Raw genomic sequence first — 54,964 nt, 5'->3', positions numbered from 1 at the left:
CGCCGGCCGAGCAGGTCCGGGTCACCGCCGGCCGGTCGTCGGTGGTGCTGCGCTGGCCGGGCGGCCGGGCCGAGCTGCCGGCCGCCGGCGGCCGGCAGATCCCGGGCTGGCACGCCTGCCGGTGGGTCGTCCTGGACGGGGTACGGGTTCTGCTCGACGACGCCGACCCCTACCGCGACCGCCTCGAGTTCGCCGACGCGGCCTGGCTCGACGCCGACGGCGAACGGGACTGGGCCGACCGGCTGGCCGCGACCTGGGAACAGGTCGCCGCCGACGCCCCGGCCCATCTGGACGGCCTGCGCGGCGGCCTGCGCGCGATTGTGCCCCTGGCCGTCGCCCCCGACGGCACAGCGCGCGGCGTCACCTCCCGGCACGCGTTCGGCGCGGTCGGGCTCTCACCGGCCACCGACCCCGCCGAGGCGGCGGTGCTGCTGGTCCGCGAGTTCCAGCTCACCAAGATCGGCGCCGTGCTCGACCTGATCGACCTGGTGCCCGACGACGCCGTGGCCGAGCGGCTGCCCGTGGGCTGGCGCGACGACCCGCGCCCGGTCGAGGCGGCGCTGCGTGGGGCGTACGCCCACCTGGCCGTGGCCGACATCTGGCGGCACCGCGCCGAGCGGGAGGGCGATCCGGCCGGCCGCGGCCTCTACCGCCGCTATCGCGACTGGACCGCCGAGGCGGTCGGCGAGCTGCTCACCGGCGACCGGCTCACCGAGGCCGGCGCCCGGTTCGCCGAGCGCATGGCCGGCACCGTGCGCGGGTGGTCACACTGACCGTGTTCCACGCCCCGGTCCGCAACCCGCGGTTCACCGGCCGCGACGCCGTTCTGGCGGAGGTGCGCGACCGGCTCCGGGCGGGGCAGAGCCCGCTGGTCCTGCAGGGCATGGGCGGGGTCGGCAAGACGCAGATCGCGATGGAGTTCGCCCACCGGTTCCGCGCCGACTACGACCTGGTCTGGTGGGTCGACGCCGACCCGGCCGTCTTCGTCGACACCATCCTGGCCGACCTGAGCCACGAGCTGGGCCTGCCGGACTCCGTGCCGGGCATCGCCGACCGGGCCCGCGCCGCGCTGACCGCGCTGAGCCGGGGCGCGGTGCCACGCTGGCTGCTCGTCTTCGACAACGCCGAGGACATCGGCGTCGTCCGCCGGTTCCTGCCCGATACCACCGGCCACGTCATCGTGACCTCCCGCGATCCCGGCTGGGGCGACCTGGCCCGGGCCGTGACCGTCGACGGCTTCGACCGGCCGGAGAGCGTCGCCCACCTGCGCGCACGGGTGCCCACCCTGGACGAGGCCGGCGCCGCACGCCTGGCCGAGACGCTGGGCGACCTGCCGATCGCGGTCGCGGCGGCCGGCGCGTGGCTGGCCGACACCGGCCAGCCGGTCGGCGACTACCTCGGCCACGCGGACCTCGCGTCGGTGTGGGAGCTGTCGCTGGCCCGGCTGCGGGAGCGGTCGCCGGCCGCGTACCGGCTGCTGGAACTGTGCTCGATGATGACCTCGCACATCGCCCTGGAGCTGATCTACAGCGAGGCCATGGCCGAATGCCTGCGGGCGCCGGAGCCCGTGCCCGCGCTGGTTCAGCGGATCAACCGGCTCGCCCTGCTGAAGGTCGACGGTGACCACATCTTCCTGCACCGCCTGCTCCAGCAGGTGGTACGGCAGCGGATGACCGCCGGTGAGCAGGAGAGTGCCCGGCATCAGGTGCATCTCGTCCTGGCCGCGGCCCACCCCGGCGGGGAGGTCGACGACCCGGCCACCTGGCCCGCGTACGGCCGCATCTGGCCACATCTGGAGGCGACCGGCGCCGTCGAGTGCGGCGACCCGTCGGTCCGGCAGCTGATCATCGACCGGCTGCGGTACGTGTGGCTCTCCGGCGGCTTCGACGACGGCCGCCGCATGGGCGAGGAGTTCGCCCGGCGCTGGGAGCGGCGGCGGCAGGCCGGACCGGACGACGGCTCGCTGGAGCGGCAACTGCTGCACCTGCGGTTCACCCTGGCCAACATCCTCAGCGACCAGGCCGCGTTCGCCGAGGCCCGCGCCCTCGACGAGGCCGTGCTGGCCCGGCAACGGGAACTGCTCGGCGACCGTCACCCGCACACCCTGATGACGGCGAACGGGCTCGGCCGTGACCTGCGCGCGCTCGGCCTCTACGACGAGGCCCTCAAGAACGACCAGGGCACGTACGCCGCCTGGTCCGACGTCCTCGGTGAGGACCACCCGCGGACGCTGTCGGCGATGAACAACCTGGCCGTCTCCGAGCGCCTGGCCGGCCGGTCCCGCGAGGCGGCCACGCACGAGCGGCTCGTCTACGAGCGGTGCTCGGCGGTGCTGGGCCCACGGCACGCGCTCACCCTGATCGCCGGCAACAACCTCGGCCGTGACCTGCGCGAGGCCGGCGAGTACGAAGCGTCGATCGCCCTGCTGGCCGACGTGCTCGACCGGCACCGGGAGACGGGCACACCCCGCACTTACAGCACCATGGCCAACCTGGCCGTCTCCGAGCGCAGCGCCGGCCACGTGGTCCGGGCCGCGGCCCACCTGGACACCGCCTACGCCCGCCTCGCCGAGCTGCTGGGCCCGGGCAGCCCCGAGACCCTGGCCTGCCGGCTGAGCCGCGCGGTCGGCCTGCTGGAGCCGGGCGAGCTGGCCGAGGTCGAGGCCGCCTACCGCCGCAGCCTGGGCGACACCCACCCGTACACGATCACCTGCCGCAACAACCGGGCCGCCGCCGCCCGCGCCGACGGCGACCTCACCACCGCGCGCCGGCTGGCCGAACGGGCCGCGCGGGAGTTCGGCGAACGGCTCGGCGAGAACCACCCGTCGACCCTGGCCGCCCGGACCAACATGGCGATCCTGCGGGCCGAGACCGGAGCCGTCGGCGACGCCCGGGCCCTGATCGAGCCGGTCGTGGCCGCCCTCGGCACACTGCTCGGCCCGGCACACCCGGACACGGTCCGCGCCGCCGCCGACCTCGCCCTCATGGACGGCGAACAGCCGGCGGCGATGGCGGGACTCGTCGCCGCCCTGGGCGACACCCACCCGGCCGTCCGCGCCTTCCGGGAGGGCCGATATCTGCACCGGACCCTCGACCCGCACCCCTATTAGGGCTGGTAGCGATATCCCATGCCCGGCTCGGTGATCAGGTGGCGGGGGCGGGTCGGGTCCTCCTCGAGCTTGCGGCGCAGCCGGGCCATGTACTGGCGCAGATAGTTCGTCTCGGTGCCGTACTGCGGGCCCCACACGTCGTGCAGCAGGCTGCGCTGGGTGATCAGCTTGCCCGGGTTGCGCAGCAGGCGTTCCAGCAACTGCCACTCGGTCGGGGTGAGCCGCTGCTCCGGGGTGATCGTGTGGTCGGCCAGGTCGACCGTGTACCGGCCCAGGGTGACCGTGGCCGGCCCGCTGCCCTCGGCGGTGTGGGCGCGGCGGGTCACCGCCCGGATGCGGGCCAGCAGCTCGTCCACCCCGAACGGCTTGGTCACGTAGTCGTCGGCGCCGGCGTCGAGGGCGGCCACCTTGTCGGTGCCCTCGGCCCGGCCGGACAGCACGATGATCGGCACGGTGGTCCAGCCGCGCAGCCCGCGGATCACGTCGGCGCCGTCCATGTCGGGCAGGCCGAGGTCGAGCACGACCAGGTCGGGTGGGTGGGCGGCGGCCGCCTTGAGCGCGCCGGCGCCGTCGGGGGCGACGTCGACGTCGTACTGCCGGGCCCTGAGGTTGATCCGCAGTGCCCGCACGATCTGCGGGTCGTCGTCGACCACCAGGATGCGCGTCATGACGGGCTCATCGGCAGAACGAGAACCATGGTGAGGCCGCCTCCGGGTGTGTCCTCGGGTGTCAGGGTGCCGCCCATCGCCTCGGTCAGGCCGCGCGACAGGGCCAGGCCGAGCCCGACGCCGGTGTGGTTGTCCCGGTCGCCGAGCCGCTGGAAGGGCAGGAAGACGCGGTCACGGTCGGCGGCCGGGATGCCCGGGCCGTGGTCGACCACGCGCAGCTCGACCCGCCCGTCCGCGACCCGCCCGGTGATCGTGGGCGGCCGGCCGGGCGGAGAGTACCGCAGGGCGTTGCCGACGACGTTGACCAGCACCCGGTCGAGCAGGCCGGGATCGGCGCGGACCGCCGCGAGATCATCGGGCAGGTGTACGGCGACACGCCGCCCCGCCGGGCCGAGCTCGTCCAGCGCCCGCGGCACCACGTCCTCGAGGCCGACGTCGGCCGGGACCATGCCCAGCGTCCCGGCCTGCAGACGGCTCATGTCGAGCAGGTTCGACACCAGCGCGGCCAGCCGGTCGAGGGACTCGTCGGCGGTCTCCAGCAGCTCGTGCCGGTCGGCCGCGTCGAACTCGACCTCCTCGCTGAGCAGCCCGGCCACCGCCGCCTTGGCCGACGCCAGCGGCGTGCGCAGATCGTGCCCGACCGCGGCCAGCAGGGCGGTGCGGACCCGGTCGCCCTCGGCCGCGATGGCCAGCCGCTGCTGGCGCAGGGCGACCGCGGCCTGGGCGGCGAAGGCCCGCACGACCTGCCGCTCGCCCGGCTCGGGCACCCGCCCGCGCAGCACCAGGGTGAGCGAGCCGTCGATCGGGATGGTGACGTCGCCGCCGGTGGCCGGTTCGCCGGCGCCGGCCACGGGTGTGCCGCCTTCGAGCAGGGTCACCGACTCCAGGCCGAAGCTGTCGCGCAGCTGCGTGAGCAACCCCTTGAGCGGATCGGGGCCGTTCAGCACCCCGCCGGCCACCGCGGCCAGGGTGCGGGCGTCGGCGGCGGCCCGGTCGGCCTGCCGGGTGCGCCGGGCGGCCAGGTCGACCACCCACGACACGCTGGTGGCGACCCCGGCGAACACGAGCAGCGCCAGCAGCCCTTCGGGGGAGTTGACGTGCAGCGAGTGCAGCGGGGCGGTGAAGTAGAAGTTCAGCAGCAGAAAGCCCGCGATCGCGGCCAGCAGAGCCGGCCACAGCCCGCCGAGCAGGGCCACGGCCACCACGGCGCCGACCAGGATCAGCACCACGTCCGGCAGGGCGAGGTCGGTCCCGTAGGCGACCAGGGTGATCAACGGCACCCCGGCCGCCGCCGCGACGAAACCGCCGATCAGCCGGCGCCGCGACAGCATCAATGCGGGCCGACGGCCGTGACCACGATCGCCGCCGCGCCGGCCTCGTCCGAGGCGGCCAGATCGATGGTGGCGTCGATGCCCCAGTCGTGGTCGCCGTCCGGGTCCTCGAAGACCTGACGCACGTTCCAGGCGGTGGCGGTCTGCTCGATGTGCAGGAAGGCCGGGCCGCGGGCGGCCGGGCCGGTGCCGATCTCGTCGTACTCGTCGAAGTAGTCCTCGATGGCGTCCTGCCAGCGCTGCGCGGTCCAGCCGTGCTCGCCGTCCATCTCGCCGAGCAGGTCCCAGCGGCGCAGGGCGGCCAGCTCGACCCGGCGGAACAGGGCGTTGCGCACCAGCACCCGGAACGCCCGGGTGTTGCGGGTGACGGCCGGCGGCTTGTCGTCGAGGCGTACCTCCTCGATGTCGAAGTTGGGATTGCGCAGCCTCTCCCACTCGTCGAGCAGGCTCGAGTCGACCTGCCGGACCAGCTCGCCCAGCCACTCGATGAGGTCGGTCAGCTCCTCGGTACGCCTGTCCTCGGGCACGGTCTGGCGCAGCGCCCGGAACGCGTCGGCCAGATAGCGCAGCACGATGCCCTCGGAGCGCGACAGGCCGTAGAAGGAGACGTACTCGGTGAAGGTCATCGCCCGCTCGTACATGTCCCGCACGACGCTCTTGGGTTTGAGCTCGTAGTCGGCCACATACGGATGACCGCGGCGGTACGTCTCGTACGCGGCTTCCAGCAGCTCCAGCAGCGGCCGCGGGTGGGTGACGTCTTCGAGCAGCGTCATCCGTTCCTCGTACTCGATGCCCTCGGACTTCATGGCGTTGACGGCCTCACCGCGGGCCTTCTGCCGCTGCGCCGACAGCACCTGACGCGGGTCTTCGAGGGTCGACTCGATCACCGAGACGACGTCGAGCGCGTAGGCCGGGTCCTCCGGGTCGAGCAGCTCCAGGCTGGCCAGGGCGAACGGGGACAGGGCCTGGTTGAGCGCGAAGTCCAGCTGAAGATCTTCGGTCAGCCGGTACGTCCCCTCGGGCGTCCGCTCGATGACCCCGCCGGCCAGCAGCGCCCGGGCGATCGCGATGGCCCGCCGGATGTGCTTGCGCTGGGCGGCCGGCTCCTCGTGGTTCTCGGTCAGCAGGTGCCGCATGGCCACGAACGGGTCGCCGCCGCGCGAGATCACGTTGAGCAGCATGGCGTGCGACACCTGGAACGAGCTGTTCAGCGGCTCCGGCTCGGCCGCGACGAGCCGGTCGAAGGTGGGCTGGCCCCAGCCGATGGTCCCCTCGGGCGGCTTCTTCCGGACGACCTTGCGGCGCTTCTTCGGATCGTCGCCGGCCTTGGCCAGGGCCCGCTCGTTGTCGATCACGTGCTCGGGGGCCTGCACGATGACCGTGCCCAGGGTGTCGAACCCGGCCCGGCCGGCCCGCCCGGCGATCTGGTGGAACTCGCGGGCCTTGAGCAGGCGGGTCTTGACCCCGTCGTACTTGGACAGGCCGGTGAACAGCACCGTGCGAATCGGCACGTTGATGCCGACGCCGAGCGTGTCCGTCCCGCAGATCACCTTGAGCAGCCCGGCCTGGGCCAGCGTCTCCACCAGGCGGCGATATTTCGGCAGCATGCCGGCGTGGTGCACGCCGATGCCGTGCCGTACCAGCCGTGACAGCGTACGGCCGAAGCCGGCGGCGAACCGGAAGTTCCCGATCGCCGCGGCGATCTTGTCCTTCTCCTCACGGGTGGCCATGTTGATGCTCATCAGCGACTGCGCCCGCTCCAGGGCGGCGGCCTGCGTGAAGTGCACGATGTAGACCGGCGCCTGCTTGGTCTGCAGCAGCTCCTCGATGGTCTCGTGCAGCGGCGTCATGGCGTACGAGAACAGCAGGGGAACCGGCCGTTCGACGCTGGAGACCGTGGCGGTGGGCCGCCCGGTGCGCTGGGAGAGGTCGTCGACGAAGCGGGTGGTGTCGCCGAGGGTGGCCGACATGAGGATGAACTGCGCCTGCGGCAGCTCGATGAGCGGCACCTGCCAGGCCCACCCCCGGTCGGGTTCGCTGTAGAAGTGGAACTCGTCCATCACGACCTGGCCGACATCGGCGTCCGCGCCCTCACGCAGGGCCAGGTTCGCGAGGACCTCGGCCGTGCAGCAGATGATCGGGGCGTCCGCGTTGACGCTGGCGTCGCCGGTGAGCATGCCGACGTTGTGCGCCCCGAAGATCGCGCACAGGGCGAAGAACTTCTCGCTGACCAGCGCTTTGATCGGCGCGGTGTAGAAGGTGGTGCGCCCGTCGGCGAGCGCCACGAAGTGCGCGCCGGTGGCGACGAGGCTCTTACCGGAGCCGGTGGGGGTGTTGAGAATGACGTTCGCCCCCGTGGCGACCTCGATGAGCGCCTCTTCCTGGTGGGTGTAGAGCGCAAGGCCCTGCTCGGTGGCCCATTTCTGAAAGGCGTCGAAGACAGCGTCGGGCTCATTGGTGCCGGGAAGACGATCGGTCAGTGTCATGATGCTGTCAATAATATGGATCAGCCGCGGGGCCACTCCGCGAGGCGCTGCCGTAACGCTGTGATTTCCGCCGGGCCCAGCCCGTAGAGCGCGAACCTCGCGTCGTCCAGCCGGTCCAGATAGCGGCCCGCGTCGGCGATGTCCTCCGGGTCGAGCGCGGGGTCAGCCGCCCGGGCCAACTCCATGATCCTGGCCAGCGGATAGCGTTCCAACGCCGCCGCCACGTCGATGTAGTCCCGGACCTCGCGCCGGTTGACCAGGGCGGCCACCTTCGTGGCGACGAGATCGTCGAGGTGCATGACCGGCCCGAGCTCCATGACCACCGGCGCTTTCCGCCGGTCGAGGCGGCACAGAGTCAGGCGGAGGGCCTTCTGCCCGTTCGCGACCAGGAATTCCTGGATGTCGGCGGACATGCCCTCGAAGAGTTCGTCGCCCTCCTCGGCGACGACCCGGAGGCCTGCTTCCCGGAGCGCCGCGGTCACCTCGCCCGCGGCCGCCGCCACCCCGCCCGGCGCGTCGGTGAACAGGTCGACGTCCTCGGTGGGGCGGGCCACCAGGCCGTTGACCAGCCAGGCGACACCGCCCCCGAGAACGAAACCGTGCTTGGTGGCGACCGCGAGCGCTATCCGCGCGACGTCGCGGTAGAAGTCGTCGACACTCGCCACCGGGGTAGGTTATCCGCCGATACGCCCCAGCACGAACCGCTGGGCCACGGCGTTGTACTTGCGCGTGTAGCCCAGATGCGTGGCCAGGCTGGCCCCGCGCGCGCAGAAGTTGTCGCCGGTGTCGCAGTAGGACTGGATCTTCGCCGCGAACCCGTCCAGCGCGGCGTCGTTCCCCCGCGCGAACAGCCCGTCGCGCCGGCTCGTGCCCGCGTTGAACGACTTGCCGGCCACATAGCGCGGATCGCCCATCAGGATCACCGCCGTGACCTTGGCCGCCAGCTGCGCGTTCAGCGCCTGATTCGGTGTCGACACCGCTTGGCGCCCGCTGCCGGCCAGCACGTCGCCGATCACGTGCGCCCCTTGCGAGTAGCCCATCAGGACCAGCTTCGTGGTCGGGCACTGCGCCGCCTTGGCCGTGATCTGCCCGGTCAGCGCCCGCACACCGGCCGACACGCTCGGCCCGTACGGGTTGAGCACCGCCGGATAGTCGGTCGCCTCGGTGCTCACCGTCTGCCGGCTCGCCCGCTGCACGCCACTGACCAGCGATCCGATGATCCCCGCGCCCGGCCGCTCGGTCGACGCCCGCGTCGCGATGATGTGCACGGCCGCGCAAGACGCCGTCGAGGTCTCCCCGAACGCCTGTGGCGCCACGAAGAGCCCGCCGGCGACCAGCGCCGCCCCTGCCCCGATAGTGGCGATCTTCGCCGTGTTCCCGCTTCTGCGCATCTTGCCGCCCCTTCCGCCAAAAAAGCACTGCGAGTGCAGATAGCTGCCCGGTGATACGCAGCGTGGCCACGCGACGGTTCAATACATCGAAAAACGTCAACCTACTCACCCTGGGTGACGTTGAAGGTTCAAGAAGAAGGCGTACGAATCCTGTCCATCGGCCTCAACTGATGAGGATCCACAGGCCGAGGCCGATCAGGACCACTGGCAGCAGCACATGGCCCCAGCGGCTGAGCAGCCGGGCGATCGCGGGGCGCGTCGCGAAGTACCGCCCGGCCGCCACCCAGAGGGCGACCAGCACGAGGAACACGACCACGTAGACGGTCATCCCCGCCGCGCCGGCGGTGGCGAACACCGGGACGTACACCCCGATGTTGTCACCGCCGTTGGCGAACGTCACCGCGGCCACCTCGAGGCTCCTCGGGCCGCCGCTCTTCGCGCCCTCAGCGTCCTCGTCGTCGCCGCGGTGGCGCCAGGCCTGGATCGCGGCCTTGATGCCCAGCGCGAGCGGAAGCAGGCCGAGGTAGGGGAGGGCCGCCTCGGGCAGGAATGTCGCCCCGAACCCGGCGGCCACGGCGACCGCGAGGATCGCCGCGAAGCCGAGGTACTGCCCGGCCGCGATCGTGCGGGTGAGATGCCCGCGGCCCGCGCCCTGCGCGAAGAACAGGGCCAGGATCAGGATGTCGTCGATGTTGGTGACCGCGAACAGCAGCACCGCCTGTCCGATCACCATGCCGGGAGATCTTAGGGTGCGTCGTGGAAGGCCGCGTTGGTCTGCCCGATGCCGACCGGGGAACCGGCCGACCACCCGCCGTCGACGACGAACTCGGAGCCGGTCGAATAGCCGGCCTCGTCGGACGCGACGAACAGCACCATCCGGGTGACCTCCTCCGGCGCCGCCATCCGGTCGAGGGCGACCTTGCCGTGCACGACCTCGTCGCCGAGGGGCCCGAGAATCGGCGTGCGGATGTATCCGGGGTGGACCGAGTTGACCCGGATGCCGTGTGCCGCCACCTCCATGGCGACGGCCTTGGTGAAGCCGCGGACGGCGAATTTGCTGGTGGTGTAGTCGGCCGCGTTCGGCGTGCCGATGAGTCCGGCGAACGAGGAGATGTTGACGATCGCGCCGCCGCCGGCCGCCTTCATGCCGGGGATGACGGCGCGGGTGCCGAGGAAGACGCCGTCGAGGTTGACCGCGAGCAGCCGCCGCCAGTCCTCGAGGGTCTCGTCCTCGACAAAGGCGCCCTTGCCGCCGATCCCGGCGTTGTTGACGAGCACGGTCGGCGTGCCGAAGACGGCGTTGGTCTCCTCGATCAGCTGAGCCCACTGCCGCTCGCCGGTGACGTCGAGGTGCCGGTAGATCGCCGCGTCGCCCAGTTCCCCGGCGAGCGCCTCGCCCTCGGCGTCGAGCACGTCGGCGATGACGACGCGCGCTCCTTCGGCCACGAAGCCCCGCGAGTGCGTGGCACCCATCCCGCGGGCGCCTCCGGTGACGATGACCGTCCGGCCGTCGAACCTGGCCATGGTGAACCTCCCCTTGCCGGCCCGGTGGCCGGCTCCCGTTCGAGCATACGCTCTATCTGACATGTGTCAGATAGCGTGGCACCGCTATAGTTCCGCGGATGGACCCGCGCTTTCGACGATCGCGGGAGGCCCTGCGGGCCGCCGTCTACCGGCTGGCCGGGCAGCGGCCGATCACCGAGGTCACCGTCACCGAGCTGTGCCACGAGGCCGGCGTCACCCGGGACACCTTCTACCGGCACGCCGCCTCCCCGGTGGAGCTGCTGGCCGCGGTGCTGCGCGAGGAGCTGGAGTCGATCGCCGCGAGCCACCCCGACCTGGGCGGCGGCCTCCGCCCCGACTCCGGCATGCGCGCCGGCGTGCACTCCCTGTGCGCCCACGTGGCCGAGCACGCGGCCGTCTACCGCAACGCGGCCCGCCCGCACTTGCTGCCACCGCTGCGCGAGAACTTGGAGCTGGTGGTCCGCGAGTCCCTGGAGGCGCACGCCCGCGCCTACCCCGAGATCCTCCCGCCCGGCACCGGCTCATCCGGCGACATCCGTGTCCTGGCCGCCTACGCCGCTGCGGGTACCGCCGGCGCGGTGGAGGCGTGGCTGCCCACCGACCCCCTGGACGTGCCCCGAGGCGTACGCCTGATCATCGCCGCCTCACCCACTTTCTGGCACGGCCCCGACACCACCCGCTGACCAGGCCGCCGTGAGCGGTCGCCCGGGACGGTCGTTGGCGCAAGGCTGGTGACGTGGTGACGGTGAGGCGGTATCGGGCGCGCCTCGATGGCTGGGCTCGGGAGGCGGACGACGGGCTCCGGACTGGACACGGCGACCAGCCAGCCTCTGGGCTGTCGCGAGGCCGGCCGCGAACGGCAGCCCGGCTGGACGCTGGTGTTCTATGTCAAGACGCGGATGTGACGGCGGCCCGGCGGGCGGCGGCCAGGCGCAGGTGAGGGTGGCGGGTCTCCCACGCCGCGCGCACGGCCCGGGGGAGGTTCAGGTTGGGCCACACGCGGATGAGAGTGGCCCCGTCCAGGTAGGCGCGCAGCTCGCTGACGCGGATGGCCTCGCGCAGGACGTTCTCGTACATCCACGCCAGCATCGTCGGCTCGGACAGGTCGAACGCGCGCTGCGGCCCCCACCACAGGCGCAGCGGCAATTCCACCATTCCGCGGGTGGGGCCGCGCAGCTCGCCGAGCGTGCCCGCCACGAGGACCGGCCGGTGGGGCCGGGCGAGGTGGACGGGGGCAAGGGTGGCGCTCATGCGATCAGCGTAAACCGACCATGGCCCCGAAACGTAATTCCTAGATTCCTAGGAAGCTTTAGAGGCAGTGCGGCGAGCCGCACCGAACATAAAGACGACGGCTACGCCGACAGCCGTGCCTGGACCACCAGATCGTGCAAAGCGGAAACCGCCGAAGGCGGCGGCGTGGCCGGCAGGAAAGAACTGTCGCGGGCCTCTTCCAGCGCCGTGCGCAGGGAAACCGCGTCCTTTCGCAACCGCGAGGTCAACGTGGTGGGAAAAGGCCCGTGCTCAGCCTCGCGCTTCAGGGCGATCAGATCCCGTACGTAGTCCAGGCCGTTCCCGAGCACATTCAGGTCCGTTTCGAGTTCGCCGGTGCGCATCAAATGCTGTCCGGTCAGCAGGACCCGCAGCAGATAGAGGGCCGGTTTCAGGTCGCCGGTCTTGTCGAAAAGGCGTTCCTGGGTGGCGGCGAATCCGAGGTAGTGGTGGGCGTGGTTGCTCGTGATGAACTCGGCCGCCAGTTCCTTCAGCCGGAGATGCAGCGGTGACGTCGTGACGATCAGCGGGGAGAGCAGTTGTTCGAGGACGTAGCCGTTGCGGCTGTTGAGCAGGCGGGCGAACTTGAGCAGGTCGTGGCTGACCACGTCGAGCTCGACGCCGTCGCGGTAGCCGCCGCTCTGCACGGTCTCGGGGCCGGTGTGCAGGCCCACCACCTCGGCCGCGGTGAGCAGGTGGGCGGCGCGCAGGTCGAGGTCGGAGTCGATGGAGGCGAAGCCGTAGAGGTGGGCGCCGCTGACCGTTGCGAAGATCACTTCGTGGGGGAGGGTGGCGATGATCTCCGACGACCACTGGGGAACCTCGATCGTCATCGGAGCCCTCTCTCGCGTACACGGACCAGCAGTTGATCTATGGTCTGGCGATCCGGCTCGGGCGGCAACGTGGTTTCCGCGGTGGCGGCGGCCAGGTCCTCCTGGAGCTCGGTGGCCCAGGCGGTCACGGCGGGCCATGCGACGTCGCCTCGTTTGATCGCGAGCAGGCGGTCGCGGAAAGGCCGGACGTCGAGCAGGATCTCGCCGGTGCGCAGGACGTGGGCGCCGGCCATGAGCAGGCGGATCATGTGCATGGCCTGCTTGTGGTTGGTCTCGCCGGTGCGTTCGCGGCGGGCCGCGACGCGGTTGAGCTGGTCGCGGGCGTACGACCCGTACGTCTCGGAAACCCGGCGTGAGAGGAACGCCCGCCGGGCCGACAGCAGGTCCTCGCCGTCGGGGGTGACCGTCTCGATCAAGGGTGACCAGAGCACTTCGAGGACCGTCGGGTTGGCCTGCAGGGCGAGCGTGCAGAAGCGCTCGATCTCCCAGGAGAACTCTTCGTCGCGGGGGCCGTCGCGGTGGGTCGGCGGCTTGTCGAGGTGCCAGAAGAGGCGGGTGGGTGCGGCGTAGACGCCACGGCGGTCGTGGTCGGAGCCCGGTCCGGCGAGGCCGTACGCGCGGGAGCCGACCACGACCCCGAGGATGGTGGTCATCAGAGGTCGAGGACCGTGCCGTCGATCTCGCTGATCTCCTCGTCGGTGAGGGGGAGGTTGTTGACGGCGGCGACGTTGTTCTCCAGCTGCTGGACGCTGCTGGCGCCGATGATGAGGCTGGTCATGCGCTCGTCGCGCAGGGCCCAGGCCAGGGCCATCTGGGCCAGGGACTGGCCGCGGCGCTTGGCGATGTCGTTGAGGGCGTGGATGCGGGCGAGGGTGCCCTTGTCCAGGTCGCTCTCGTTGAGGAAGTTGCTCGTGCGCACGCGGCTGTCGTCGGGGATGCCGCCGAGGTAGCGGTCGGTGAGCAGGCCCTGCTGCAGTGGGCTGTAGGCGATGGCGCCGGCGCCGGCCGTCTCGAGGGTGTCGAGCAGGTTGTCCTTCTCGATCCAGCGGTTGAGGATCGAGTACGAGGGCTGGTGGATCAGCAGCGGCGTCCCCAGTTCGCGCAGGATGCGGGCGGCTTCGGCGGTCTCGGCCGACTTGTAGTTGGACAGGCCGACGTACTGGGCCTTGCCGGCGCGGACGATGGCGTCGAGGGCGCCCATCGTCTCCTCGAGCGGGGTGTCCGGGTCGGGGCGGTGGTGGTAGAAGATGTCGACGTAGTCGAGGCGGAGCCGCTTGAGGGACTGGTCGAGGCTGCTGACCAGGTATTTGCGGCTGCCCCACTCGCCGTACGGGCCGGGCCACATGTAGTAGCCGGCCTTGGTGGAGACGACGATCTCGTCGCGGTGGGCTCGCAGGTCGGCGTCGAGGATGCGGCCGAAGTTCTCCTCGGCGCTGCCGGCCGGCGGGCCGTAGTTGTTGGCCAGGTCGAAGTGGGTGACACCGAGGTCGAAGGCGCGGCGGACGATGTCGCGCTGGCGGTCCCAGGGGCGCTCGTGGCCGAAGTTGTGCCAGAGGCCGAGCGAGATCACGGGGAGCTTGAGGCCGCTGCGGCCCGTACGCCGGTAGGTCATGGTGTCGTAGCGGTCGCCCGCGGGGGTGTAGGTCACAGTCCTACCCTTCCGGTTTCCTGGCTGTGCTTTATCCACTGGTAGTTTGGTGCTTAGCCATGCGGGAGAGATCGCCGGGGGGTTAACGGCGGCGCCGAAGGGGCAAATCCTCCCCGGAACCTCTCAGGCAAAGCGGACCGCATGGGCAGGAACTCTGAAACGCGCGCGTGACAGAGGGGGAGGCCGCCTTGTCGACCTCTCCTAGGAGCCGTCATGACGTTCGCATCCCGGCACATCGGCCCGGACCAGGACGAGCAGACCCATATGCTCAAAGCCATCGGGTACGCGTCGCTGGACGCCCTGATGGATGCCGCGATCCCCGAGGTGATCCGCTGGCACGGCACCCTCGATCTGCCGGAGGCCGCCTCCGAGGAGGAGACGATCGCCGAGCTGCGGGCGATCGCGTCGCGCAACACGGTGACGACCTCGATGATCGGGCTGGGCTACTACGGCACGCACACGCCGGCCGTGATCAAGCGGAACGTGCTGGAGAACCCGGCCTGGTACACGGCGTACACGCCGTATCAGCCGGAGATCAGCCAGGGCCGTCTGGAGGCTCTGCTGAACTTCCAGACGATGGTCACCGATCTGACCGGGCTGACCACCGCCAACGCGTCGATGCTGGATGAGGGCACCGCGGTGGCCGAGGCGATGACTTTGGCCCGGCGGGCTTCGAAGTCCAAGTCTTCGGTGTACGTAGTGGATGCCGACACTTTGCCGCAGACGCTCTCGGTCCTGCGGACCCGGGCGGAGCCGCTCGGCATTCAGCTTCAGTTGGTCGATCTTGATGGTGGCGCCGAGCTCCCGTCGGAGCATTTCGGGCTTCACCTGCAATATCCGGGTGCTTCGGGCGCCGTACGGGATCACTCGTCTTTGATCGAGAAGGCGCATGCGGCCGGTGCTCTGGTGACGGTGGCGGCTGATCTGCTGGCGCTGACGCTGCTGCGCGCGCCGGGGGAGATCGGCGCCGACATCGCGGCCGGCACGACGCAGCGTTTCGGCGTTCCGCTGGGCTTCGGTGGCCCGCACGCCGGATATCTCGCGGTGCGGTCCGGGCTGGAGCGGTCGCTGCCGGGCCGTCTGGTCGGTGTGTCCAAGGACGCGGACGGCGCCCCGGCCTACCGGCTGGCGTTGCAGACGCGGGAGCAGCACATCCGCCGGGAGAAGGCGACGAGCAACATCTGCACGGCGCAGGTGCTGCTGGCGGTGATGGCGAGCATGTACGCGGTGTATCACGGTCCGGCCGGTCTGCGGGCGATCGCGAAGCGGGTGCACGACCACGCGCTGACCGTGGCCGGGAGCCTGACCGGGGCCGGGATCGCGGTGACCAGCGACGCGTTCTTCGACACGGTGACCGCGGTGGTGCCGGGCCGGGCGGCCGCGATCGTGGAGGCGGCCGCGGCCGACGGTGTGGACCTGCGCCTGGTGGACGCCGATCACGTGTCGGTGGCGTGTGACGAGACGACCACCGCGGCGCACGTGGCCACGGTGCTGACCGCGTTCGGCGTGACGGCCGGGGAGCCTTCCGAGTGCGGGGCCAAGCCGCTGGGGCGTACGACCGAGTATCTGACCCACCCGGTTTTCGGATCGCATCACTCGGAGACGAGCATGCTGCGTTACCTGCGCAAGCTCTCGGACCGGGACTACGCGCTGGACCGGGGCATGATCCCGCTGGGGTCGTGCACGATGAAGCTCAACGCCACCACCGAGATGGAGCCGGTGACCTGGCCCGAGTTCGCCAATATCCATCCGTACGCCCCGGCGTCGCGGACGGCCGGCTACGAGCACCTGGTGTCGTCGCTGGAAGGCTGGCTGGCCGAGATCACCGGCTACGACGCGGTGAGTGTGCAGCCGAACGCGGGTTCGCAGGGTGAGCTGGCCGGTCTGCTGGCCATCCGGGGCTACCACCGCTCGCGCGGCGAGGAGCACCGCAATGTCTGCCTGATCCCGTCCAGCGCGCACGGCACGAACGCCGCCTCGGCGGTCATGGCCGGTATGCGGGTTGTCGTCGTGGCCTGCGACGAGAACGGCAATGTCGACATGACGGATCTGCACGCGAAAATCGCGGCGCACTCCGGCAACCTGGCCGCGATCATGGTCACCTACCCCTCGACCCACGGGGTGTACGAGACGTCGATCGCCGACCTGTGCGCGGCCGTGCACGACGCCGGTGGTCAGGTGTACGTCGACGGGGCCAACCTGAACGCGCTGGTCGGCTACGCGCGGCCGGGCCGCTTCGGCGCCGACGTGTCGCACCTGAACCTGCACAAGACGTTCTGCATCCCGCACGGTGGCGGCGGCCCGGGCGTGGGCCCGGTCGCGGTGCGCGCGCACCTCTCGGAGTTCCTTCCGGGTGACCCGCTGACCTCGGACGCGGTCTCCGCCGCCGCGCACGGCTCGGCCGGCATCCTGCCGATCTCGTGGGCGTACCTGCGGATGATGGGCCCGGACGGGCTGGTCGCCGCGACCGGCGCGGCCGTGCTGGCCGCCAACTATGTGGCCTCGCGGCTGAGCGAGCACTACCCGGTGCTCTACGCGGGCAACAACGGGCTGGTCGCGCACGAGTGCATCCTCGACCTGCGGCCGATCACCAAGGCCACCGGCGTCTCGGTCGACGACGTGGCCAAGCGGCTGATCGACTACGGCTTCCACGCGCCGACGATGTCGTTCCCGGTGGCCGGCACCCTGATGGTGGAGCCGACCGAGAGCGAGGACCTGGCCGAACTGGACCGGTTCTGCGACGCGATGATCGCGATCAAGGGTGAGATCGACCGGGTCGCGGCGGGCGAGTGGCCGGCCGGGGACAACCCTCTCGCCAACGCGCCGCACACGGCGGCCGCGGTGACGGCGGATGTCTGGGAGCACTCGTACCCGCGGTCGGTGGCGGGCTTCCCGCCCGGCGTCGACAAGACGGCGAAGTACTGGCCGCCGGTGCGGCGGATCGACGGCGCCTACGGCGACCGCAACCTGGTCTGCTCCTGCCCGGACCCGTCCGCGTTCGAGGACTGACCCGGGAGTCGACTTGTCGCCCTTCGGCTACGCTGAGTAGCCGTTGGGCGGCTTGTTTCCGCTACGCCGCGAGGGCGTGCCGGGCGGGGCCCCGGTGCGGCTCGATCATGGTGCCGTCGGGGAGGATCTCACCCGTGTCCTCGAAGACGATGACGCCGTTGCAGAGCAGGCTCCAGCCTTGTTCGCGGAAGGTCGCCACGGTCCGAGCGGCCTCGCGGTCGACGGCCTGAGCGTTGGGACATTGGTTCGTGTGCTGGCACAACATCGTGGTTCTCCGGTCGGGGGTTGTGTGAAGACTCACAACGACGGTGACGGACGTTACCTGAATCCGAACGACCTTGGATCGGGCGGGTGACGGCGTCCCATTGAAAGAATCCTCGGTTCCGATGGTCCACGGAACTCCTCCGATCGACCACTTCCCGACACCTTTTTCGGGGTCGCCGCCGGGTGCTCCGGGGTCCTGCCAGGGCCGTCACCGTGCGTCAACAGTGTTCCGATGGTTCCGGTGTGACGGTGGTGACCCCGCAGAGCTTGTCGCTACCTTCTTCGAAGCCAACGGACTGCCGGTGCGAAACATTGGCCGAACGGCTACCGGTATTCGCCCGATCGGCGCTGGCTCGGTGTGTGGGGCGGCACTGTATGTGTCCGCGGACGCCGGTTGCGTGATGGCCGGCGGCGCGGCCGGGGCGCCGTCGCCGGTGCCGGCGATCCCCGACGTCTACGCGGTGGTCTACGTCCATACCCCCTCTCACGACGAGCCCCTGTCACCGGTTCACTACGCGCTGGGGGAGTGGACCCCGAGCTGGACCCCCGCCGCGCACGCTGAAGCGGTTCAGGCCGTCCGGGAGGCCATCGGCCGGGGCGACGTCTATCAGGCCAACGTGGTGGGGCACGCCAGCGCGCCGTACGAGGGCGATCCCACCGCGGCCCTGCACCGGGTGGCCGGGTTGCCCGGGGCGCGCTACGGGGGCGTTCTGGCGGGCGAGGGCTGGGCGCTGGCCACGGCGTCGCCCGAGACGCTGGTCGAGGTCCGCCACGGCCGGGTCATCACACGGCCGATCAAGGGGACCCGCCCGGCCACCGCGGTGGGCCGCCGGGAGCTGCTGGCCTCGGAGAAGGAACGCGCCGAACACGTGATGATCGTGGATCTGGAGCGCAACGACCTGGCCCGCCTGCCCGGTGCCGGTCCCGTGACGGTCGACGAGCTTTTCGCCGTACGCCGGTGGGCCGACCTCTGGCAGGCCGAGTCGGTCGTGTCGGCGCCGATCCTCGGGCGTCTCGACCTGCCCGACCTGCTCCGGGCGGTATGCCCGGGAGGCTCGGTGACCGGGGCGCCGAAGCTGGCCGCCCTGGCCGAGATCGCCAGACTCGAGCCGGTCGGCCGGGGCGTCTCGATGGGCGCGGCCGGCTGGGTCGGGCACGACCACATCGACCTGGGCCTGACCATCCGCACGGTCGCGGCCGACGGCCACCGCCTGCACGGCTGGGCCGGCGGCGGCATCACCTGGGACAGCGACCCGGCGGCCGAGGTGGCCGAGGCGGCGGCGAAGGCGGCGCCGATCCGGGAGGCGCTTTCTTGTCGGACCCCCATGGCAGGGTGAGCCTGTGCCGAAGACGCAGTACTACACCGCGACCACGCTCGACGGTTACCTCGCCGACGAGCACAATTCCCTCGACTGGCTGTTCGAGGTCGGCGAGAGCAGAGCCGACGAGTCCGGGGTGAGCCCGTTCGAGGCCTTCTTCGCCGGCGTGGGGGCCTTCGCCATGGGCGCCACCACCTACGAGTGGGTCCTCGACCACGACGCCCTGCTCGACAACCCGGCCAAATGGGCCGAATACTACGGCGACGTCCCAGCCTGGATCTTTACCCACCGCGACCTGCCCCCGATCCCCGGCGCCGACCTGAAGTTCGTTCAGGGCGACGTCCGCCCGGTCCACGAGGCCATGACAAGAGCCGCCGCCGGCCGGAACATCTGGCTGGTAGGCGGCGGCGACCTGACCGGCGCCTTCGCCGACGCCGGCCTCCTCGACGAGATCATCGTGGGCGTAGCCCCGGTGACCCTTGGCGCCGGCGCGCCGTTGCTGCCCCGCCGCCTCACCTCGAAGCGCCTGAAACTGACCTCGGTGACCCAGAGGGGCCAGTTCGCCTACCTGACGTACGCCGTAGGCCCACCCACCCCCTGACCCAGCCGGACCACCACTTCGCCGCGCCCTTCCGCCCCTTCGCCGGTCTTTCCCGCCGTCGCTTCTCTTCGTCCCTCCTCCTCAGCGCGCCTCCTCGCCCCCTCTCCAGGCCGCAGCCTCCTGGTCGCCATCGCGCCCTCTCTTCCTGCCTCCTCCTTGCCGCCCGCGGTCTTCTTCGCCGTCGTTCGAACGACACGCTGCGGCGGCCGTCCACATCGCGTGTGTGGGCTGAGCGAACTTCCGCCGGCGCCGAACAAACGACCCAAGGTGTCGGCCACCGCCATGTAGACGACCTGATCAAGACCCGAAGCCGAGGTTCCCGACTCGATCGGCGCCCGTGGCACCCACGGCCGTCGGCCCGCCCACGCCCTCGGAGAGACCGAAGCATGACCACCCACATCACCGGCGACCCCGCCATCCCCGGCCCCGAAGACCGCGTCGCTCCCTGGCCCGACGACATCGGCGAGTGGACACCCGGCCCCTCCGAACCTCGCACCTCGGAACCCGGACAGCCGCCCTTCTGAAACGGCTCTCACTCCCGCCCCACCAAGCCCGAGGGCCGGTCCCATCACATGAGCCCAGGCCAGGGAATCGCAAAGCCGTCGACACAGGCAGGTCGGCGATGAGGCAGGGGGCCGGTTCGGCTACTGGAAGCGCTCGATGGCGCTGCGGGCGTCGTTTGCGCATTCCCATAGCCGGCTATAGCATAGCCGGCTATGGAGCAACTCGACGTGTTGGCGATCTGCGGAAGCATCCGGGAGGAGTCCCTCAACCGGGCGCTCCTACGAGCCGCTCAGGACCTGGCTGGTGACCCGTTCAAGGTGGAGGTGTGGGACGACTACGCCCACCTTCCCCGCGTTGACGCGACCCGCGGGCGCCCGTTCCCGGCGACCGTCGACGCGCTACGCGAACGCGTCTCGACCGCTGACGTTCTGCTGTTGGTGACACCCGAACTGAACCGGAGCATCCCGGGCGGTCTGAAAGACGTGGTCGACTGGCTGTCGATCCTGGCGCCGCCGCGGCCGCTGGTTGGCAAGCCGGTGGCGCTGATGAGCGCGTCGCCGCAGCGGTTCGGTGGCGCCTTCGCCCAACTGCAACTGGCCGAACTCCTGCATCGGGCCGGCGCCGCGGTCATCACCGACCTCAACGTGGCGATCGGCTCCGCGCACCGCCACCTCGACAACAGCGGGGTTCTCGTCGGCGAAGACCCGAGACGTGAGATCGCCGAACTGTGGCAGCGGGTGCTCAGCCGAGTTGGCGACAACCATCAGCTGGCCTCGACGTGACCGCCGGCCGCGAGATCGCCGCGGCCACGGGTCCCGTCGGCTATGCGCTCGCCCAGGCCACCAGAGCGCACCGCAACGAGATGCAGCACCGCATGACGCAACTGGGCCTGCACCTGGGCCAGGAACTTCTCATCATCGACATCCACCAGCACCCGGACACCACCCAGGCGGAACTGGTCAGGCGCATCGGCATGGAACAACCCACCATCGCCAAGGCGACCATCCGCATGCAGCGCACCGGATTCGTCGAACGCGTCCCCGACCCGCATGACCGACGGGTGATTCGGCTCAGGCTCACCGAACGAGGTCAAGCCGTGGTCGAGGCCATCCTGGCCGCCTGGGCGGATGTCGAGGCCACCGCCACGAACGGACTCACGCAGCCCGAGACCGAACAGCTCACCCACCTTTTGCACAAAATCCACGACAACCTCGCCTGAACAAGCACGCCCATCAACCACGGGAGAAACCATGGAACTCGGTCTGGCGGGCAAGGTTGTCTTGGTCACCGGCGCCAGCTCAGCCATCGGCAAGGCCACCGCGCTGGCCTTCGCCGACGAGAAAGCGCAGATCGCCGTCGGCTACCACACCAACCGGGAAGCCGCCGAGGACACGGTCACCGCTGCGCGGCAGCGCGGCGGCCACGCGATCGCCTGGCCACTCGACCTCGGCCAACCCGACTCACTGCAGCCAGCGGTCGAACGCGCCCGACGCGAACTCGGTCCGATCGACGTCCTGGTCAACAACGCCGTGCAATGGCCGTCCTGGCCAGACCCGGGCGAGCTGTTCGAGACCGCGCCGCCCCAACGCGTCACCTCATCGGTCACCGCCAACCTCGTCAGCCCCTACCTGCTGGCCCGCGCGGTCGTCGGGGACATGCGCGAACGCGGCTGGGGCCGCATCGTCAACGTCTCCACCGGCCTGGTCGAAGACGGCTTCCCCGGTAACGTGTCCTACGTTGCTGCCAAGGCAGGACTGCACGGCCTCACCCGCGTCATGTCCAGGGAACTCGCCGCCGCCGGCATCCTCACCAACGTCGTCATGCCCGGCTTCACCCCCGCCGACAAGCAGATGCCACCACAACTCATCGCCAAGGCCGAGGAAGCCGCCGCAACCCGGCGGGTCACCCACCCCGACGACGTCGCCCGGATGATCGTCTTCCTCTGCTCAGCCGCCAACACCAACACCACCGGCGAAGCCATCCGCACCGACGGCCATTTCCTCAGCCCAGGCTGACCTCCGCCGGTCCAGGACGCTCTTCCTGTTCGCTGGCCAACTATCGCTGAGAAGGCCACCGTCGACTAACAGCAGGTGCTCGGCACAAGCCATCCCGCGACTGTCACTGCGCGAGTCCGACTCGTCCATGCCTACAGACAGCCGGACAGCCAGATCAGCGGACGCTCGCTCCCGACCACGCCGACGCCGCATAGAACAGCTCCACTCACGCCCACCAAGACCGAGGGCCGGTCCCATTACATGAGCCCAGGCCAGGGGAATTGCATGAGCGTCGACAGGCAGGCGGCCGGACGTTGCCCGGCCAGGCTGGGCCTCCCGCCCTGCCTCCCGGCCGCCTGGCTCAGCCGAGGACGTGCCGGCTCGACGGCACCTGCCTGCTGTCCGGCGGCGGCTCGGCCGGGAACGGGGTGGCCTGACGGCGGCCGGGCCGCGACGATGGGTGCGCCTTTCGGCGGGCCGGAAAATTTCCCGGCGGGCGGCGGTAACCAGAACCGGGCGCTGATGCGTCTACGCCGGTAGGCGGTCGTGGGGCCGCCGGGGACGGGAAGGTGTGAGGGTTCGCTGTGACCGAAGACCTGCGGGCACTGCTGCGGGACGACCTCAACGCGGAGCGGCCGCCGCCGCTCGGTGATGTCGTGGGGGCGGCTCTGCGTGACGGCAAGCGCATCCGGCGTAACCGGCGGCGGCTGGCGGCCGGGGGCGGGGCCGCGGCGGTCTTCGGGGTGCTCGCCGTTGTTGTCGGCGGGGGAGCGGTGACGTTGCCGGGGCCGCCGGAGCCGGGGCTGGGCGGGGTGGCCGCCGCGCCGGCCGGGCCCGCGCCGGCGCAGCGGGTCACACCCAGGGTGACGGCGCCGGGGCGGTCCGGTGTGCCCGCGACCAAGGCGCCCGTTCTGGCTCCCCAATCCGTGCCGATCAGCCCGGCGGCGCCGAAGGTGCGGACCTTCACCCGTAACTTGGCGATCTCCGGGACGCAGCGTCCCGTGGAGAAGCAGACGAAAGCGACACCCGAGGCGATGGTCTACCTGTTGACCGAGCTCCTGCCGTCCACTCTGACCCGCGACTACAGCGTGGCGGCGAGCGGCGATCTGAGCGTGCGGGCGTACCTGAACGACGGGCTCGGCCCGCGCATGGTGCAGGTGCGGGTCTGGCGTACGGACGTCGCGCCGCCGCGCCCGGCACGTGGCCAGACGGCGAAGGTGACGATCGTGAGCACGCCCGGCGACTGTGAGCGCGGCGACGTGGTCACCGCCGGCTGGCCCGACGGCACGCTGGTGCAGATCGATCTCGCGTCCTGCGCGGCCGGCGGCGGTGCCGGGCGGCCGCCGGCGCCGCCCGTTCTCGATCCGGACATCGCCGCGAAGGTCGCGGCCGACGGGCGGTGGGGCGTGCTCATGGACGAGAGCCTGGTGACCTTGGGCGACAAGGTCTACCCGGGGCTGCCGGTGTTCGCCGGATGAGCGCCGACGACGAGTTCGCCGAGTTCGCCACCGCGTACGCCGAACGCCTGCGCACCACCGCGTTCATGCTGTGCCGGGACTGGCATCTGGCGCAGGACCTGACGCAGAACGCGCTGACCAAGCTCTACCTGAGTTGGCGCAAGGCGGTCCAGGCCGACAACCTTCCGGCGTACGCCCAGAAGATCCTGCTCCGCAGTTACCTCGACCATCGCCGGCGCCGTTCGTCGACGGAGTCGACACCGGGCGTGCTCACCGAGCCGGTGCACCGGGAGAACCCCGAGCTGCGCCTGACCATGCTCGACGCGCTGGGTCACCTGCCCGAGCGGGACCGGGCGATCGTCATCCTGCGCTACTTCGAGGACTACAGCGTCGAGCAGGTGGCCGACGTGCTCGAACTTCCGGTCAGCGTGGTCAAGAGCCAGACCCGGCGTTCCCTGTCCAAGCTGCGCGAGCTGCTCGCGGCGGACCAACTGGCCCTGTTCGGGTAACGACCGGATAGGCTTGAGGCCATGACAGTTCGGCCCATTCGGATCTTCGGCGACGCTGTGCTGCGCACCGAGGCCGACCCGGTGACCTCGTTCGACGCGGAGCTGGGCGCCCTGATCGACGATCTCGAGGACACGGTACGGGTACCCGGCCGCGCCGGTGTCGCCGCTCCGCAGATCGGCGTCAGCCTGCGCGCGTTCTCGTACAACGTCGGCGGCGTCGTCGGCCACATGATCAACCCGGTCCTCAGCGACTTCACCGGCGAGCAGGACGACGAGGAGGCCTGCCTGTCCCTGCCCGGCCTGGGCTTCCCGACCAAGCGCGCGATGTCGGTGACCGCCCGCGGCTTCGACCGCCACGGCGAGCCCATCGTCATCCCCGGCACAGGCTTCCTGGCCCGCGCTCTGCAACACGAGACCGACCATCTGGCCGGCCGCCTCTACATCGACACCCTCACCGGCGACGTCCGCCGCCAGGCCCTGCGCGAGCTGCGCCGGGTCCGCCCCACCCCACCGGGCCGCTGACCACCCAGCCGGAACGCGTGACCCGGCCCTGACCCGCCGGGCCGCCCCGAGGTCGGCGAGACGACTGAGTGGGGTGCGCGGGCGGATTAGGGTTGGTCGATGGAGGCCTTTTCGGCGGTGGTGTTCAACGGCGACCTTGGCAGCGGCAAGACGACCGTGTCGGTGATGCTGGCGCGAAGACTCGGGATGCGGCGGGTCAGCATCGGGGACCTCTACCGGCAGATGGCGGCCGAGCGGGGCATGACCGCGTTGCAGCTCAACGTGCACGCCGAGCTCGACGACAAGGTCGACCACTACATCGATCAGCTTCAGCACGACATCGCGGCCTCCGGGGAGCGGCTCGTCGTGGACAGCCGGCTGGCCTGGCATTTCTTTCCGGCGGCGTTCAAGGTGCACATGATCGCGGATCCGGTGGTGGCGGCCCGGCGGGTGCTCGGGCGGCCCGGTGACGCGGTGGAGAGCTACCGCAGCCTGGACGAGGCCTGCCGGCAGCTGGCCGGGCGCAGCGAGAGCGAGCGGCAGCGGTTCCTGTCCCGGTACGGCGTGGACAAGACCCGGTTGAGCAACTACGACCTGGTCTGCGACACCACCCGGGCCGAGCCGGAGCAGGTCGTCGCGCTCATCGAGTCGGGGCGGACGGGCTGCTACCTCGATCCCGCCCGGGTGCGCCGGATCGAGGACATCGCCGAGGACGGCGAGATTGTCGTACGCCGTGACGGCCCGCAGTTCGTCGCGATCGGCGGCGCCCGGCGGCTCGGTGAAGCGGTCGCCGCCGGGCAGACCCTGACCTCGGTCGTTCTGGCCGGCTAGTTGAGGCCGGCCATTCGGGAGGCGGCGGCCGTCTCCCGATTCTCCGCGTTCACGCTGTCAGTCTGCCGAGTGCCGGCGTGGGCGCGGGTTCCAGGAGGGCGCCGAAGTGCGTGGTGAAAGCGGTGTGGCCGGTCTCGGTCACCCGTAAGGCTCGGCTGCTTCCGATGCGGATCACCCAGGAGGATGCCAGGGCGTGTTGCAGGACGGCGGCTCCTGTTGTGCCGGCCAGGTGGGGGCGGCGTTCGGTCCAGTCGAGGCAGTCGCGCAGCAGGGGGCGGCGGCCGGTCGCCTCCAGGGTGATGCCGAGGCCGGTCAGGCGTTCTCGGCCGGCCGGGGTCAGGGACAGGCCGTTCTCCCTGGTCAGCAGGCCGGTGGTGGTCATGCCGTCGGCCAGGGCCACGCCCAGGGTGCCGGCCAGGTGGTCGTAGCAGGTGCGGGCGAAGGCCAGGTTGCGCTTGCGGTTGGCGGCGGCCAACGTGCGTACGGGAACCGGGGTCTGATCTGTCGCGGCCGTGACCGCCTCGATCAGCGTGGCCACCTCGGGGGTGGCCAGGGCCAGGTAGCGGTGGCGGCCCTGACGGTGCTCGGTCAGCAGGCCGCCGCTGACCAGCCGGCCGGCGTGTTCGGAGGCCGTGGACATGGCCACGCCGGCGTGGCGGGCCAGCTCGCTCACGGTCCAGGCCCGGCCGTCCATCAGGGCCAGGCAGAAAGCGGCCCGGGTGCGGTCGGCCAGCAGGGCCGCCCAGGAGGCCAGTGACGCGGCGTCGTCCATCCGACGATGATGCCCGGCCTTCGGTTCGGTGCGGGCCGAAGTGTCAGGTGATCACGAAGGCCGGCGGGTCGTGGCGCAGGAAGTCGTGGTGGGAGATGTCCCAGCCGTAGGCGCCGGTGCGGGCGAACACCAGGATGTCGCCGGCGCGCAGCCGGGCCACGTGCTGGCCCCGGGTGAGGACGTCGCGGGGGGTGCAGAGCTCGCCCACGGCGTCGACCTCGGTGTCGGTGACCGACGGGCGGGGGTACGGGTGGGGCCAGTCGTCGACCGGGACGACGGTGAACGGGTGTGAGTAGCCCCAGGCGGCCGGCAGGCGGAAGTGGTGGGTGCCGCCGCGCAGGACGGCGAACGTGCGGCCGTGGGTGGTCTTGATGTCGATGACCTCGGCGGCGTAACGGCCGGCGTCGGCGGCCAGGTAGCGGCCCGGTTCGAAGATCAGGTCGATGCCGGGCGGGACCTCGATGTCGCGCAGCGGGGACAGGTCCATGGAGGCCGTGGACAGGTAGTCGACGCCGAAGCCGCCGCCGACGTTGACCACGCGCAGGCCGGGCAGGCCGGCGGACAGCGACCAGCTCAGGCAGTCGCGGACGAAGGCGGCGTGGGCGTGGCCGTCCATGTTGTTGGAGACGGCGTGCAGGTGGAAGCCGATGATGTTGACGCCGGGCACGGACAGGGCGTCGCTCACCGAGGAGACGCCGAAGGGGGTCGGGACACCGGTCATGGTGTGGCTGCCTCGCAGCGGGCTGCCGGGGCGGTTCACGCGCAGCACCACCTCGGGTGGGCTGTCGGCCAGGGCGGCGATGCGGTGCAGCTCGTGCACGCTCTCGGCGTTGATCAGGACACCGGCGTCCAGGGCGGCGCGCAGCTCGGCGTCGGTCTTGGCCGGGCCGCCGAAGACGATCCGGCGGGCGCCGGCGGCCCGGGCCAGGGCCAGTTCGCCGCCGGAGGCGACCTCCAGGCCGTCGCACTCGCGGGCCAGCACCTTCAGGACCTCGGGATGGCCGTTGGCCTTGACGGCGTACATCAGAGAAGCCGCCGGTGGAAGCGCCTGCCGGACCGACGCGGCCGTGGCGCGCAGCGTCGCGGTGTCGTAGAGGTAGGCGCAGACGGGGCGGGTCAGGTCAGGCGGGAGCATGCAGCGGGTTCCTCACCGGGACGTAGATGTCGCCCTCACCGGCCAGCCGCATCCGGACCAGGGCCTTGTGCGGCACGGTGGGCGCGGTGAACGCGGCGTGGTCGTCACCGGTGGCGTGCTCGTCGAGGACCTCGCGGACGATGCGCCAGGCGTGGTCCTCGTCGAGGTCCAGGCGCATGACCAGCTCGCCGAGGTGGGCCTGGAACATGGTGTAGCCGATCTTCGCGCGGAGCACGTCGAGGTCGTCGGTGCCGACCACCGAGCCGGGCCACAGGGTGATGTCGTGGCCGGCGGCGCGCAGCCGGCCGGGGTGCAGGCGCAGGCCGGCGAAGTCGCGCAGGGCCAGGCGGTGCGGGCGGCCGCCGACGAAGGTGGGCAGGCAGTTCTGCAGGTGGGCTTCGAGGGCGACGCCCTGGGCGGTCAGGCGCAGCAGCGGGGGCATCAGCAGCTCGGCGTACTCCCGCAGCCAGACCGCCGGGTCGCCGGTGACGAGCTCGTCGAGCAGGAACGGCAGGGCGCCGCCGGGGATCGCGCGCTCGCCGGGCTCGAGGCGGCCGGTCAGACCCTCACGGCGGATGGCGGACAGGTCGCGGCCGGAGCCGACGGGCACGGCGGCGCCGGCGGTCTCGGCCATCAGGAGCAGGCGGTCGTCGGTGACCAGGCGGTGCAGCAGGGTGGAGACGGCCGGGCCGTTGCGGGTGCTGGCGACGCTGATGCTGCGCCGGGTCGAGGTGACCTGGATGTCGAGGGAGACCTTCAGGTACTGGCCGGTGCCGGGCAGCAGCAGCGTGCGCAGGGCGGCGGTGGGGATCGCGTCGATCTCGTCGTCGAGGATCCTGAGGGCGCCCGTCTTGAGGAGATCGCCGTAGCGGGACGGGATGATGTTGTCGCGCTGCCACGCGTGTACGGGGAGAACTTTGCCCGGAATGCCCGGGAAAAGGTCGTCGCCGAGGTGCAGGTCATCGCGTACGGCGATGAATCCGATCCTGGTCTTGGCCACCTCCAGATCGTGGGCGAGGACATCGCCGGTGTCCCACCCGAGCCGGGTGCGCCCGCAGGGATGCAGATTGTGCCCGGCCACGGCGAGCCGCTCCAGGCCGATGGCCTGCGCGTCCGGGTCGTCGCCGACCGGGGCGGCCGGGCGGGACATGGCGATGGCCAGATTGAGTACGGCGTTGCGCAGCTCCGCCGCGAAACCGGGCGCCTCGATGTCACCCAGCAGATCGACCGGGTCGGCCACGCCGCTGGTGGCGTACTCGATCCGGCCGAAACCGTGCCGCAGGCCCGGTCCCATGTCCCGGATCCCCTCACGCACGAGGGCCCCGCGCAGCCGCCGCCCGACCGTGTCGGCCGCCTCGGGCAGGTTCGCGAGGAAGCCGGGCACCAGCTCCGGCGCGTGCACCGCGAGAGCGGCCTCGGTGTGCGCGATCCGGTCGGTGCGCATAACGCTGCGATTCATGCGTGTTCCGCCATCGGGTTGTCGAGGTGGGCCCAGAGGTCGTCGAGCGGGTCGGCGGCCAGCCGCATCGCGGTCGTGGCCTTGACCGGCAGCGGGTCGCGCAGCAGGTGCGGGGCGTCCGCCGTGCCCGTGTCACGGATCGCGGCGGCGACGATGCCCCACAGCCGCCGCCGGTCGGCGCCGTGCCACCGGTGGAAGGCGGTGATCAGCTCCTGGGCGACGGTGCCGAACGCGGCCGCGGACAGCTTGGTCCGCAGCACCTGAGGGTCGTCGCTGGGCAGATCACCCTTCAGCGGCGGGGCTTCGACGCCGGCGGCGCGCAGCCGGGCCGCGCTGACCCGCACGCCGCCGAGGTCGCGGTAGAGGATCCGCGCCGGCCGCCCGTCCGCGAGCACCAGCAGCGTGTTCTGCCCGTGCGCTTCCAGCGCCACCCCGCGCGCGAGCAGCTCGACGACAGGACCGAACAGGACCCTTGAGATCAAGCCCATCATGGTGTACGCGTCATCGCCGCGTCCCCGGGGCAGCGGGGCCGCACCGAGCCAGGCGAGCGGGACGGCGAGCTCACCGGCGGCCAGGCGCGGCGCGGCCCGGAACAGATGGGCCAGATGCCGCTGGGGTTCGCCGTCGACGATGACCGCCCCGGCGCCGGTCTCGGCCAGAACCTCGATCGGCAGGCCGGCGGTGAGCGTCGTCAGGAGCCGCGACAGCAGGGGGCCGTTGTGCACGGCGGCCGGGGACACGGTCCGTACGGCCGAAGTCATTTGAATGTCGACCGCGGTCTTGACATGCGGGCCGCCGTCGAGGGGAGCGACGGTCCGCAGCGACATGAGCGGCCGCACCGGCGCGGTCTCGCCGTCGTCGCGCAGCCACGGATAGCGGTCCCGCAGGTGGTCGGCCTGCCACGGATGGGCGTAGAGCACGGGCGGCCCGTCACCGAACCACCGCCCGGCCGGCACGGCGAGCCGGCGCAGCCGGATGACGGGGGAGTGCTCGGGCGCGTAGGCGAGCACGTCGGCCACGCTCATCCCGCCCCGGGTGCGGCAGCAGGGATGCAGCGGATGCCCGTCGGTGATCTGCTGCTCGACCAGCCCGAGCGCCCCGGGCCCGGCCGCCGGCAGCCGGGGCGGGCCGGTCCGGGCGGCCCGCGCCAGTGCCAGGTTGGCGACGCTGTTGTCCACCTCGGCGGCGAACGGGACGTCACCCCAGAGCAGCCGTACGAGCTCACCCGGGTCCACAATCGACTTGTTGCCCCCGGTCGTCCCCTCAGCGTCGCCGGTGATCTGTCCGAAACTTGTCAGTTCGGCGTCGACGGCGAGCCCGGCCGCCCCCGCGAAGAAGGGCTCCTCAGCGTCGGCCGGGTAGCGCAACGCGATCTCAGCGGCGTGGCGGCCGCCGTCCGCGTGCTGGTCGTTGCCCGCTGAGGCGGCCGGCTGAGCGGTGCCGCCGACCCACAGGGTGCCGAGCCGCCCGTCGGCCGTCCGGGCGAAGGCCGCCTCGCCCCGCCCACGGCCGGTCAGGCCCGGCAGGGCCTCACGGCCGACCGCGCCCAGAAGCCGCCCGAGCACGGCCGCGCGGGCTCCCGGCAGTTCGGCGTCGTAGCGTTCCAGCAGGTCAGGTCGAAGCTCTCGAAGCTCCTCACGAGTCCGAAGGGGACCGGCGGTGTGCCGGCCGGACGGGGCGCTGGGGATAGGTCGCGGCACGGCGTCCATTCTCCGTCAACGGCACACCCCACCCACCCCGGGCAAGCCCCGTGGTGATCGACAACGCAGTAACCACACCACCATCCTAGGATGCTTTGCCGGATGTGCGCCTGACCACCGGCGCACCGCACCACAAACCCGGGAACCCAAGAACAAAAAGGAATCAACGGCATCCCGCCTTGAATTTGGGCTCGGTGTTCCGGACGGCGACCGTTGCTAGAGGCCGAGTGGAAGTGGCCGGTCCGGGGTTCCGCCTGTGAGCAGCGACGTCAGGAGCGAACCGAGGTCGCGGGGCGAGAACAGCTCGGGTCCCGTATGGCCGGCGATCTCCGGGAGCTGCCACCAGCGGAAGGCGGACAGGTTCTCGTCGGCGGCGAGCTGGTCGTCGGTCAGTTCGCCGCGGGGCGGGAAGTTGTTCGTGTGGACGAGGTAGTAGTCGTTGATGATGCCGCTGGGGGCGCGCGGGTGGTCGGCGGCCGCGATTTCCTGGTGCCAGATGTGCGGCGGGTCGGCGGTGATGGTCAGGCCGGTCTCTTCGCGCAGTTCGCGGCGCAGGGCTGTCAGGGGGTCTTCGCCGGGTTCGATGCCGCCGCCGGGTGCCGCCCAGACGGGTGTTGCTTGTTCTGGTACGGCCGGGTGGGGGAAGTCGAATCGGCAGAGCAGGATGCGCTGGTTCTCGTCGAGGATGATGGCGCGGACGGCGCGGCGTGGGGGATGGGCTGGGCTGATCGCTTGTGCCAGTGCCGTGGCTACGGGCTCGTGGGGGATCGGTGGCAGTTCTCCGGGCCGGAACCAGCGGATCTCGTCGTGTTCGCCGGGGGCGGCGTTCACCGGTGTCCCTTCCCATGCGGTGACGATCCAGGCGCTGAGCCGCAGGGGTCCTTTCTCCAGCCGGCACAGGTGGGTCGCCGAGGTGGTTGTTATGCGTACGCCGAGTTCTTCGTGCATTTCCCGGGCGAGGGCGGCCAGTTCTGTCTCGCCGGGTTCGATGTGGCCGCCGGCCAGGTCCCAGACGTTGGGGTAGACGTGGCGGTTCGGGCTTCGGTGGACGAGCAGGACGCGGCCTTCGCGGATCAGCGCGCCGGTGACGATCTCGGGCATGGGTGATGTATATCGGTTGCGGGGGTCGGGGGCTCGGGGCAATGTGGGGCGATGATCTTCTTCATGTGATGCGGGCCGGCGTGTGTGCGTACCCCTGGCGGTTTCTGCTCCTTGGAGGGCCTGTTGTTGAAAGCTGTTTCGCTCAGCCGTGCTCATGACGGTGATGCTTTGTTCTCCGGTTTTGATCTGGTTCTCGGTGATGGTGACCGGGTCGGGGTGGTGGGGCCGAACGGTGCCGGTAAGACGACGTTGTTGCGGGTGCTGGCCGGTGAGCTGAAGCCGTCGAGCGGCAGTGTCGTCTACGGGCCGGGTACCCGGGTGGGTTATGTGGCGCAGCAGATGCCTGATCCGGAGGGGACGGTCGGTTCTTTTCTGGCCGGGGGTCTGGGTGAGCTGGCCGGGGTGACCGTGCGGATGCGGGAGCTGGAGGCGCGGTTGTCGGCCGGTGAGGATGTGCTGGCCGAGTATGGGTCTGTTCAGGAGCGGTGGACGGCTCTGGAGGGGTGGACGGCCGAGGCTCGGGTGGGGGAGATCCGGCAGCGTTTGGATATCGCTGATCTGCCGGATGATCTTCCGTTGTCCGCGGTCAGTGGTGGTGAGCAGGCGCGGTTGTTGCTGGCGCGGGCGTTGCTGGACGAGCCGGATGTGTTGTTGCTGGATGAGCCGACGAATCATCTGGATTCTGATGGTGTTGCCTGGTTGCAGAGCTGGCTTGGGGCGTACCCGGGCGGGGTTCTGACCGTCAGTCATGATCGGGCGTTTCTGGATGCTGTGGTGTCGCGGATCGTCGAGTTGGACGGTATCGATGAGGAGCCGCAGGACTATCCGGGTGGTGGTTATTCGGCGTTTCGGGTGGAGAAGCAGCGGCGGTGGGAGCGGTTGCTGCTGGATTTCGAGGCGCAGGAGAAGGATCGCCGGCGGTGGGAGGCGGATATCGAGCGGACGAAGGAGTTCTCGCGGGGTGTGGAGAACACGGTCCGGTCGGGGGCGACGGCGCCTCATCTGCGGCGGGTGGCGCGGTTGGTGGCGCGCAAGGCGAAGGTTCGTGAGCGGCGTCTGCGGCGGCAGATGGAGTCGGTGCGGTGGATTGCTCAGCCTCGTACGCGGCCTGCTTTGACGTTGGCTTTTCCGCAGGATGCCGGTGATCCGGGTGAGGTTGTGCTGGAAAAGCGCGGGTTGCAGGTGAAGGCGGGGGATCGGCTGCTGCTCGACCGGGTGGATTTGACGGTTCATCGTGGTGACCGGGTTTTGATCACGGGGCGGAACGGTGCGGGGAAGACGACGCTGTTGAACGCGCTGGGTGAGGGGGCCGAGGCGGCGGTTCTGCCGCAGACTTCGGACGGGCTGCGTACGGATCAGAGCGTGATGGGGTTCTTCCGGGAGCGGGTGCCGGTTTATCTGGACGATGCCGAGAAGTTGTTGCTGGGGCATCAGTTCGGGCCGGATCAGTGGGATGCGCGGTTGCGGAGTTTGTCGGCCGGTGAGTTGCGGCGGTTGCTGTTGGCGGTGTTGGTGAACAGTCCGGCGCGGGTGTTGTTGCTGGATGAGCCGACGAATTTCCTCGACTTCGATGCTTTGGATGTGGTGGAGGAGGCGTTGCGCCGCTATCGGGGGACGTTGGTGGTGGTGACGCATGACCGGTTTTTCGCGGAGGCGGTGGGGTTCGGGCGGCGCTGGCATGTCGCGGGCGGGGTTGTGATCGAGAGCTGACACGATGGGGCCATGCGCGTGGTTCCGAGGCAGGGTGGCGAGGTCGCGGTCGGTGGCCCGGCGGAGCAGGTCACTGAGGCGTGGCTGGCGAACCGGCGGTTGTCGGATCACACGCGGGCCGCTTACCGGCGTGATGTTCAGGCGTGGCTGGCGTGGTGTGCGCAGCGGGGCGCTGATCCGTTGAGGGCGACGTTTCTTGATGTGAACGCGTATGCGCGGGGTCTCGAGGCGAGGGGTTTGGCGCCGGCGACGGTGGCGCGGAAGTTGTCGGGGGTGTCGAGCTGGTACGACTTCCTGGTCAAGTTGCGGGCGGTGGATCTCAATCCGGTGGGTGGGGCGGACCGGCCGTATGTGTCGCGGGATTATTCGTCGACGGTGGGGTTGTCGCCGGAGGAAGTGGACGACTTGCTGGCGGCGGCGCGGGTGGCGGGGGCGCGGCATTTCGCGGCGTTGACGTTCCTGGCCGATCTGGGGTTGCGGGTCGGTGAGCTGGTGGGTCTGGATCTCGCGGATCTGGGCTGGGAGCGGGGTCACCGGACGGTGCGGTTCATCGGTAAGGGTGGGCGGCCGCGGCGGCGGGCGCTGACGCCGGGGGCGCTGTCGGCGCTGGAGGCGTATTTGAGGGTGCGGGGTGAGGGGGAGGGCCCGCTGTTCATGACGTCGACGGGGGCGCGGCTGGACCGGCATGCGGTGTTCCGGCTGGTGCGGCGGCTGGCCAAGCAGGCGGGGATCGCGGGGGCGGAGAGGATGTCGCCGCACTCGCTCAGGCACGCGTTCGCGACGACGGCGCGGGCGGAGGGGGTGCCGTTGGAGGATGTGCAGGACGCGATGGGTCACGCTGATCCGCGCACGACGCGGCGGTACGACCGGGACCGGCACAACCTTGATCGTGATCCGGCGTACACGATCGCGGCGGCCCGGGTCCGCCGCAGCGGAGGGTGACAGCTGGCCCTATGCTGTGCCGCGGCGTCAAAGCGGATCAAGGTGGGGCGTAGGTCTTGAACATCATCGAAGCGGTGCTGCTGGGAGCGGTCGAGGGTTTCACCGAGTTCCTGCCCGTGTCGAGCACCGGCCATCTGACGATCCTGGAGAAGCTGCTCGGTTATCAGCTCGACGATCCGGACATCACCGCGTTCACGGTGATCATCCAGTCGGGTGCGGTGCTGGCGACGATTCTTTATCTGCGTAAGGACATCGCCCGGATCGTGCCGGCGTTTCTGGGCGGGTTGTTCAGCAAGGCGAAGCGGGACAACAAGGATTACCGGTTCGGGTGGGCGGTGATCCTGGGTGCGATCCCGATCGTGATCGCGGCGTTGCTGTTCAAGGATCAGGTGGAGACGACGCTGCGGAGTCTGTGGTTCGTGGCGGGTGCGCTGATCCTGTGGAGCGCGGTGATGGCGTTCGCCGATCACGCGGCCACGCAGGTGCGTCATGAGGATGATGTGACGTGGAAGGATTCGCTGATCATCGGTGTGGTGCAGTGTCTGGCGCTGATTCCGGGTGTGTCGCGGTCGGGGGCGACGATGTCGGCGGGTCTGTTGCGGGACTTCGACCGGGTGACGGTGACGAAGTTGTCGTTCTTCCTGTCGATTCCGGCGTTGCTGGGTGCGTCGTTGTTGCAGGGCTATGAGGAGGCCGGCAACATCGCGAACGGTGTGGGCTGGGCCAATACGCTGATCGCGACCGCGGTGAGTTTCGTGGTGGCGTACTTCTCGGTGAATTGGCTGTTGAAGTTCATCTCGCGGCATTCGTACAGCATTTTCATCTTCTACCGGGTGGTGCTGGGTCTGCTGCTGATGGTGCTGCTGGTGACGGGCACGATCGAGGCGCAGTGATGTCGCCGGCGGAGCGGGCCCTGGCGCATGTGCGCGGGTTGTTCCCGGAGGCGTCGACGGTGCCGTCGGCGCCGATCACGGTGAATTTTCATCCGGATCGGCTGGTGGCGGGCGGGGCGACGGTGGCGGAGCGGCTGGCCGCCGAGGGTGTCTATCGCAGCCAGTTCGAGACGGGTATCTCCAATGGCGGGCTGACCGCTTATCCGGGTGGTGACCGGGACCGGTGGGAGCACCGGATGTTCGGTGGCGCCTATGCGGGTGCGGCGGGCCGGCCGGTCTACGGCGGTTTGAATCTGGCGGGTCATCCGGACGGGGCGTCGCCGCGGTTCGGCAGTTGTCATCTGGTGCTGGCCCCGGCGGTGTCGTCGCGGGCGACGTTCAGTCACGGCGACAGTGTCACCGAGCCGGTGGTGGTGGGTACGGCGACCACGTTCCGCGCGGTGTGGGAGTCGTTGTTGTCGGAGGTGGCGCGTACGGGGCGGGCGCTGAATCTGCCGGCGGCGGGCCCGGCCGAGTGGGTGCGGGCGCTGGGTGTGCCGCGGGTGGCGGCGGGGCGGGCCATGGACGACTACGTCGAGGCGCAGATCCATGGGGGTCTGACGCTGGCGGGGGATGTCACGGCCGTGGTGGTCGATCCTTCTTTCCGGGGTACGCCGGTGGAGGCGCACCTGCGCGCGACCGGCCGGCGGGTGCGGTGGGCGCCGGGGTTCCGGCTGGCCGTCGCTGAGGTGCCGGCCGATCTGCGGGGCCCGGAGGTGCCGGCGCTGGCGGCGGCGGTGGCGGCTCATTTCGGCCGGGACGTGCTGGACGCCGAGCTGGTGGGGCGGGCGGCGCGGGAGCCGTCGACGTGGTCGCGGTTCGGCGGCCGGGCCGAGGTCCTTCAGTTGCTCAAGTACGTGTGGCACATTCTGGTCCTGCGGGGCGACTAGCGCGCCGGGTCGCATTCTTGGAGCAGGCGTGCGATGGAGGGGTGTCCGGCGGCGCCGCTGTTGCGGATGACGTCGATGGCGGCGCGCGGCGGTGAGGCCTGGCTGAGCAGCAGGCGGGCGGCGTAGTAGAAGCGGTTGAGGTCTTCGCCGCCGGCGGCGAGCCGTTCGATCAGCATGGTGGCCAGGCCAGGTGCGGAGCTGACCGGCAGGTCACTGAGGGCGAGGGCCGCGCCCAGCGGCGGGCTTTCGTGGTGGAACGGCCAGCCGTGGACTTCCATGGGTCCGTGGAACAGGCAGTCGCACAGCTGCTCGAGCATGTCCGTGTCGGGTGCCTGGGTGAGCCGGGCCAGTCCCATCAGCACGGTCCAGCGGATGACGCGTCCCGGCTGGTCGCGCCATCGGGTCACCGCGGGGAGAAGGGCGGGGCCGCCGATCATTCCGGCGGTCAGGCAGAGGAAGGACGCGACGACGCGGTCTTGTTCGACGGCGAGGCGGGCGGCGATGACCGGTGTCGCCTGCGGCGCGGTTTCGGGGAAGTAGCTGAGCAGGTGGGCGCCGAGTCCGCGGGCGTCGCGGTCGGGGTTGCCGAGCAGTCGCAGATATGTGGGCACACCGGCGCGTACCGCCTCGTACGCGTGGTGGTCTGTCTGCTCCTCGGGCAGGATCGCGGTGAGCAGTTCGTGTCCGAGGGTGCGATCTGGTGCGCTGTCGTCGGCGAGCAGCTCGATCAGGTAGGGCACCGCGGCGACTGCGGCCGGGTAGGGGCTGTCCTGGTGCAGCGCCTGGAGCCGGAACTGCCGGGCGGCCGCGGCCCGGCGCTGTTCGTCGGGGGTGCGCAGCGCGCGCAGCACGCCGGGCAGGTCGGTGGCCGGCCCGTAGGCGTGGTCCACGGCCGACCAGTCGAGGTCGAGGGGGTCGGAACTCACGCCGGGCATCTTATTGGTGCAGTGCGGGCAGCAGCTTGGCGGTGACCGCGCGCAGCTGGGCGATCTCTTCGGGGGTGAGGTGGTCGAAGAGCAGGCGGCGGACCTCGGCCACGTGGCCCGGCGCGGCGGCTTGCACGGTGGCCAGCCCGGCGCCGGTCAGGTGGGCCATCTGGCCGCGTTTGTCGGTGGGGCAGGCGCGGCGTTCGAGCCAGCCGCGCTGCTCCAGGCTGCTCACCGCGTGTGACAGGCGGCTGAGGGTGGTGCCGACCGCCCTGGCCAGATCGGTCATGCGCATGCGGTGCCCGTCGGCGGCGCTGAGGGTGGCCATGATCTGGTAGTAGGCGTGCGGGATGCCGGTGTCCTCGCGCAGCTGCCGGTCCAGGGCGGCCGGCATGAGCATGAGGATCTGCGCGACGTTGAGCCAGGCGCCCATCTCGTTGTCGTCGAGCCAGCGCGGGCTCATGCCGTTTGGAAGGAACGCTTGGCGAATCCCATCGAGTAGCCGTCGATCGCCGTGCGGACCGGGCCGGTGGGGTCGGTGGCGGCGCCGAGGGTGACGAACAGCGGGGTGAAGTGTTCGACGGTGGGGTGTGCGTAGGGCATGCCGGGGGCCCGGTCGCGGAACGCGGCCAGCTCGTCGACGTCGCCGCGGGCCAGCGCCTCGGCCGCCCACTGGTCGAAGTCGGACGACCAGCCGGGCACGTGCCCGGCCAGCATGGCCCGGGTCAGGAACTGCAGGCCGTGTGTCATGAAGCCGGAGCCGACGACCAGCACGCCCTGCTCGCGCAGCGGCCGCAGCCGCTCACCGAGGGCGAGCAGGGTGCCGGCGTCGTGGGTGGGGATGCTCAGCTGCAGGACCGGGACGTCCGCCTCCGGGTACATGATCTTCAGGGGGACCCAGGCGCCGTGGTCGAGGCCGCGGCCGGTGTGCTCGTGCACGCTCTGCGGCATCAGGGCGCTCACCTGCCGGGCCAAATCTCCGGCGTCGGGAGTGTCATAACGCATGCGGTAGTAGAGCGGGCTGAAGCCGCCGAAGTCGTACACCAGATCGGTGTTGGCCCGGGAACTGGAAAGGGCCAGCGGGGCGGACTCCCAATGGGCGCTGACGATCAGGATGGCCGTCGGGCGGGGCAGGTCGCGGGCCCAGTCGTGCAGCTGGCGCATCCACACGTCGTCCTCGAAAGTGGGCGGGGCGCCGTGGCTCAGGTAGAGCGACGGCAGCGGGCCGTCAGCCGGCGTCCACGGCCGGTGCGGGCCCAGCGTGGCGACCCGGTCGAGGTGGCGGCGGAACGGGTGAACAGTGTCCATCGGGTGTCCTCAGGCGGTGCGCTGGCGGGGCAGGTCGAGGGTGTGCGCGGTGTGGTCGCGTTTGGCGGCCAGATAGCGGGCGTTGGCGTCCGACAGGTGCACCCCGGTCGGGACCTGCTCGACGATGCCGACGCCGAGCGCGCTGAGCTGGGCGGCCTTGTCGGGGTTGTTGCTCAGCAGCCGGATCCGGCCGGCGCCGAGGGTGTGCAGCATCTGCGCGGCCGCGGTGTAGTCCCGCTCGTCCTCGCCGTGACCCAGGGCCAGGTTCGCCTCGTACGTGTCCAGGCCGGTGTCCTGCAGCGCGTAGGCGTCCAGTTTGGCGTACAGGCCGATCCCGCGGCCCTCCTGGCGCAGGTACAGCAGGAACCCGCCGGCGGTGGTGATCCGTTCGGCGGCCTCGCGCAGCTGGGGGCCGCAGTCGCAGCGGGTGCTGCCGAACACGTCACCGGTCAGGCATTCGCTGTGCGGGCGCACCAGGGGCACGTCGGTGTCGCGCCACGGGCCGAGGCCGAGCGCGAGATGCTCGCGGCCGTCGGCCAGCCCGGTGAAGGTGAACACGTCGGCCGTGGTGCTGTAGCCGTCGGGAAAGCGCAGCGGGACCACGACGCTGGTACGGACCGTCATGTGCACAAGCATCACCCCACGTTGTTGAAACATCAACAACGCGGGTGGTGTCGTCCGCCACCCGCCCGGCGGTAGATTCGCGCGCATGAATTACCGGACCTTGGGCGCGAGCGGGCTGCGCGTCTCGGAGCTGATCCTGGGCACGATGACCTTCGACGCGGCCGGCGGCGAATACGCCCGCATCCTGGACACGTACGCCGAGGCGGGCGGCAACACCATCGACACGGCGATCAACTACCGCGACGGGGCCAGCGAGGAGATCCTCGGCAAACTGCTGGCCGGCCGGCGCGAGGAGTTCGTCCTGGGCAGCAAATACACAGTGTCGCGCGACCGCCGCGACCCGAACGCCGGCGGCAACGCCCGTAAGAACCTGCGCGCCTCCCTGGAGACCAGCCTGCGCCGTCTCGGCACCGACTACCTCGACCTGTACTGGGTGCACATGTGGGACCAGGCCACCCCCATCGAGGAGACGATGCGGGCCCTGGACGACGCCGTGCGGGCGGGCAAGATCCTGTACGTGGGCATCTCCGACGCCCCGGCCTGGGTGGTGGCGCGGGCGAACACCCTGGCCGAGTGGCGCGGCTGGAGCCCGTTCGTGGGCCTGCAGGTGCCGTACAGCCTGCTGCAGCGCGACGTGGAACGCGAGCTGCTGCCGATGGCAGCCGCGCTGGGATTGGGGGTGACCGCGTGGAGCCCTCTGGCCGGAGGGGTGCTGACCGGCAAATACAGTTCGGGGGTACGCCCGGAGCAGTCCCGCTTCGACCCGGACGGCCTCGGCGAGCGCGCCCACACGGTGGCCCGGGCCGTCCACGAGGTCGCGGCCGAGCGGGGAGTCCCGGCCGCGCAGGTGGCGATCGCCTGGACCCGCGCCCGCCACGCGAACGTGTTCCCCATCGTCGGCGCCCGCCGGGCAGATCAACTGCGGGACAACCTCGGCGCCGTACGCCTGACGCTCACCCCCGAGGAGCTCACCCGGCTGGAGGCCCCCACCGGATTCGAGGCCGGCTTCCCGCAGGACTTCATCGAGCAGACCTCCGACTGGGTGCTGGGAGCGGCCCGGGTATGACCAGCGACCCGGTGGTGACGCACTTCGACGGCGTCGCCGGCACGTACGACCAGATCCTGCCGTTCTTCACCGCCTTCGCCACCCAGGCCGTGGACCGGATCGGCCCGGCGCCCGGGCAGCGGGCCCTGGACGTGGCGGCCGGCCGCGGCGCGTTCACGGCGGCGCTGCTGGCCCGCGGCTGCGCGGTCACCGCGGTCGACGGCGCACCCCGCATGATCGAGCTCCTGCGGCGCGACCACCCGCAGGCCGCCGCCCAGGTGATGGACGCGGCCCGCCTGGACCTGCCGTCCGGGATGTTCGACATCGTGGTCTGCGGGTTCGCCGTGCACATCATGGCCGACCCGTACGCCGCGGTGTCCGAGACGATCCGGGTCGCCAAGCCCGGCGCGACGGTGGCCTTCACGGTGCCCGGCCGGGCCGACGGCACCCCCGACCCGTGGCCGGACCCGCTGGTCGGCCTGTACGCCGAGTACCGCCGCTTCCACCCCGACGGCTGCGGCCGCCACGGCAACGACGTCGACGAGGCCACCTTGCTGGCCCAGTCGGGCCTGACCGGCATCACGGCGGCCACTGTGGAGGTGGCGATCCCCGTCCCCGACGGCGAAACCTACTGGCGCTGGAGCCGCTCGCACGGTTCGGGCCGCTTCATCGACGCCCTGCCCGCCGCCAAACGCGCCGAAATGCACACCCGCCTGCTCGAGCAGCTCGCCACCAGCCCCGGCTTCGTCCTGCGCCGCTCCGCCACCCTCTGGACAGCCCGCACGCCGTGACGGCCGCGCCTACTGCGGGCGGCCACCGGTGAGCCACTGGGCCACGTTGCTCAAGCCCGGCGCCCAGCGGCCCAGGTCGGTCACGTCGGCGTGGGTGGTGACGACCGTGAGCAGTTCGGCCACGGCCTCGTCGTGGCGTTTCGCCTCGTTGAGGGCCAGCGCGCGGAACACCCGCACCGCGTCGGAGGCGGGGAACTGCTCGAGCGCCCGCTCGTAGTAGCCGCGGGCCGTCTGCTCCTCGCCGGCCGTGTCGTAGGCGCCGCCGACCTCGTACACCAGGACCGGGTGGTCGGGGTGGGCGGCCAGCAGGTCGGGTGTCATGTGAAGATTATTCTTCCCCGCATGCCAGTCTCCGAGTACGTGACCAAGCTGCGCGCCCACATCGGGCACGATCTGCTGCTGCTTCCCGGTTCCGGCGCCGTCGTGCGGGACGAGCACGGGCGGATCCTGCTGCTGCGGCGCTCCGACGACGGGCAGTGGGCGCTGCCGGCCGGGATGATCGAACCGGGGGAGCAGCCGGCCGAGGCGGCCCTGCGGGAGGTCTACGAGGAGACCGGGGTGCGGGCCGAGATCGAGCGGCTGGCCGGGGTGGGCATGCACGAGACGCAGTATCCGAACGGTGACCGCTGCTCGTATCTGTCCGTGTGGTTCCGGTGCCGGGCCGTCGGCGGGCAGGCCCGGCCCGACGGTGACGAGTCCCTGGAGGTCGGCTGGTTCGCGCCGGGCGAGCTTCCGCCGGTCGCCGAGCTGACCCGGTTGCGGATCGCCACCACCGAGGCGCCGGACGGGCCGGCCTGGTTCGCCCCGCCCGGCGCCGGCGGGTAGGGCTTACAGGCCCAGGGCCGCCCGCACCAGGCTGAGGGCGGTCTCCGGCGTCACGCCGAGCGCGCGCGTCGTGTCGGCGTACACCGAAGCGGCCTTCTGGGCCTGAACGGACGTGCCGGCGGCGCGGGACGTGACCACGGTGCCGAGCCGGCCCCTCGTCTCGACCAGGCCGGCCGTCTCCAGCTCGCGGTAGGCGCGGGCCACCGTGTTCGCGGCCAGGCCCAGCTCGGCCGCCAGGGCCCGCACCGGCGGCAGTTTCTCCCCGGCCGTCAGGGCTCCGGTGGCGGCCAGCTCGGCGATGCGCAGCCGGACCTGCTCGTACGGCGGGGTCGGCGACCCGTGGTCGATGGTGATGTCCATCAGATCAGTCTCGGGGGTGTGTTGCCGGCTTCGACGATGGCGCGGCGCATCGGCACCAGCGCCAGCAGGATTCCACCGACCAGGAAGAACACGACCAGCGAGACGATGCCGACCCGGTAGCTGTTGGTCAGCTGGAAGATCAGGCCGAAGGCGAGCGGGCCGAGCCAGCTGGTGCCCTTGTCGCTGATCTCGTAGAAGCCGTAGTACTCGCCCTCCTTACCGGCCGGGATCAGCTGGGAGAACAGGCTGCGCGACAGGGCCTGGCTGCCGCCCAGGACCAGGCCGATCGCGGCGCCGAGCAGCATGAACGGCAGCGGCTCACCGGCCGGCAGCCAGTACGCGGCGACGATCACCGCCAGCCACAGGACCAGGCTGAACAGCACGGTGCGTTTCGCGCCGACCTTCGCCGCCATCGCGCCCAGCAGCAGCGCCCCGCCGAACGCGAGGAACTGCACGATCAGGATCGTGATGATCAGGGTGGACTGTTCGAGGTCGAGTTCCTCGGTGCCGTACTGGCTGGCCAGGGTGATCACGGTCTGGATGCCGTCGTTGTAGACCAGGAACGACAGCAGGAAGAACAGGGTCAGCGGATAGGCCCGGATGCCGCGGATCGTACGGCCCAATTGTTTGAAACCGTCGGTGAGCACGTTGCCGTTGCCTTCCAGGGCCACCCGTGCCGGGTGCTCTTTGAGCCACAGCAGGGGTACGACGGTGAACGCGGCCCACCACACGCCGGCCGACACGATGCACCAGCGGGCGATGTCCAGGGTCCGCTGGTCGTCGCCCTCGACGGCCAGCACGGTCACGGCGACCAGGTTGAACGCCAGCAGCAGGCCACCGCCGAGATAGCCGATGGCCCAGCCGCGGCTGGACAGCTTGTCCCGGTCGTCGGGGCCGGCCAGCTGCGGCAGGAACGAGTTGTAGACGACGATGGCCGCGCCGAACGAGATGTTCGCGATCAGGAACAGGAACCCGCCGAGCAGGTAGCGGTCACCGGTCACGAACGCCATCGCGATCGTCGCGGCGGCGCCGGTGAACGCGGCCGCGGCCAGCAGCGGCTTCTTACGCGGGGCCCGGTCGGCGACCGCACCCATCACCGGCAGCACGAACACGGTCAGCAGCACCGACAGCGACACCACGTACGGGTAGAAGGAGCCGGCCGCGACCGCGATCCCGAACGGGTGGACCCGGCCGGTGCAGTCGTCGGTGCCGAGCGGGCAGCCGGCGGCGATCTCGGTGACCGTGGTCAGGAACGGGCCCAGGAACACGGTGATGACGGTGGTCTGGAAGGCCGAGTTGGCCCAGTCGTACATGTACCAGCCACGGCGCTCACGGGCGCCGACGGTCGAAACGGCCATGGTTGGTCTCAAGCTCCCGGAAGTTGATCGGTGGCGGGCAAACTATCGCATCCGCGGGCACCGAACGGGAGCCTCAGTTTTCCCGCCACCACCGGGCCAGCGTCGAGGTGGCCGGGTCCTCCGACTCGGACAGGGCCGCCCACGGGTCCACACCGGGCGGCAACTCCTCGCCCGCGTAATCCGCGAGCTCTTGCGGCTGTACGGGGTCCACGGGCGTCACGAGCGCGTCGGCGGGCACCACCCCGAGGCTGCCGGTGTCGATCCACGGGAACCCGTCGACCGGTTCGGGCAGCTCACCGACGTCCACCTGCGGCGGGAACACGTCCACCGGGTCGTCGGCGGGCAGCGGCAGCTCCTCGTGGACCGGCTCGTCGGCGGTGTCGGCGTGCCCGGCGTGCTCGTCGAAGACCGGCGTCTCGTACGGGTCGTGCTGCTCCTCGTAGCCGAACAGGTGGTCGTCGAACGGTGGCGGCTCCGGATGCTCCGGCAGCTGGTGGTCGTCGAAGACGCCGAAGTCGTCCTCGTGGCCGCCGAAGTCGTGATGGTCCGTCATCGGTCCTCCTCGTCGTGCGGGACGGGCGTCAGCGCCCGGGCCCGCGCCAGCACGGCGTCGGCGGCCCGCAGCCGCGCGCGTACGGTGTCGAGCTCCTGCTGGGCGGCGGCCCGCCGCTTGGCGCGCCCGGCCGCGTCCTCGGCGGCCGCCGCGTCGATCTCGGCGATGTGCGCGTCCAGGTCGCGCAGCCTTTTCTCCACGGCGTCGTCCACGGCCACCGACAGCGCGTACTGCAGGTCGGTGAACCGGTTGGCGATCTCGTCGGCCAGCGCCGCCCGGGCCTCGCCGAGCACGTCACGCAGCCAGATCCGGGCCTGCTGGCGGTCCTGCTGCACCCGGCGGCGGTAGAGCACGTAGCCGCCGGCGGCCAGGCCCAGGCCGATCCCGGCGACCGGCACGAGCAGCCCGCCGGCGGCGAAGACGGACACGCCGAGGATGGCGCCGCGCCCGGCCATGAACGCGATCCCGCCGGCCGACAACGCGATGAGCAGGTTGTCGGCCGAGCCGTCGCGGGGCGGGGCCGCGTCCATCGCGTGCCGCAGCGACGCGTTGAGCCGGCCCAGCATGGCCGAACGTTCGGCCTCGTCGAACACCGAGGCCAGGACCCGGTCGCCGACCTGCGCGAAGGTTTCCTCCAGGCGCTGCGACATCTGCACGGCCAGCGCCTGCAACTCGGCGTCGAGGGCCTCGGGCAGCTGGGCCAGGGCCTCACCGCGGCCGGTGTCGACGCGGGCCGAGAAGTCCTGCTGCATCGCGGCGACGCGGGTGCGCAGATGCCCGACGGTCTCGACCCGGGCCCGCTGCGTCTCGGTGGACAGCAGCAGCGTCCACTGCCGCGACTCGGTGCGTTTGCGGGCGGCCAGCGCGGCCCGCTCGGCCCGGACCTGCGCCACCCGCACCGGGTCGGCGTCGGCGGCCTGCACCCGCTCAGTGGCCGCCTGCTCCAGGCGTACCAGATCGGCCCTGGAAGCTCGAAGGACGTTGGCCATCTGCAGCTGGTGCCCGCGCCCGGCCAGTTCGACCAGGGCGTGCTGCAACTCGGCGATCTTCGACGCGTCCACGAGGGCGGCCTGTTCCGCCGGCGCCGCTTGCACGGCCAGCTCGGCCAGCATCGACGACACCGGGAACCAGGGCGCGCCGGCGAAACGGGGCGCGTGCGCGCGCAGCAGGGCCTGGTTGTCCTCGGCGATGCGCCGCCACCCGCCGAACGCGTCGATCTTGGTGAGGGCGAACACGACCGCGTCGACCCGTTCGCTGGCCGCCACCAGGAAGTCCAGCTCGGGCCGCGACAGCGGCGCGGACGCGTCGGCGACGAACATCAGCGCGGTGGCCCGTTCCACGGCGGCCAGGGCGACGGTGGCGTGCGCCGGGTCGAGCCCGCCGACGCCGGGCGTGTCGAGCAGGCTCACATAGCGCAGCAGCGGCGCCGGATGCGCCACCTCGATGCGCCGGGCCCGCTGGGCGCCGGTCGCCCACTCGGCCAGGTCGCCGATCGCGATCGGCTCGGCCGCGCCGGGCAGCCACGCCCGGGCCGCGAACTCGCCCGGCACGAACTGCAGGTAGGTGGCGGTGGCCACGGCCGCGTCGACCGGCGACAGGCCCGGCACCCCGAGCAGGGCGTTGATCAGCGAGCTCTTGCCGCGCTTGGTCTCACCGACGACCACCACCTGCGGGCGGGTCACCCGGACGCGGCCCAGCTCGGCCAGCTCGGCGCCGGCGTCGGGGTCATTGCTTCTGACGTACGCCAGGGTGTCGCGCACGGCCGTGTCGAGCGCACCGGCCAGGTCACCGCCGGGCCGGCTCACGAGCGCACCTGCTGGGCGAGCAGATGAAAGCCGCGATGCGCGACCTGCGCGACCCGCGACTGGGCCGGTCCGGCGCCGGCCACCGCGTAGACCCGCCACCGGTTGGCGGCGGCCACCGCCGCCGCGGCCAGCTCGTCCGGGCCGGCCTCGGGCAGCCGCAGGATCCAGCGGGGGTCCTCCGAGGTGGCCAGCCGGGTCAGCTCCTGCTCCCACTCCACCGGCAGGCTCACCGCGCCGGTGGCCACCCGCTGGGCGGCGTCGAGCAGCCGCAGCCGGTGATAGGCGGGATCGCGCAGCAGAGCTTCGACGGCGTCGCGCAGGACCTCCCGGTCGTGCGGGTCGCGGCAGTGCCCGGCCAGCCGCTCGAGCCGGGCCAGGGCCCAGCCGGCCTTGATCGCGTCGGAGCGCCACCGGAACGTCTGCTCCAGGGTGTGCCGCAGCCGCGGGAACCCGGACGCGGCGACCAGCCGCCGCACCAGCTCACCGGTCGACAGCCGCGGCTCGGCGGCCAGCTGGGCCAGGGCGAAGCCGATGCCGTACAGGTCGAGCAGGCCGAGCAGCCGCTCCCGCTGATCGGCCGGAACCGGTGCCGGCCGCGTACGGAAAAGGTCGGCCGAAGCCAGCAGCAACCGCAAGTCGCCCTCACCCAGCGCGGCCAGACGCTGCAGCGCGTCGCGGTCGGCCCCGGTCAGCCGGCCCGCCTCACCCGTCTCGGCCAGCAGACCCACGACCGGGACGACATCGGAGACCGTACGGGCCAGCAGCTGCGCCTGCCGCGCGGCGAGGGGCTCGGCCACCGGCCACGGGTCACCGGACCCGCCGGCCAGCGTGTCGGCCTTGCCGAACACGCCGAGCGCGTTGATCGGGCTCGACGCCAGCCGGGCCGAAGCGTCCCGAAAGGCTTCCAGCGCCTGTACGTCGTCGGCCCGCACCGCCTGGGTGAACACGTACACGACAGCCTCGGCCGCGGCGACCTCGGACGCCGAGTCGGCGTCGATGTCGGCGTCGAACGGGGCCGTGCCGACCGCCTCGGCCGCCCGGTCGCTGACCACGGTGTCGGTCGAGGCCAGCCCCGGCGTGTCGACCACGGTCAGATCACGCAGCTTCTCACTGGTCAGGGTGACATCGACATACGCGACCCGGGCCAGCGGCACCCCGAGCCGCTGCGGGATCATGCCGTCGTCGTCCAGCGGCAGGCTGCGCCGCAGCCCGTCACGGCACACCACATCGACCCGGTCGGCCGGCCCGTAACGGAACCGGGTGACCACCCGGGTGCACTCGCCGACCGCCGTCGGGGCCACCCGGCGCCCGATCAACGCGTTGACGAGTGTCGACTTTCCGGCTTTCAGACGGCCGGCGATGGCAACACGCAACGGCTCACCGAGACGATCGTGGATCTGTCTGACCTGGTTACCGGCCTCCGGGCCGACACGACCGACCAGTTGATCACACAGCGTCGCTAGGCTGGCGCTCAGCGGGCCGCTCACCGCGACTCGTCAGCCGGGCACACTGTCGGTGAGAATGTGCAGACCACGGCCGTCCTCTCCATCTCGTGCGGGGGCGGGCTCCCGCCGCGGGCACCAGCCTACGGAAGGCGGGAGGACACGGGATCCCGTGTTCGTGCCAGGCACGCCGAGCAGGGGAAGGAGATCAGGTGGCGGAAGCGCTGCACCCGGCCGCCGCCATGCTGCACCGCCCCGGTCTCGTCGTGCTGACCGGCCCACCCGGCTGCGGCCGCACCACGCTGCTGCGCCGGCTCAGCGCCGCCGTGCCCGGCCCCGCCCACGAGGGCGGCGGGCTGGCCATGCTGCAGACGGTGCCGGCCCTGGCCCTGTCGAGAGCGGTAAGAGCCAAACTCCCGGCGTACGACGTCCACCTGCTCGCGGAAGCGGTGCGCTCCCGCGTCCGGGGTGGCCTGCTGGTCATCGACGACCTGCACTACGCCGACCCGGCCACGCTGGCCGCCCTGCCCCTGCTGGCGGCCCACTGCCGGGTCCTGGCCGCGGTGCGCACCCCGCACCGGCTGCCCGCCGCCACCGAGACGGCGCTGCGCGCGGCGGCCACGGCGTGGATCCCGGTCCCGCCGCTGACCGCGGCCGAGGCCCTCGACTTGGCGCGGCGCAGCGCACCCCAGCTCGACCCGGCCGCCTTGGCCGAGGTCACCGGCCGGGCGGGCGGCAATCCGCTGGCCGTGACCGCCCTGGCCCGCCACGCCGCGACGCGCCCGGCCACCGCTTCCCGCTCCGCCACCGCTTCCCGCTCCGCCGCCGCCCCGCCTGGCGCCTTCCCGTCCGGCGCCTTTGGCTCCGGCGCCGATCCCGCCGGCGCCGGCGGTTCCCGCCCGGCCGGGACCGGCGGCCACGACATCGACCAGGTGGCGTACGCGATCGCGACCGCCCTGGCCGACCTGCCCCGCCCCGCCCGCACGGCCCTGGCCGCGCTGGGCCTGCTCGGCCGCCCCGCCCCCGCCGCCCTGCTCGGCACCGGCGCCGCCGACCTGCACGCGGCCGGCCTGATCACCGCCGCCCCGGACGGTGCCCTGCTGCCCGTCTCGACGTACGTGGCGGAAACCGCCGCCGGCCTGCTCGACGCGGCCGCCCGCGTCGACCTGCACACCCGCCTGGCCGAACTGACCCCACCCGCCGAGGCCGCCCGCCACCTGGCCGCCGCCGGCGACCTGCCCGGCGCCCACCGCCAGGCGCTGACCGCCGCCGACCGGAGCACCGGCGGCGACCGGGCCGCCCTGCTGCTGTTCGCCTGCGAGCTCGACACCCCCATAGACCCCCGGGTCCGCCTGGCCGCCGCCGACGCCCTGCTGTCCGTGGGCCGCCCCGCCGCCGCGGCCCGAGTCCTGACCACGGCGGGGAAACAGGCCTACAGGACCACCCCCGCGGCGGCCGGCCGCGACAGCCTCCACACCGCACAGCCCAGCGCTGACCCCTTCGATTTCCCCCACCCATCGGCCAGCCACTCCGGCGCCGACCTCGACTTCCCCCACCCGCCCACCGGGCATGCCGGGGCCGACCTCGACGTTCCTTACCCGCCGGGCGACCATGCCCCGGCGGACCCTGAATTTCCTCGTCCATCGGCCGGCCACGCCACGGCGGATCCCGGCCTTTCTCGCCCACCGGCCGCCAGCTCCGGGGCCGGCCTCGACCTCGCGGGCTCCGCCGCCGATGACCCGGAACCGCTTCGATCGCCTGACGCGCCGTCCAGGGCCGCCCGATCCCACCTGGACGCCGACGCGGGGCGCGCGCTCGAGCTGGAAACCGACGTGCTGCGCGGCGAGGCCCTGCTGCAAGCCGGAAACCCGCAAGCCGCCCACGCCGCCGTCCGGGCCGTGCCCGACGCCGCCGTCCCGCCGGTGGTGGCCGGCCGCGACCGTGTCCTGCTGCTGGCCGAACTGGCCACCGACCCGGCCGCCGCCCGCGACCTGGCCGACAAGGTCGCCGCACGGCATCCGCACCCGCCGGCCGGGGTGGCCGCCGCCCTGGCCGCGGTACGGGCCCACTTCCGCCTGCCCGGCTGGGACACCGCCCTGGCCGAGACCGCCGCGCCCGGGGGAGACCCGCTGATCACCCGCTGGTCCGCGTGGCTGCTGGTGGAACAGCTGGCCGCCGACGGCCGCCTGACCGACTCGGCCTCGGTGGCCCTGCGAGCGGCCCGCGACAGCGCCGCCGACCTGGCCTACGGCTGGCAGACCCGCTTCGCCGCGGCCGCCGACTGGGCCTTGGCCCTGCACGGCTTCACCACAAACCCCGGCGCCGGCCCACCGGACCCAGCCTTCACGCCAGCCGACCCAGCCGCCCCTAATCCGGCCGGAAGGGTCACAGGCCTGGCGGCGGCCACTCGAAATTCCACCGGAATCGCCGCAAACCGCGCCGATGCAGCCCCGGCCATGAGTCAAGCGGCCGCCTCCGCGGAATCTGCTGAAGCGGCGGCCACTCCCGTCGGCGGCTCTGCGCCCTCCGGACCTCCGCAGGGCTTGGGCCACATGCGGCCCGGCGGTATCTATGGTTCCGCGTCCAAACCGGCCGCCCCTTCACCCGACGACGCCGCTCATCCGGGCGCGCCTTCCTCCACCGCCGCCGAGGGCATGCCTGCCGCACCCGCTCCCGCCGGCGAGGTCCTCGGCGCGGCCGCGGCGCAGTCCGGTGCCGGCGTACCGGCAGCGAAAGCACCCGAACCCGCCGATGAGGTGATCGCTGAGCTGTGGGACGGCACGGACGGGGTGCTGCGCCGCGCGGGCAACCTCACCGACCGTGCCCTGCCCGATGAGGCGCGCGGCTACGCCACCGCGGCGACCGCTCTGATCGAGGCCGACACCGGGCTGCTGGCCGCCGCCCGGGCTCACCTCGACGGCGGGCCCGCACATCCGGCCACCTCCTGGGTGGCTCAGGAGACGGCCTGGCTCGACGGGCAGCCCGACCGGGCCGTGACGCCGGGTGGGGACGACGAGCGCGGGCTGCTGGCCGGTCTGCACGCCATCACGGCTCAGTGGGCCGCCCACGATCTCGGCACGGACAGCGCGCCGGTTGTTCCGGGCGGGCTTCCGGCGGCGGCCCGGCGTACGCTGACCGCCTGGGCGACCGGGACCGGGTTCACCGCCGCGGCCGAGGGGTGGCGGCCCATCGCGCTGCGGGAGCGGATCCGGTGCCTGCTGGCGGCCGGGCTGACCGACACCGATCAGGCCCGGGCCGTGCAGGCCCTGCTCGACGCGGAACGGCTCGCCGACGCGGCGGGGCTGACCGTGCTGGCCGGGCGGGCCCGCCGGGGGCTGCGCCGGCACCGCGTGCACCGTGACACCCGCAGCAAACGTTCCGGTGATCAGCTGACCCGCCGGGAGACCGACGTGCTGCGGCTGGTGGCGGCGGGGGAGCCGACCCGCCGTATCGCCGGGCAGTTGGGCATTTCCGCCGAGACCGTCGACACGCACATCCGCGCCGGTATGCGCAAGCTCGGCGCCCGCACCCGTACCGAAGCCGCCGCTCTGGCTTTCGCCAACCCCGTATGTCCCGACACGTCTGACAAGGATGGCCGGTGACCAGACAGACCGACGCCCCTCGCCACGTCGTCGCCACCCCCGGCGACGCCGACACCGTGCTGCGCCGGCTCACCCGTGACGGCTGGGTGGCCCGTGACGGCTTCGCCCTTCCCGACCCCGGATGGGATGTGACCAGCACCCGCCTGGTCCTGCACGGCCGCATCGGTGACGCCGACACGTTGCAGCTGGCCGTGCTGGCCGCCGCCCGCGGCGCCGGCATCGTGGCCGTCTGCGACGCCGAGTCCCCGCTGGGCCGGGCCCTGGTCGACGACCTGTCCCGGCTCGGCCCCGTCCAGCACGGTGTCGCCGACCCGGTCCCGTCCGGCGGCAGCAGCGTCACCGACCTGGTACCCGAACAGCGGGCCCTGCTCGACCGCCTGGCCGCCGGCGACACCATCGCCGCCGCCGCGGCGGCCGAGTTCCTGTCCCTGCGCACCGCCAACCGCCGCATCGCCGAGGCCCGGGCCCTGTTCGGCGTCCGCACCACCCGCGAGGCCGTGCTCGCCTACCTGCGCCAGCGCGGCAGCGCCCCACCCCACCGTTGATGCGCGCGATAGTCTTCGACTTCTTCGGCACGCTGACCGACCCGTCCGCCGAGACCACCCGCCGCACGGCGTTCGCCGCGACTGCCGCCGCCCTGGGCGTGCCGGCCGCCGCTTTCTGGACCGCCATGTCCACGTCGTTCACCGAACGGGCCACCGGCGCACACGGCGACACCCGGGCCACCTTGCGCGAGATGGCCCGCCGCTGCGGCGCCACCCCCACAGAGGATCAACTTCAAGCGGCCGTACGTCTCCAGCACACCGGCGCCGAACAAGCACGCCGCCCTCGCCCCGGCGCCCTGTCCCTGCTGGACGATCTCCGCAGAGCCGGTTTCCGCCTGGCCGTCCTCAGCGACTGCGGCAGCGAACTGGTCGAAGCCTGGCCCCGCACCCGTTTCGCCGCCCGCCTGGACGCCGCCGTCTTCTCCTGGCAGGAGCATCACCGCAAACCCGACCCCCGCCTGTACGCCACGGCCGCCGCCCGCCTGGGCGTTCCCGCCGAGCAGTGCTGGTTCGTAGGCGACGGCGGAAGCCAGGAACACCGTGGCGCCCACCTCGCCGGCATGCGCCCGGTCCTGGTCACCAACGCCGCCCACCCTCAAGCCGCCGCCCTCCGCGACAACCCCGACACGTGGCGCCCACCGCACGAGATCGACGACCTCACCGCGTTGCCCGCCCTCGTCATGCCCTCGCACCCCGCAGCGCTCCCGGCCGCAGTCACGCCGCCGGGCCCGCGCGCCGACCAAGTCCGGCCCTTCCCCGCGCCGGAGCGACTCGCTCCACCCGAGCGCGCGGCCGACACCCGATGATCTTCGTGCGGCACGCCATGCCCGCCCTCGACCCGGCGGTGCCACCCACCGCCTGGCACCTCGGCGACGAAGGCCGCGCCGCCGCCCGCCGACTGCACCTGCCCCCGGACGCCTACCTCGTGGCCAGCGACGAGCCCAAGGCCGTCGAGACCCTCCGGTACGCCGCCCCCGGCGCCCCCGTGCACCAGGACCCCGGCTTCGCCGAAGTCCACCGCCCCGCCGTATGGCAGCCGGACCACCACACCCTGGCCCGCGCCTACGTCACCGGCTCGATACCAGCGACCGCCCTTGTTCACACCCCCGCACCCGACAGCTCGAACCCAGCGTCCGACCACCCGCGGGCACCCGCCGGCCGTCCCGGCGCCCGCGTGCCCGACGGCTGGGAGCCGCCGGCCGAGGTGGTCGCCCGGTTCGGGGCCGCCGTCGAACGCCACCGAACCCGCGCCGCCGGCCGCCCCCTGGTCGTGGCCACCCACGGCATGGCCCTGACCTGCTGGCTCACCGCCCACGCCCTGATCGCCGCCGAGCCGGCCCGCTTCTGGGAGAACCTGCGCTTCCCCGACGTCATCGAGATCAGATCCACGGGTCGGGAACGGCCGTAGCGGGCCGCATCTGTACGTTCAATTCCGATTCACTCCGCCCCCGCGATCGGGTGACGTCCTTCGGGGTCTGGCCTGCGGGGACGGCCTCGGTGGTGATCACCCGGCGGGATTAAGGGACAGCCGCGGGGTGGTGCCGGCGGTGATACTGCGGCCATGACTCAGGTGCTTGCCGGGTTGATGGATGAGGTGCGTGACGATCCCGGGGTGGCGGGGCTGGTGCTGACCGGCTCGCACGCGCGGGGCATGGCGACGGCGCGGTCGGACGTGGACGCGTACGTGATCACGGGTGGGCCCGCGCGGTGGCGGCCCAGCTCGAGCGTGCCGCGGCTGGATCTGGCGGTGTTGTCGGTCGAGGAGCTGGCCGACGTGTCGGATCGGTGGCGGCGATATTCGTATCGTGGGGCGCGGGTGTTGCTGGACCGTCTCGACGGGCGGATCGCCGAGCTGGTGCGCCGGCAGGGGTCGCTGTCGGCGCAGGAGGCCGAGGTGATGGCGCGGGAGCAGCTCGGCGGGTACGTCAGTTTCGTGCGCCGGGCGGTGCGCAACCGCCGCGACGGGCGGGCCGAGGTGGCGCGGCTGGAGGAGATGGAGGCGGCGGCCTGGTGTCTGGGCGCGCTGTTCGCGTTGTTCGGGCGGGTCCGGCCGTACCACCGTTATCTGCGGTGGGAGCTCGACCATCATCCGCTGCCCGATCCGTGGACGGCCGATTTTGTGATCTCGCGGGTGGCGGAGCGGCCGTCGATGCTGGTGGGGCCGTTGGAGGTGCTGGCGCGGGAGCGGGGCTTCGGTGACGTGTTCGACCGGGCGGGTTCAGGGCAGGCCTGACTCGGCGACGTCGAGCCAGTGTTCGACGGTGGCGTCGTCGTGGTGGCGGATGGACCAGTCGACCAGGCGCAGGCTCATGTGGGCCCAGTAGGCGTGCCGGCGGCGTTCGGAGATGGCCTCCAGGCGTTCGTCCAGCAGGCGTACGGCCTCAGGATCCTGGCCGGTCAGCATGAAGCGCAGGGTGACCAGGTCGAAGTGGCGGTCGCCGCGGGTGGCGCCGTCCCAGTCGATGACGCCGGTGAGGCGGCCGCCGACGACCAGGACGTTGCCGGGGTGGAAGTCGAGGTGCACGAGGTCGTCGCCGAGCATGGCCGGGTGGTGCTCGCCGATGGCGCGGACACGCTCGAGCAGGCGCGCGGTGCGGTCGCTGTGCCGTTCGAGAGGTTCGTGCAGGCAGAACCCGGGTCCGTCGCCGGTCAGGTAGAGGTCGGCCGGGCGGGGGGCGGGTTCGGCGGCGAGCAGCCCGGCGAGGCGGTCGTTGACGGCGATCATCTGCCGGACCAGGGCGGCGTCGACCCGCTCGGGCGGGTGGCCGGGCAGGCGCTGCTGGACGATGACGCGGGCCCCGTCGACGTGCGCGGCGAGTTCCTGGCGGGCGGTGGGCACCCCGGCGGCGCGGGCCTTGTCGACCAGGGGCCCGGTGCGGGAGCGGCCCTCGGTGAGCACGGAACGGCGCCCGTCGGGCCAGCGCACGTAGGCGGCGCCGACCTCCCCGCCGGGCGCGGCTCCTTCCAGCTCGAGGCGGACACCGGTGATGTCGGCGATGCGCTCGAGCACGTGGCGGGCGTCGATGCGCGCGGTGCGCGGCCACTCGTGAGTGGTCACCCGGTCGGCACGTCGCACCCCAGCCCCCATGACGGTAAACGCTCTCCCGAGCAATGACCGTAGCGCCGCGGTCAAGCCGGTTTTGTCGCCTACCGGACTCTGTGGATCTTCAAACAGTCGCTGACCTGGCCGAGCAGTTCTTCTTCGGTCATGCCCGGTGTCACGGTGATCGCCGGCAGGTCTTCGCGGGTGACCTCGTCGCGCAGCCGTTCGGTGAACAGCCGGTCGCGTTCGAGCAGGTTGGCCAGGGCCCGTGCCGGGTCGCTGGTGCGCCCCGCGATCTGCCAGGTGGATCCGCGGCTGTCGAAGGCGGCACGGCGGAAGGCAGGGGTCGGCAGGAGCCAGACCGCTTGCGTTCGGGCGGTCAGATGAGGCCGTACGAGATGAGGCAGCAACCGGAAGCCCTCGGCCACGATCCCCGGCTCGGCGGGCAGGCGGCGAAGATCATCGAGGATCTCCCCGAACGCCTCGCCGCGGTACCAGTGGAAGGTCTCGAGCATGACCCGCGGGCTGCGGTCGACCCAGCGCTGGTCCATGGTCATGGCTTTGAAGGCGGTCAGCTGGGGCGCGGTGCTGCGGGCGGCGTGCTCGGTCATGGTGGCGTCGGTGTCGTACAGCCGAAGCCCGTGCCTTTGGCTCAGAGCGCGGGCGATGGTGCTCTTACCGGCGCCGCTGGCACCGCCGATCCAGAAGACGTGAGACAGGGACACCCGGAAAGTGTCGTACCCCCGGACAAGGATGAGCACGTCACCCCACCCGCCAGAGCGACGAGGAGCCGAGATGTTCGACGAGATGTTCCCGATCCTGACGACGCCCGACCTGGCCCGCAGCCT

Annotated in this window: 55 protein-coding genes, 1 pseudogene and 1 riboswitch (2 of these 57 cut by a window edge); of the genes and pseudogenes, 27 read left to right on the top strand and 29 right to left on the bottom strand. The window is 71.8% G+C overall.

The annotated features are described in order from the left end of the window. Both ACFY36_RS12050 and fxsT read left to right on the top strand, forming a co-directional pair. Positions 1-773 carry the 3' portion of an aKG-HExxH-type peptide beta-hydroxylase gene (locus ACFY36_RS12050; RefSeq protein WP_499745967.1) on the top strand. The gene continues 409 nt to the left of window position 1, outside the view, so only the last 773 of its 1,182 coding nucleotides appear in the window; its start codon lies off the left edge, out of view; it ends in the stop codon at positions 771-773. Next, complete coding sequence (gene fxsT / locus ACFY36_RS12045; RefSeq protein ID WP_499745966.1) at positions 761-3,109, top strand: FxSxx-COOH system tetratricopeptide repeat protein; 2,349 nt, start codon at positions 761-763, stop codon at positions 3,107-3,109. The genes ACFY36_RS12050 and fxsT overlap by 13 nt, the downstream gene beginning before the upstream one ends. Here fxsT and ACFY36_RS12040 read toward each other — a convergent pair. The 7 genes from ACFY36_RS12040 to ACFY36_RS12010 form a co-directional block, all read right to left on the bottom strand. Beyond that, complete coding sequence (locus tag ACFY36_RS12040; protein ID WP_499745965.1) at positions 3,106-3,777, bottom strand: response regulator; 672 nt, start codon at positions 3,775-3,777, stop codon at positions 3,106-3,108. The two genes, fxsT and ACFY36_RS12040, sit on opposite strands and share 4 nt — an antisense overlap. Then, positions 3,774-5,108, bottom strand: coding sequence for a sensor histidine kinase (locus ACFY36_RS12035; RefSeq protein WP_499745964.1), 1,335 nt, complete (start codon positions 5,106-5,108; stop codon positions 3,774-3,776). The genes ACFY36_RS12040 and ACFY36_RS12035 overlap by 4 nt, the downstream gene beginning before the upstream one ends. Further along, positions 5,108-7,594 (bottom strand): DEAD/DEAH box helicase, encoded by a 2,487-nt coding sequence (locus tag ACFY36_RS12030; protein ID WP_499745963.1) that lies wholly within the window; start codon positions 7,592-7,594, stop codon positions 5,108-5,110. The genes ACFY36_RS12035 and ACFY36_RS12030 overlap by 1 nt, the downstream gene beginning before the upstream one ends. A gap of 20 nt (positions 7,595-7,614) precedes the next feature. Beyond that, positions 7,615-8,259, bottom strand: a complete 645-nt coding sequence (locus tag ACFY36_RS12025) for a nucleotidyl transferase AbiEii/AbiGii toxin family protein (RefSeq protein ID WP_499745962.1) — start codon at positions 8,257-8,259, stop codon at positions 7,615-7,617. 9 nt (positions 8,260-8,268) lie between these two features. Beyond that, on the bottom strand, positions 8,269-8,985 hold the full coding sequence (locus ACFY36_RS12020) for a cutinase family protein (RefSeq protein WP_499745961.1): 717 nt from the start codon (positions 8,983-8,985) through the stop codon (positions 8,269-8,271). 163 nt (positions 8,986-9,148) lie between these two features. After that, positions 9,149-9,718, bottom strand: coding sequence for a cadmium resistance transporter (locus ACFY36_RS12015; RefSeq protein WP_499745960.1), 570 nt, complete (start codon positions 9,716-9,718; stop codon positions 9,149-9,151). A gap of 11 nt (positions 9,719-9,729) precedes the next feature. After that, positions 9,730-10,509 (bottom strand): SDR family oxidoreductase, encoded by a 780-nt coding sequence (locus ACFY36_RS12010; RefSeq protein WP_499745959.1) that lies wholly within the window; start codon positions 10,507-10,509, stop codon positions 9,730-9,732. A 98-nt stretch (positions 10,510-10,607) separates the two neighbouring features. On the opposite strand from ACFY36_RS12010, the gene ACFY36_RS12005 reads away from it, so the two are divergent. Next, entirely contained in the window at positions 10,608-11,192 is a 585-nt protein-coding gene (locus tag ACFY36_RS12005; protein WP_499745958.1) for a TetR/AcrR family transcriptional regulator, read from the top strand. Positions 11,193-11,397: 205 nt separating this feature from the next. On the opposite strand, the gene ACFY36_RS12000 is transcribed toward ACFY36_RS12005, so the two are convergent. The 4 genes from ACFY36_RS12000 to mgrA all read right to left on the bottom strand — a co-directional run bounded on the left by ACFY36_RS12000 (position 11,398) and on the right by mgrA (position 14,259). Beyond that, positions 11,398-11,760 (bottom strand): hypothetical protein, encoded by a 363-nt coding sequence (locus tag ACFY36_RS12000; protein WP_499745957.1) that lies wholly within the window; start codon positions 11,758-11,760, stop codon positions 11,398-11,400. 101 nt (positions 11,761-11,861) lie between these two features. Next, positions 11,862-12,611: a nucleotidyltransferase domain-containing protein gene (locus tag ACFY36_RS11995; protein ID WP_499745956.1), complete on the bottom strand. Its 750-nt coding sequence runs from the start codon at positions 12,609-12,611 to the stop codon at positions 11,862-11,864. Next, positions 12,608-13,264, bottom strand: coding sequence for a nucleotidyltransferase domain-containing protein (locus tag ACFY36_RS11990; protein ID WP_499745955.1), 657 nt, complete (start codon positions 13,262-13,264; stop codon positions 12,608-12,610). The genes ACFY36_RS11995 and ACFY36_RS11990 overlap by 4 nt, the downstream gene beginning before the upstream one ends. Next, positions 13,264-14,259, bottom strand: coding sequence for an L-glyceraldehyde 3-phosphate reductase (gene mgrA / locus ACFY36_RS11985; RefSeq protein ID WP_499745954.1), 996 nt, complete (start codon positions 14,257-14,259; stop codon positions 13,264-13,266). The genes ACFY36_RS11990 and mgrA overlap by 1 nt, the downstream gene beginning before the upstream one ends. 52 nt (positions 14,260-14,311) lie before the next feature. Further along, positions 14,312-14,409: riboswitch (glycine riboswitch) on the top strand. A 63-nt stretch (positions 14,410-14,472) separates the two neighbouring features. Between mgrA and gcvP the strand changes: the two genes are divergently transcribed. Further along, positions 14,473-17,268: an aminomethyl-transferring glycine dehydrogenase gene (gene gcvP, locus ACFY36_RS11980; RefSeq protein ID WP_499745953.1), complete on the top strand. Its 2,796-nt coding sequence runs from the start codon at positions 14,473-14,475 to the stop codon at positions 17,266-17,268. A 61-nt stretch (positions 17,269-17,329) separates the two neighbouring features. Here gcvP and ACFY36_RS11975 read toward each other — a convergent pair whose 3' ends face one another. Continuing rightward, entirely contained in the window at positions 17,330-17,530 is a 201-nt protein-coding gene (locus tag ACFY36_RS11975; protein ID WP_499746796.1) for a DUF5999 family protein, read from the bottom strand. A gap of 124 nt (positions 17,531-17,654) precedes the next feature. On the opposite strand from ACFY36_RS11975, the gene ACFY36_RS11970 reads away from it, so the two are divergent. From ACFY36_RS11970 to ACFY36_RS11925, 10 genes and pseudogenes are all read left to right on the top strand, one after another. Further along, entirely contained in the window at positions 17,655-18,869 is a 1,215-nt protein-coding gene (locus ACFY36_RS11970; RefSeq protein ID WP_499745952.1) for a chorismate-binding protein, read from the top strand. Positions 18,870-18,873: 4 nt separating this feature from the next. Beyond that, entirely contained in the window at positions 18,874-19,452 is a 579-nt protein-coding gene (locus tag ACFY36_RS11965) for a dihydrofolate reductase family protein (RefSeq protein WP_499745951.1), read from the top strand. A gap of 386 nt (positions 19,453-19,838) precedes the next feature. Next, positions 19,839-19,976, top strand: a complete 138-nt coding sequence (locus ACFY36_RS11960; RefSeq protein ID WP_499745950.1) for a hypothetical protein — start codon at positions 19,839-19,841, stop codon at positions 19,974-19,976. Between the two features lie 192 nt (positions 19,977-20,168). After that, entirely contained in the window at positions 20,169-20,738 is a 570-nt protein-coding gene (locus tag ACFY36_RS11955; protein ID WP_499745949.1) for an NADPH-dependent FMN reductase, read from the top strand. Beyond that, positions 20,735-21,175, top strand: coding sequence for a MarR family winged helix-turn-helix transcriptional regulator (locus ACFY36_RS11950; protein ID WP_499745948.1), 441 nt, complete (start codon positions 20,735-20,737; stop codon positions 21,173-21,175). Before ACFY36_RS11955 ends, ACFY36_RS11950 begins: the two co-directional genes overlap by 4 nt. Positions 21,176-21,206: 31 nt before the next feature. After that, positions 21,207-21,971: an SDR family NAD(P)-dependent oxidoreductase gene (locus tag ACFY36_RS11945; RefSeq protein ID WP_499745947.1), complete on the top strand. Its 765-nt coding sequence runs from the start codon at positions 21,207-21,209 to the stop codon at positions 21,969-21,971. Between the two features lie 563 nt (positions 21,972-22,534). Continuing rightward, positions 22,535-23,428, top strand: a complete 894-nt coding sequence (locus tag ACFY36_RS11940) for a hypothetical protein (protein ID WP_499745946.1) — start codon at positions 22,535-22,537, stop codon at positions 23,426-23,428. Continuing rightward, complete coding sequence (locus ACFY36_RS11935; RefSeq protein ID WP_499745945.1) at positions 23,425-23,916, top strand: SigE family RNA polymerase sigma factor; 492 nt, start codon at positions 23,425-23,427, stop codon at positions 23,914-23,916. Before ACFY36_RS11940 ends, ACFY36_RS11935 begins: the two co-directional genes overlap by 4 nt. A 21-nt stretch (positions 23,917-23,937) precedes the next feature. Beyond that, a complete protein-coding gene (locus ACFY36_RS11930) occupies positions 23,938-24,438 on the top strand; it encodes a peptide deformylase (RefSeq protein WP_499745944.1) in 501 nt (166 codons plus the stop codon). A gap of 99 nt (positions 24,439-24,537) precedes the next feature. Continuing rightward, a pseudogene (locus tag ACFY36_RS11925) lies at positions 24,538-25,042 on the top strand (AAA family ATPase); the annotation flags it as partial. A 255-nt stretch (positions 25,043-25,297) separates the two neighbouring features. Here ACFY36_RS11925 and ACFY36_RS11920 read toward each other — a convergent pair. The 5 genes from ACFY36_RS11920 to ACFY36_RS11900 all read right to left on the bottom strand — a co-directional run bounded on the left by ACFY36_RS11920 (position 25,298) and on the right by ACFY36_RS11900 (position 31,415). Further along, entirely contained in the window at positions 25,298-26,020 is a 723-nt protein-coding gene (locus ACFY36_RS11920; protein WP_499745943.1) for an ArsR/SmtB family transcription factor, read from the bottom strand. A gap of 43 nt (positions 26,021-26,063) precedes the next feature. Further along, positions 26,064-27,155, bottom strand: coding sequence for an alanine racemase (locus ACFY36_RS11915; RefSeq protein ID WP_499745942.1), 1,092 nt, complete (start codon positions 27,153-27,155; stop codon positions 26,064-26,066). Continuing rightward, positions 27,142-28,614, bottom strand: coding sequence for an IucA/IucC family protein (locus tag ACFY36_RS11910; protein ID WP_499745941.1), 1,473 nt, complete (start codon positions 28,612-28,614; stop codon positions 27,142-27,144). The genes ACFY36_RS11915 and ACFY36_RS11910 overlap by 14 nt, the downstream gene beginning before the upstream one ends. Then, complete coding sequence (locus tag ACFY36_RS11905; RefSeq protein ID WP_499745940.1) at positions 28,611-30,314, bottom strand: IucA/IucC family protein; 1,704 nt, start codon at positions 30,312-30,314, stop codon at positions 28,611-28,613. The genes ACFY36_RS11910 and ACFY36_RS11905 overlap by 4 nt, the downstream gene beginning before the upstream one ends. A gap of 216 nt (positions 30,315-30,530) precedes the next feature. Beyond that, a complete protein-coding gene (locus ACFY36_RS11900; protein WP_499745939.1) occupies positions 30,531-31,415 on the bottom strand; it encodes an NUDIX domain-containing protein in 885 nt (294 codons plus the stop codon). Positions 31,416-31,526: 111 nt separating this feature from the next. Here ACFY36_RS11900 and ACFY36_RS11895 point away from each other — a divergent pair, with 111 nt between their 5' ends. Genes ACFY36_RS11895 through ACFY36_RS11880 form a run of 4 tightly spaced genes read left to right on the top strand, consistent with a single transcriptional unit; the run spans position 31,527 to position 35,889 of the window. After that, positions 31,527-33,125 carry an ABC-F family ATP-binding cassette domain-containing protein gene (locus tag ACFY36_RS11895; protein ID WP_499745938.1) on the top strand — a complete coding sequence of 533 codons (1,599 nt, stop codon included), beginning with the start codon at positions 31,527-31,529 and terminating at the stop codon, positions 33,123-33,125. A 12-nt stretch (positions 33,126-33,137) separates the two neighbouring features. Further along, positions 33,138-34,067: a tyrosine-type recombinase/integrase gene (locus ACFY36_RS11890; protein ID WP_499745937.1), complete on the top strand. Its 930-nt coding sequence runs from the start codon at positions 33,138-33,140 to the stop codon at positions 34,065-34,067. 56 nt (positions 34,068-34,123) lie between these two features. Further along, positions 34,124-34,960 (top strand): undecaprenyl-diphosphate phosphatase, encoded by an 837-nt coding sequence (locus ACFY36_RS11885; protein ID WP_499745936.1) that lies wholly within the window; start codon positions 34,124-34,126, stop codon positions 34,958-34,960. Next, positions 34,960-35,889 carry a DUF3626 domain-containing protein gene (locus ACFY36_RS11880; protein WP_499745935.1) on the top strand — a complete coding sequence of 310 codons (930 nt, stop codon included), beginning with the start codon at positions 34,960-34,962 and terminating at the stop codon, positions 35,887-35,889. The genes ACFY36_RS11885 and ACFY36_RS11880 overlap by 1 nt, the downstream gene beginning before the upstream one ends. Here the strand turns inward: ACFY36_RS11880 and ACFY36_RS11875 are convergent. Genes ACFY36_RS11875 through ACFY36_RS11860 form a run of 4 tightly spaced genes read right to left on the bottom strand, consistent with a single transcriptional unit; the run spans position 35,886 to position 38,747 of the window. Next, a complete protein-coding gene (locus ACFY36_RS11875) occupies positions 35,886-36,815 on the bottom strand; it encodes a hypothetical protein (protein ID WP_499745934.1) in 930 nt (309 codons plus the stop codon). The two genes, ACFY36_RS11880 and ACFY36_RS11875, sit on opposite strands and share 4 nt — an antisense overlap. Positions 36,816-36,825: 10 nt before the next feature. After that, the gene (locus tag ACFY36_RS11870; protein ID WP_499745933.1) at positions 36,826-37,278 is read right to left on the bottom strand and encodes a MarR family winged helix-turn-helix transcriptional regulator; all 453 of its coding nucleotides are present in this window, start codon (positions 37,276-37,278) and stop codon (positions 36,826-36,828) included. Next, positions 37,275-38,123, bottom strand: a complete 849-nt coding sequence (locus ACFY36_RS11865) for a dioxygenase family protein (RefSeq protein ID WP_499745932.1) — start codon at positions 38,121-38,123, stop codon at positions 37,275-37,277. The genes ACFY36_RS11870 and ACFY36_RS11865 overlap by 4 nt, the downstream gene beginning before the upstream one ends. Before the next feature lie 9 nt (positions 38,124-38,132). Then, positions 38,133-38,747 carry a GTP cyclohydrolase II gene (locus tag ACFY36_RS11860; protein ID WP_499745931.1) on the bottom strand — a complete coding sequence of 205 codons (615 nt, stop codon included), beginning with the start codon at positions 38,745-38,747 and terminating at the stop codon, positions 38,133-38,135. An 85-nt stretch (positions 38,748-38,832) separates the two neighbouring features. Between ACFY36_RS11860 and ACFY36_RS11855 the strand changes: the two genes are divergently transcribed. After that, the gene (locus ACFY36_RS11855; protein ID WP_499745930.1) at positions 38,833-39,813 is read left to right on the top strand and encodes an aldo/keto reductase; all 981 of its coding nucleotides are present in this window, start codon (positions 38,833-38,835) and stop codon (positions 39,811-39,813) included. Then, positions 39,810-40,583 carry a class I SAM-dependent methyltransferase gene (locus tag ACFY36_RS11850; protein ID WP_499745929.1) on the top strand — a complete coding sequence of 258 codons (774 nt, stop codon included), beginning with the start codon at positions 39,810-39,812 and terminating at the stop codon, positions 40,581-40,583. The genes ACFY36_RS11855 and ACFY36_RS11850 overlap by 4 nt, the downstream gene beginning before the upstream one ends. A gap of 9 nt (positions 40,584-40,592) precedes the next feature. Here the strand turns inward: ACFY36_RS11850 and ACFY36_RS11845 are convergent, their stop codons facing one another. Continuing rightward, on the bottom strand, positions 40,593-40,904 hold the full coding sequence (locus ACFY36_RS11845) for a tetratricopeptide repeat protein (protein ID WP_499745928.1): 312 nt from the start codon (positions 40,902-40,904) through the stop codon (positions 40,593-40,595). Positions 40,905-40,925: 21 nt separating this feature from the next. On the opposite strand from ACFY36_RS11845, the gene ACFY36_RS11840 reads away from it, so the two are divergent. Next, complete coding sequence (locus ACFY36_RS11840) at positions 40,926-41,408, top strand: NUDIX hydrolase (protein ID WP_499745927.1); 483 nt, start codon at positions 40,926-40,928, stop codon at positions 41,406-41,408. A 3-nt stretch (positions 41,409-41,411) separates the two neighbouring features. Here ACFY36_RS11840 and ACFY36_RS11835 read toward each other — a convergent pair whose 3' ends face one another. The 5 genes from ACFY36_RS11835 to ACFY36_RS11815 all read right to left on the bottom strand — a co-directional run bounded on the left by ACFY36_RS11835 (position 41,412) and on the right by ACFY36_RS11815 (position 46,857). After that, entirely contained in the window at positions 41,412-41,768 is a 357-nt protein-coding gene (locus ACFY36_RS11835; RefSeq protein ID WP_499745926.1) for a GntR family transcriptional regulator, read from the bottom strand. Next, on the bottom strand, positions 41,768-43,126 hold the full coding sequence (locus tag ACFY36_RS11830) for an MFS transporter (RefSeq protein ID WP_499745925.1): 1,359 nt from the start codon (positions 43,124-43,126) through the stop codon (positions 41,768-41,770). The genes ACFY36_RS11835 and ACFY36_RS11830 overlap by 1 nt, the downstream gene beginning before the upstream one ends. A 73-nt stretch (positions 43,127-43,199) precedes the next feature. Beyond that, the gene (locus ACFY36_RS11825; RefSeq protein ID WP_499745924.1) at positions 43,200-43,679 is read right to left on the bottom strand and encodes a hypothetical protein; all 480 of its coding nucleotides are present in this window, start codon (positions 43,677-43,679) and stop codon (positions 43,200-43,202) included. Beyond that, positions 43,676-45,484 carry a dynamin family protein gene (locus ACFY36_RS11820; protein WP_499745923.1) on the bottom strand — a complete coding sequence of 603 codons (1,809 nt, stop codon included), beginning with the start codon at positions 45,482-45,484 and terminating at the stop codon, positions 43,676-43,678. The genes ACFY36_RS11825 and ACFY36_RS11820 overlap by 4 nt, the downstream gene beginning before the upstream one ends. Further along, on the bottom strand, positions 45,481-46,857 hold the full coding sequence (locus ACFY36_RS11815) for a dynamin family protein (protein WP_499745922.1): 1,377 nt from the start codon (positions 46,855-46,857) through the stop codon (positions 45,481-45,483). The genes ACFY36_RS11820 and ACFY36_RS11815 overlap by 4 nt, the downstream gene beginning before the upstream one ends. Positions 46,858-47,168: 311 nt before the next feature. Here ACFY36_RS11815 and ACFY36_RS11810 point away from each other — a divergent pair, with 311 nt between their 5' ends. The 5 genes from ACFY36_RS11810 to ACFY36_RS11790 all read left to right on the top strand — a co-directional run bounded on the left by ACFY36_RS11810 (position 47,169) and on the right by ACFY36_RS11790 (position 53,306). Then, positions 47,169-50,528, top strand: coding sequence for a LuxR C-terminal-related transcriptional regulator (locus tag ACFY36_RS11810; protein WP_499746795.1), 3,360 nt, complete (start codon positions 47,169-47,171; stop codon positions 50,526-50,528). Next, complete coding sequence (locus ACFY36_RS11805) at positions 50,525-51,073, top strand: LuxR family transcriptional regulator (protein WP_499745921.1); 549 nt, start codon at positions 50,525-50,527, stop codon at positions 51,071-51,073. Before ACFY36_RS11810 ends, ACFY36_RS11805 begins: the two co-directional genes overlap by 4 nt. Beyond that, positions 51,073-51,879, top strand: a complete 807-nt coding sequence (locus ACFY36_RS11800; RefSeq protein ID WP_499745920.1) for an HAD family hydrolase — start codon at positions 51,073-51,075, stop codon at positions 51,877-51,879. Before ACFY36_RS11805 ends, ACFY36_RS11800 begins: the two co-directional genes overlap by 1 nt. Then, positions 51,876-52,481: a histidine phosphatase family protein gene (locus ACFY36_RS11795; protein ID WP_499745919.1), complete on the top strand. Its 606-nt coding sequence runs from the start codon at positions 51,876-51,878 to the stop codon at positions 52,479-52,481. Before ACFY36_RS11800 ends, ACFY36_RS11795 begins: the two co-directional genes overlap by 4 nt. A gap of 153 nt (positions 52,482-52,634) precedes the next feature. Next, complete coding sequence (locus tag ACFY36_RS11790) at positions 52,635-53,306, top strand: nucleotidyltransferase domain-containing protein (RefSeq protein ID WP_499745918.1); 672 nt, start codon at positions 52,635-52,637, stop codon at positions 53,304-53,306. Here ACFY36_RS11790 and ACFY36_RS11785 read toward each other — a convergent pair. Beyond that, positions 53,292-54,149, bottom strand: a complete 858-nt coding sequence (locus tag ACFY36_RS11785; protein ID WP_499745917.1) for a phosphotransferase — start codon at positions 54,147-54,149, stop codon at positions 53,292-53,294. The two genes, ACFY36_RS11790 and ACFY36_RS11785, sit on opposite strands and share 15 nt — an antisense overlap. A 71-nt stretch (positions 54,150-54,220) precedes the next feature. Beyond that, positions 54,221-54,841, bottom strand: a complete 621-nt coding sequence (locus tag ACFY36_RS11780; protein WP_499745916.1) for a shikimate kinase — start codon at positions 54,839-54,841, stop codon at positions 54,221-54,223. Positions 54,842-54,911: 70 nt separating this feature from the next. Here ACFY36_RS11780 and ACFY36_RS11775 point away from each other — a divergent pair, with 70 nt between their 5' ends. Continuing rightward, on the top strand, positions 54,912-54,964 hold the beginning of the coding sequence (locus ACFY36_RS11775; RefSeq protein WP_499745915.1) for a VOC family protein. The gene runs 328 nt beyond the window's last position; the window shows 53 of its 381 coding nt (coding positions 1-53); its start codon is at positions 54,912-54,914; its stop codon lies beyond the right edge, outside the window.

It is taken from the genome of Actinoplanes sp. NPDC000266 (genome assembly GCF_042899005.1).
GTDB lineage: Bacteria > Actinomycetota > Actinomycetes > Mycobacteriales > Micromonosporaceae > Actinoplanes.
The sequence above is the reverse complement of the archived record's forward strand: the minus strand, read 5'-3'. Positions and strand labels throughout refer to the sequence as shown.

Bases quoted from the DNA above. Each gene is read 5' to 3' on its own strand.
- ACFY36_RS12040 (WP_499745965.1), bottom strand. From the start codon at position 3,777: ATGACGCGCATCCTGGTGGTCGACGACGACCCGCAGATCGTGCGGGCA.
- ACFY36_RS12035 (WP_499745964.1), bottom strand. From the start codon at position 5,108: ATGCTGTCGCGGCGCCGGCTGATCGGCGGTTTCGTCGCGGCGGCGGCC.
- ACFY36_RS12030 (WP_499745963.1), bottom strand. From the start codon at position 7,594: ATGACACTGACCGATCGTCTTCCCGGCACCAATGAGCCCGACGCTGTC.
- ACFY36_RS12020 (WP_499745961.1), bottom strand. From the start codon at position 8,985: ATGCGCAGAAGCGGGAACACGGCGAAGATCGCCACTATCGGGGCAGGG.
- ACFY36_RS12015 (WP_499745960.1), bottom strand. From the start codon at position 9,718: ATGGTGATCGGACAGGCGGTGCTGCTGTTCGCGGTCACCAACATCGAC.
- ACFY36_RS12010 (WP_499745959.1), bottom strand. From the start codon at position 10,509: ATGGCCAGGTTCGACGGCCGGACGGTCATCGTCACCGGAGGCGCCCGC.
- ACFY36_RS12005 (WP_499745958.1), top strand. From the start codon at position 10,608: ATGGACCCGCGCTTTCGACGATCGCGGGAGGCCCTGCGGGCCGCCGTC.
- ACFY36_RS12000 (WP_499745957.1), bottom strand. From the start codon at position 11,760: ATGAGCGCCACCCTTGCCCCCGTCCACCTCGCCCGGCCCCACCGGCCG.
- ACFY36_RS11995 (WP_499745956.1), bottom strand. From the start codon at position 12,611: ATGACGATCGAGGTTCCCCAGTGGTCGTCGGAGATCATCGCCACCCTC.
- ACFY36_RS11990 (WP_499745955.1), bottom strand. From the start codon at position 13,264: ATGACCACCATCCTCGGGGTCGTGGTCGGCTCCCGCGCGTACGGCCTC.
- gcvP (WP_499745953.1), top strand. From the start codon at position 14,473: ATGACGTTCGCATCCCGGCACATCGGCCCGGACCAGGACGAGCAGACC.
- ACFY36_RS11970 (WP_499745952.1), top strand. From the start codon at position 17,655: ATGGTCCACGGAACTCCTCCGATCGACCACTTCCCGACACCTTTTTCG.
- ACFY36_RS11960 (WP_499745950.1), top strand. From the start codon at position 19,839: ATGACCACCCACATCACCGGCGACCCCGCCATCCCCGGCCCCGAAGAC.
- ACFY36_RS11955 (WP_499745949.1), top strand. From the start codon at position 20,169: ATGGAGCAACTCGACGTGTTGGCGATCTGCGGAAGCATCCGGGAGGAG.
- ACFY36_RS11945 (WP_499745947.1), top strand. From the start codon at position 21,207: ATGGAACTCGGTCTGGCGGGCAAGGTTGTCTTGGTCACCGGCGCCAGC.
- ACFY36_RS11935 (WP_499745945.1), top strand. From the start codon at position 23,425: ATGAGCGCCGACGACGAGTTCGCCGAGTTCGCCACCGCGTACGCCGAA.
- ACFY36_RS11930 (WP_499745944.1), top strand. From the start codon at position 23,938: ATGACAGTTCGGCCCATTCGGATCTTCGGCGACGCTGTGCTGCGCACC.
- ACFY36_RS11920 (WP_499745943.1), bottom strand. From the start codon at position 26,020: ATGGACGACGCCGCGTCACTGGCCTCCTGGGCGGCCCTGCTGGCCGAC.
- ACFY36_RS11915 (WP_499745942.1), bottom strand. From the start codon at position 27,155: ATGCTCCCGCCTGACCTGACCCGCCCCGTCTGCGCCTACCTCTACGAC.
- ACFY36_RS11910 (WP_499745941.1), bottom strand. From the start codon at position 28,614: ATGAATCGCAGCGTTATGCGCACCGACCGGATCGCGCACACCGAGGCC.
- ACFY36_RS11900 (WP_499745939.1), bottom strand. From the start codon at position 31,415: ATGCCCGAGATCGTCACCGGCGCGCTGATCCGCGAAGGCCGCGTCCTG.
- ACFY36_RS11890 (WP_499745937.1), top strand. From the start codon at position 33,138: ATGCGCGTGGTTCCGAGGCAGGGTGGCGAGGTCGCGGTCGGTGGCCCG.
- ACFY36_RS11880 (WP_499745935.1), top strand. From the start codon at position 34,960: ATGTCGCCGGCGGAGCGGGCCCTGGCGCATGTGCGCGGGTTGTTCCCG.
- ACFY36_RS11870 (WP_499745933.1), bottom strand. From the start codon at position 37,278: ATGAGCCCGCGCTGGCTCGACGACAACGAGATGGGCGCCTGGCTCAAC.
- ACFY36_RS11865 (WP_499745932.1), bottom strand. From the start codon at position 38,123: ATGGACACTGTTCACCCGTTCCGCCGCCACCTCGACCGGGTCGCCACG.
- ACFY36_RS11860 (WP_499745931.1), bottom strand. From the start codon at position 38,747: ATGACGGTCCGTACCAGCGTCGTGGTCCCGCTGCGCTTTCCCGACGGC.
- ACFY36_RS11855 (WP_499745930.1), top strand. From the start codon at position 38,833: ATGAATTACCGGACCTTGGGCGCGAGCGGGCTGCGCGTCTCGGAGCTG.
- ACFY36_RS11850 (WP_499745929.1), top strand. From the start codon at position 39,810: ATGACCAGCGACCCGGTGGTGACGCACTTCGACGGCGTCGCCGGCACG.
- ACFY36_RS11845 (WP_499745928.1), bottom strand. From the start codon at position 40,904: ATGACACCCGACCTGCTGGCCGCCCACCCCGACCACCCGGTCCTGGTG.
- ACFY36_RS11840 (WP_499745927.1), top strand. From the start codon at position 40,926: ATGCCAGTCTCCGAGTACGTGACCAAGCTGCGCGCCCACATCGGGCAC.
- ACFY36_RS11835 (WP_499745926.1), bottom strand. From the start codon at position 41,768: ATGGACATCACCATCGACCACGGGTCGCCGACCCCGCCGTACGAGCAG.
- ACFY36_RS11830 (WP_499745925.1), bottom strand. From the start codon at position 43,126: ATGGCCGTTTCGACCGTCGGCGCCCGTGAGCGCCGTGGCTGGTACATG.
- ACFY36_RS11825 (WP_499745924.1), bottom strand. From the start codon at position 43,679: ATGACGGACCATCACGACTTCGGCGGCCACGAGGACGACTTCGGCGTC.
- ACFY36_RS11810 (WP_499746795.1), top strand. From the start codon at position 47,169: ATGCTGCACCGCCCCGGTCTCGTCGTGCTGACCGGCCCACCCGGCTGC.
- ACFY36_RS11800 (WP_499745920.1), top strand. From the start codon at position 51,073: ATGCGCGCGATAGTCTTCGACTTCTTCGGCACGCTGACCGACCCGTCC.
- ACFY36_RS11795 (WP_499745919.1), top strand. From the start codon at position 51,876: ATGATCTTCGTGCGGCACGCCATGCCCGCCCTCGACCCGGCGGTGCCA.
- ACFY36_RS11790 (WP_499745918.1), top strand. From the start codon at position 52,635: ATGACTCAGGTGCTTGCCGGGTTGATGGATGAGGTGCGTGACGATCCC.